General features: G+C 71.1%; 61 protein-coding genes (2 of these 61 only partly in view). 23 read left to right on the top strand and 38 right to left on the bottom strand.

The window, feature by feature from the left end:
* Positions 1–1,225, bottom strand: the 5' portion of a protein-coding gene (gene xylB / locus KME78_RS09535; RefSeq protein ID WP_308126868.1) for a xylulokinase. Its footprint begins 182 nt before the window's first position; only the first 1,225 of its 1,407 coding nucleotides appear in the window; the start codon lies at positions 1,223–1,225; its stop codon lies off the left edge, out of view.
* 83 nt (positions 1,226–1,308) lie between these two features.
* Between xylB and KME78_RS09530 the strand changes: the two genes are divergently transcribed.
* On the top strand, positions 1,309–2,535 hold the full coding sequence (locus tag KME78_RS09530; protein ID WP_308126867.1) for an ROK family transcriptional regulator: 1,227 nt from the start codon (positions 1,309–1,311) through the stop codon (positions 2,533–2,535).
* 121 nt (positions 2,536–2,656) lie between these two features.
* Here KME78_RS09530 and KME78_RS09525 read toward each other — a convergent pair whose 3' ends face one another.
* On the bottom strand, positions 2,657–3,301 hold the full coding sequence (locus KME78_RS09525; RefSeq protein ID WP_219528433.1) for a hypothetical protein: 645 nt from the start codon (positions 3,299–3,301) through the stop codon (positions 2,657–2,659).
* A gap of 66 nt (positions 3,302–3,367) precedes the next feature.
* Positions 3,368–3,880, bottom strand: coding sequence for a nuclear transport factor 2 family protein (locus KME78_RS09520; RefSeq protein ID WP_219528432.1), 513 nt, complete (start codon positions 3,878–3,880; stop codon positions 3,368–3,370).
* Between the two features lie 33 nt (positions 3,881–3,913).
* Here KME78_RS09520 and KME78_RS09515 point away from each other — a divergent pair, with 33 nt between their 5' ends.
* Complete coding sequence (locus KME78_RS09515; protein ID WP_308126866.1) at positions 3,914–4,393, top strand: winged helix-turn-helix transcriptional regulator; 480 nt, start codon at positions 3,914–3,916, stop codon at positions 4,391–4,393.
* 13 nt (positions 4,394–4,406) lie between these two features.
* Here KME78_RS09515 and KME78_RS09510 read toward each other — a convergent pair whose 3' ends face one another.
* Genes KME78_RS09510 through KME78_RS09480 form a run of 7 tightly spaced genes read right to left on the bottom strand, consistent with a single transcriptional unit; the run spans position 4,407 to position 10,785 of the window.
* Positions 4,407–5,849: an MFS transporter gene (locus KME78_RS09510; protein WP_219528431.1), complete on the bottom strand. Its 1,443-nt coding sequence runs from the start codon at positions 5,847–5,849 to the stop codon at positions 4,407–4,409.
* A gap of 14 nt (positions 5,850–5,863) precedes the next feature.
* Positions 5,864–6,664, bottom strand: coding sequence for a glycerophosphodiester phosphodiesterase family protein (locus tag KME78_RS09505; protein ID WP_219528430.1), 801 nt, complete (start codon positions 6,662–6,664; stop codon positions 5,864–5,866).
* 36 nt (positions 6,665–6,700) lie between these two features.
* Positions 6,701–7,240, bottom strand: a complete 540-nt coding sequence (locus KME78_RS09500; protein WP_219528429.1) for a TrmH family RNA methyltransferase — start codon at positions 7,238–7,240, stop codon at positions 6,701–6,703.
* On the bottom strand, positions 7,237–7,827 hold the full coding sequence (locus tag KME78_RS09495; protein ID WP_219528428.1) for a class I SAM-dependent methyltransferase: 591 nt from the start codon (positions 7,825–7,827) through the stop codon (positions 7,237–7,239). Before KME78_RS09495 ends, KME78_RS09500 begins: the two co-directional genes overlap by 4 nt.
* Positions 7,828–7,838: 11 nt before the next feature.
* Positions 7,839–8,786: a VWA domain-containing protein gene (locus tag KME78_RS09490; RefSeq protein WP_219528639.1), complete on the bottom strand. Its 948-nt coding sequence runs from the start codon at positions 8,784–8,786 to the stop codon at positions 7,839–7,841.
* A 54-nt stretch (positions 8,787–8,840) separates the two neighbouring features.
* Positions 8,841–9,776 (bottom strand): DUF58 domain-containing protein, encoded by a 936-nt coding sequence (locus KME78_RS09485; protein WP_219528427.1) that lies wholly within the window; start codon positions 9,774–9,776, stop codon positions 8,841–8,843.
* A 7-nt stretch (positions 9,777–9,783) separates the two neighbouring features.
* Positions 9,784–10,785, bottom strand: a complete 1,002-nt coding sequence (locus tag KME78_RS09480) for an AAA family ATPase (RefSeq protein ID WP_219528426.1) — start codon at positions 10,783–10,785, stop codon at positions 9,784–9,786.
* A gap of 54 nt (positions 10,786–10,839) precedes the next feature.
* On the opposite strand from KME78_RS09480, the gene KME78_RS09475 reads away from it, so the two are divergent.
* Both KME78_RS09475 and KME78_RS09470 read left to right on the top strand, forming a co-directional pair.
* Positions 10,840–11,601 carry a hypothetical protein gene (locus KME78_RS09475; RefSeq protein WP_219528425.1) on the top strand — a complete coding sequence of 254 codons (762 nt, stop codon included), beginning with the start codon at positions 10,840–10,842 and terminating at the stop codon, positions 11,599–11,601.
* Between the two features lie 56 nt (positions 11,602–11,657).
* Complete coding sequence (locus KME78_RS09470) at positions 11,658–12,524, top strand: DUF2268 domain-containing putative Zn-dependent protease (protein ID WP_219528424.1); 867 nt, start codon at positions 11,658–11,660, stop codon at positions 12,522–12,524.
* Here the strand turns inward: KME78_RS09470 and KME78_RS09465 are convergent.
* Both KME78_RS09465 and KME78_RS09460 read right to left on the bottom strand, forming a co-directional pair.
* Entirely contained in the window at positions 12,494–13,144 is a 651-nt protein-coding gene (locus tag KME78_RS09465) for a response regulator transcription factor (RefSeq protein ID WP_219528423.1), read from the bottom strand. The two genes, KME78_RS09470 and KME78_RS09465, sit on opposite strands and share 31 nt — an antisense overlap.
* A gap of 192 nt (positions 13,145–13,336) precedes the next feature.
* Positions 13,337–14,656, bottom strand: coding sequence for a sensor histidine kinase (locus KME78_RS09460; RefSeq protein ID WP_219528422.1), 1,320 nt, complete (start codon positions 14,654–14,656; stop codon positions 13,337–13,339).
* A 137-nt stretch (positions 14,657–14,793) separates the two neighbouring features.
* Here KME78_RS09460 and KME78_RS09455 point away from each other — a divergent pair, with 137 nt between their 5' ends.
* From KME78_RS09455 to KME78_RS09445, 3 genes are all read left to right on the top strand, one after another.
* On the top strand, positions 14,794–15,357 hold the full coding sequence (locus tag KME78_RS09455) for a ClpP family protease (RefSeq protein WP_219528421.1): 564 nt from the start codon (positions 14,794–14,796) through the stop codon (positions 15,355–15,357).
* Position 15,358: 1 nt separating this feature from the next.
* Positions 15,359–15,976: an ATP-dependent Clp protease proteolytic subunit gene (locus KME78_RS09450; RefSeq protein ID WP_219528420.1), complete on the top strand. Its 618-nt coding sequence runs from the start codon at positions 15,359–15,361 to the stop codon at positions 15,974–15,976.
* 335 nt (positions 15,977–16,311) lie between these two features.
* Positions 16,312–17,073 (top strand): TSUP family transporter, encoded by a 762-nt coding sequence (locus tag KME78_RS09445; RefSeq protein ID WP_219528419.1) that lies wholly within the window; start codon positions 16,312–16,314, stop codon positions 17,071–17,073.
* A gap of 43 nt (positions 17,074–17,116) precedes the next feature.
* Here the strand turns inward: KME78_RS09445 and KME78_RS09440 are convergent, their stop codons facing one another.
* Together KME78_RS09440 and KME78_RS09435 are read right to left on the bottom strand one after the other, a co-directional pair.
* Complete coding sequence (locus KME78_RS09440; protein ID WP_219528418.1) at positions 17,117–18,265, bottom strand: MFS transporter; 1,149 nt, start codon at positions 18,263–18,265, stop codon at positions 17,117–17,119.
* A complete protein-coding gene (locus KME78_RS09435) occupies positions 18,262–19,023 on the bottom strand; it encodes a DeoR/GlpR family DNA-binding transcription regulator (protein ID WP_281428661.1) in 762 nt (253 codons plus the stop codon). Before KME78_RS09435 ends, KME78_RS09440 begins: the two co-directional genes overlap by 4 nt.
* Positions 19,024–19,067: 44 nt before the next feature.
* Here KME78_RS09435 and KME78_RS09430 point away from each other — a divergent pair, with 44 nt between their 5' ends.
* Genes KME78_RS09430 through KME78_RS09420 form a run of 3 tightly spaced genes read left to right on the top strand, consistent with a single transcriptional unit; the run spans position 19,068 to position 20,918 of the window.
* Entirely contained in the window at positions 19,068–20,039 is a 972-nt protein-coding gene (locus KME78_RS09430; RefSeq protein ID WP_219528416.1) for a helix-turn-helix transcriptional regulator, read from the top strand.
* Between the two features lie 29 nt (positions 20,040–20,068).
* Positions 20,069–20,680 carry a LysE family translocator gene (locus tag KME78_RS09425; protein WP_219528415.1) on the top strand — a complete coding sequence of 204 codons (612 nt, stop codon included), beginning with the start codon at positions 20,069–20,071 and terminating at the stop codon, positions 20,678–20,680.
* 25 nt (positions 20,681–20,705) lie between these two features.
* On the top strand, positions 20,706–20,918 hold the full coding sequence (locus KME78_RS09420) for a hypothetical protein (protein WP_219528414.1): 213 nt from the start codon (positions 20,706–20,708) through the stop codon (positions 20,916–20,918).
* A gap of 16 nt (positions 20,919–20,934) precedes the next feature.
* Here the strand turns inward: KME78_RS09420 and KME78_RS09415 are convergent, their stop codons facing one another.
* Genes KME78_RS09415 through KME78_RS09405 form a run of 3 tightly spaced genes read right to left on the bottom strand, consistent with a single transcriptional unit; the run spans position 20,935 to position 22,140 of the window.
* The gene (locus KME78_RS09415; RefSeq protein ID WP_219528413.1) at positions 20,935–21,393 is read right to left on the bottom strand and encodes a GbsR/MarR family transcriptional regulator; all 459 of its coding nucleotides are present in this window, start codon (positions 21,391–21,393) and stop codon (positions 20,935–20,937) included.
* Positions 21,394–21,412: 19 nt separating this feature from the next.
* A complete protein-coding gene (locus KME78_RS09410) occupies positions 21,413–21,838 on the bottom strand; it encodes an SRPBCC domain-containing protein (RefSeq protein ID WP_219528412.1) in 426 nt (141 codons plus the stop codon).
* Complete coding sequence (locus KME78_RS09405; protein WP_281428678.1) at positions 21,835–22,140, bottom strand: ArsR/SmtB family transcription factor; 306 nt, start codon at positions 22,138–22,140, stop codon at positions 21,835–21,837. Before KME78_RS09405 ends, KME78_RS09410 begins: the two co-directional genes overlap by 4 nt.
* 97 nt (positions 22,141–22,237) lie before the next feature.
* On the opposite strand from KME78_RS09405, the gene KME78_RS09400 reads away from it, so the two are divergent.
* Complete coding sequence (locus KME78_RS09400) at positions 22,238–22,576, top strand: VOC family protein (protein WP_219528411.1); 339 nt, start codon at positions 22,238–22,240, stop codon at positions 22,574–22,576.
* Positions 22,577–22,621: 45 nt separating this feature from the next.
* Here KME78_RS09400 and KME78_RS09395 read toward each other — a convergent pair whose 3' ends face one another.
* A complete protein-coding gene (locus KME78_RS09395; RefSeq protein ID WP_219528410.1) occupies positions 22,622–23,494 on the bottom strand; it encodes an SCO6745 family protein in 873 nt (290 codons plus the stop codon).
* A 96-nt stretch (positions 23,495–23,590) separates the two neighbouring features.
* On the opposite strand from KME78_RS09395, the gene KME78_RS09390 reads away from it, so the two are divergent.
* The gene (locus tag KME78_RS09390) at positions 23,591–24,115 is read left to right on the top strand and encodes a CGNR zinc finger domain-containing protein (RefSeq protein ID WP_308126865.1); all 525 of its coding nucleotides are present in this window, start codon (positions 23,591–23,593) and stop codon (positions 24,113–24,115) included.
* Positions 24,116–24,149: 34 nt separating this feature from the next.
* On the opposite strand, the gene KME78_RS09385 is transcribed toward KME78_RS09390, so the two are convergent.
* Together KME78_RS09385 and KME78_RS09380 are read right to left on the bottom strand one after the other, a co-directional pair.
* Positions 24,150–24,728 carry a TetR/AcrR family transcriptional regulator gene (locus KME78_RS09385; protein ID WP_219528409.1) on the bottom strand — a complete coding sequence of 193 codons (579 nt, stop codon included), beginning with the start codon at positions 24,726–24,728 and terminating at the stop codon, positions 24,150–24,152.
* Positions 24,729–24,745: 17 nt separating this feature from the next.
* On the bottom strand, positions 24,746–26,236 hold the full coding sequence (locus KME78_RS09380; RefSeq protein ID WP_308126864.1) for a serine/threonine-protein kinase: 1,491 nt from the start codon (positions 26,234–26,236) through the stop codon (positions 24,746–24,748).
* An 89-nt stretch (positions 26,237–26,325) separates the two neighbouring features.
* Here KME78_RS09380 and KME78_RS09375 point away from each other — a divergent pair, with 89 nt between their 5' ends.
* On the top strand, positions 26,326–26,952 hold the full coding sequence (locus tag KME78_RS09375; RefSeq protein WP_246650767.1) for an ArsR/SmtB family transcription factor: 627 nt from the start codon (positions 26,326–26,328) through the stop codon (positions 26,950–26,952).
* Positions 26,953–26,993: 41 nt separating this feature from the next.
* Positions 26,994–28,529 (top strand): MFS transporter, encoded by a 1,536-nt coding sequence (locus KME78_RS09370; RefSeq protein WP_219528407.1) that lies wholly within the window; start codon positions 26,994–26,996, stop codon positions 28,527–28,529.
* On the opposite strand, the gene KME78_RS09365 is transcribed toward KME78_RS09370, so the two are convergent.
* Positions 28,440–28,736: a hypothetical protein gene (locus tag KME78_RS09365; RefSeq protein ID WP_219528406.1), complete on the bottom strand. Its 297-nt coding sequence runs from the start codon at positions 28,734–28,736 to the stop codon at positions 28,440–28,442. The two genes, KME78_RS09370 and KME78_RS09365, sit on opposite strands and share 90 nt — an antisense overlap.
* An 80-nt stretch (positions 28,737–28,816) precedes the next feature.
* On the opposite strand from KME78_RS09365, the gene KME78_RS09360 reads away from it, so the two are divergent.
* Positions 28,817–29,431: a YigZ family protein gene (locus tag KME78_RS09360; protein WP_219528405.1), complete on the top strand. Its 615-nt coding sequence runs from the start codon at positions 28,817–28,819 to the stop codon at positions 29,429–29,431.
* A 113-nt stretch (positions 29,432–29,544) separates the two neighbouring features.
* Here the strand turns inward: KME78_RS09360 and KME78_RS09355 are convergent, their stop codons facing one another.
* Positions 29,545–30,789 carry an isochorismate synthase gene (locus tag KME78_RS09355; protein ID WP_219528404.1) on the bottom strand — a complete coding sequence of 415 codons (1,245 nt, stop codon included), beginning with the start codon at positions 30,787–30,789 and terminating at the stop codon, positions 29,545–29,547.
* 219 nt (positions 30,790–31,008) lie between these two features.
* Here KME78_RS09355 and KME78_RS09350 point away from each other — a divergent pair, with 219 nt between their 5' ends.
* Positions 31,009–31,842, top strand: coding sequence for an SGNH/GDSL hydrolase family protein (locus KME78_RS09350; RefSeq protein WP_219528403.1), 834 nt, complete (start codon positions 31,009–31,011; stop codon positions 31,840–31,842).
* A gap of 70 nt (positions 31,843–31,912) precedes the next feature.
* On the opposite strand, the gene KME78_RS09345 is transcribed toward KME78_RS09350, so the two are convergent.
* Positions 31,913–32,626: an HNH endonuclease family protein gene (locus tag KME78_RS09345; protein WP_219528402.1), complete on the bottom strand. Its 714-nt coding sequence runs from the start codon at positions 32,624–32,626 to the stop codon at positions 31,913–31,915.
* Between the two features lie 101 nt (positions 32,627–32,727).
* Here KME78_RS09345 and crcB point away from each other — a divergent pair, with 101 nt between their 5' ends.
* Genes crcB through KME78_RS09330 form a run of 3 tightly spaced genes read left to right on the top strand, consistent with a single transcriptional unit; the run spans position 32,728 to position 34,488 of the window.
* Entirely contained in the window at positions 32,728–33,183 is a 456-nt protein-coding gene (gene crcB / locus KME78_RS09340) for a fluoride efflux transporter CrcB (RefSeq protein WP_219528401.1), read from the top strand.
* Positions 33,180–33,539, top strand: a complete 360-nt coding sequence (locus tag KME78_RS09335; RefSeq protein ID WP_219528400.1) for a fluoride efflux transporter FluC — start codon at positions 33,180–33,182, stop codon at positions 33,537–33,539. The genes crcB and KME78_RS09335 overlap by 4 nt, the downstream gene beginning before the upstream one ends.
* Positions 33,540–33,582: 43 nt before the next feature.
* Positions 33,583–34,488: a S1C family serine protease gene (locus KME78_RS09330; protein ID WP_219528399.1), complete on the top strand. Its 906-nt coding sequence runs from the start codon at positions 33,583–33,585 to the stop codon at positions 34,486–34,488.
* Positions 34,489–34,491: 3 nt separating this feature from the next.
* On the opposite strand, the gene KME78_RS09325 is transcribed toward KME78_RS09330, so the two are convergent.
* The 6 genes from KME78_RS09325 to KME78_RS09305 form a co-directional block, all read right to left on the bottom strand.
* A complete protein-coding gene (locus tag KME78_RS09325) occupies positions 34,492–35,826 on the bottom strand; it encodes a glycosyltransferase family 4 protein (protein ID WP_219528398.1) in 1,335 nt (444 codons plus the stop codon).
* Positions 35,827–35,982: 156 nt separating this feature from the next.
* Positions 35,983–39,090 (bottom strand): S41 family peptidase, encoded by a 3,108-nt coding sequence (locus KME78_RS09320; RefSeq protein ID WP_219528397.1) that lies wholly within the window; start codon positions 39,088–39,090, stop codon positions 35,983–35,985.
* 62 nt (positions 39,091–39,152) lie between these two features.
* Complete coding sequence (locus KME78_RS66035) at positions 39,153–39,275, bottom strand: hypothetical protein (RefSeq protein WP_281428660.1); 123 nt, start codon at positions 39,273–39,275, stop codon at positions 39,153–39,155.
* A 100-nt stretch (positions 39,276–39,375) separates the two neighbouring features.
* Positions 39,376–41,247: a GTP-binding protein gene (locus KME78_RS09315; protein ID WP_219528396.1), complete on the bottom strand. Its 1,872-nt coding sequence runs from the start codon at positions 41,245–41,247 to the stop codon at positions 39,376–39,378.
* Between the two features lie 210 nt (positions 41,248–41,457).
* The gene (locus KME78_RS09310; RefSeq protein WP_219528395.1) at positions 41,458–43,134 is read right to left on the bottom strand and encodes a recombinase family protein; all 1,677 of its coding nucleotides are present in this window, start codon (positions 43,132–43,134) and stop codon (positions 41,458–41,460) included.
* Between the two features lie 40 nt (positions 43,135–43,174).
* Positions 43,175–43,573: a radical SAM family protein gene (locus KME78_RS09305; RefSeq protein ID WP_246650766.1), complete on the bottom strand. Its 399-nt coding sequence runs from the start codon at positions 43,571–43,573 to the stop codon at positions 43,175–43,177.
* A gap of 133 nt (positions 43,574–43,706) precedes the next feature.
* Between KME78_RS09305 and KME78_RS09300 the strand changes: the two genes are divergently transcribed.
* Positions 43,707–43,988, top strand: coding sequence for a DUF3040 domain-containing protein (locus tag KME78_RS09300; RefSeq protein WP_219528394.1), 282 nt, complete (start codon positions 43,707–43,709; stop codon positions 43,986–43,988).
* Between the two features lie 205 nt (positions 43,989–44,193).
* Positions 44,194–45,069 (top strand): alpha/beta fold hydrolase, encoded by an 876-nt coding sequence (locus KME78_RS09295; protein WP_219528393.1) that lies wholly within the window; start codon positions 44,194–44,196, stop codon positions 45,067–45,069.
* Positions 45,070–45,126: 57 nt separating this feature from the next.
* Here KME78_RS09295 and KME78_RS64070 read toward each other — a convergent pair whose 3' ends face one another.
* Both KME78_RS64070 and KME78_RS64065 read right to left on the bottom strand, forming a co-directional pair.
* Positions 45,127–45,687, bottom strand: coding sequence for a hypothetical protein (locus tag KME78_RS64070; RefSeq protein ID WP_246650765.1), 561 nt, complete (start codon positions 45,685–45,687; stop codon positions 45,127–45,129).
* A gap of 19 nt (positions 45,688–45,706) precedes the next feature.
* Complete coding sequence (locus tag KME78_RS64065; protein WP_308126863.1) at positions 45,707–46,045, bottom strand: MerR family transcriptional regulator; 339 nt, start codon at positions 46,043–46,045, stop codon at positions 45,707–45,709.
* Between the two features lie 101 nt (positions 46,046–46,146).
* Here KME78_RS64065 and KME78_RS09285 point away from each other — a divergent pair, with 101 nt between their 5' ends.
* The gene (locus KME78_RS09285; protein ID WP_308126862.1) at positions 46,147–46,920 is read left to right on the top strand and encodes a PadR family transcriptional regulator; all 774 of its coding nucleotides are present in this window, start codon (positions 46,147–46,149) and stop codon (positions 46,918–46,920) included.
* 76 nt (positions 46,921–46,996) lie between these two features.
* Here the strand turns inward: KME78_RS09285 and KME78_RS09280 are convergent, their stop codons facing one another.
* On the bottom strand, positions 46,997–48,517 hold the full coding sequence (locus KME78_RS09280; RefSeq protein WP_219528391.1) for an FAD-dependent monooxygenase: 1,521 nt from the start codon (positions 48,515–48,517) through the stop codon (positions 46,997–46,999).
* Positions 48,518–48,580: 63 nt separating this feature from the next.
* Between KME78_RS09280 and KME78_RS09275 the strand changes: the two genes are divergently transcribed.
* Complete coding sequence (locus KME78_RS09275) at positions 48,581–49,105, top strand: PadR family transcriptional regulator (protein ID WP_219528390.1); 525 nt, start codon at positions 48,581–48,583, stop codon at positions 49,103–49,105.
* Positions 49,106–49,107: 2 nt separating this feature from the next.
* Here the strand turns inward: KME78_RS09275 and KME78_RS67080 are convergent, their stop codons facing one another.
* The 6 genes from KME78_RS67080 to KME78_RS09245 form a co-directional block, all read right to left on the bottom strand.
* Positions 49,108–50,688, bottom strand: coding sequence for a penicillin-binding transpeptidase domain-containing protein (locus KME78_RS67080; protein ID WP_308126861.1), 1,581 nt, complete (start codon positions 50,686–50,688; stop codon positions 49,108–49,110).
* A gap of 73 nt (positions 50,689–50,761) precedes the next feature.
* The gene (locus tag KME78_RS09265; RefSeq protein WP_246650762.1) at positions 50,762–51,421 is read right to left on the bottom strand and encodes a lysophospholipid acyltransferase family protein; all 660 of its coding nucleotides are present in this window, start codon (positions 51,419–51,421) and stop codon (positions 50,762–50,764) included.
* 250 nt (positions 51,422–51,671) lie between these two features.
* Positions 51,672–52,268, bottom strand: a complete 597-nt coding sequence (locus KME78_RS09260; protein WP_219528388.1) for an NUDIX hydrolase — start codon at positions 52,266–52,268, stop codon at positions 51,672–51,674.
* Between the two features lie 36 nt (positions 52,269–52,304).
* Positions 52,305–53,048, bottom strand: coding sequence for a siderophore-interacting protein (locus KME78_RS09255; protein ID WP_219528387.1), 744 nt, complete (start codon positions 53,046–53,048; stop codon positions 52,305–52,307).
* A 32-nt stretch (positions 53,049–53,080) separates the two neighbouring features.
* A complete protein-coding gene (locus KME78_RS09250) occupies positions 53,081–53,605 on the bottom strand; it encodes a PadR family transcriptional regulator (RefSeq protein ID WP_219528386.1) in 525 nt (174 codons plus the stop codon).
* A gap of 39 nt (positions 53,606–53,644) precedes the next feature.
* Positions 53,645–54,719: the 3' portion of a polysaccharide lyase family 8 super-sandwich domain-containing protein gene (locus KME78_RS09245; protein WP_219528385.1), read on the bottom strand. Its footprint extends 785 nt past the window's final position; the window shows 1,075 of its 1,860 coding nt (coding positions 786–1,860); the start codon falls outside the window, past its right edge; it ends in the stop codon at positions 53,645–53,647.

Raw genomic sequence — 54,719 nt, 5'->3', positions numbered from 1 at the left:
CGTATTCGGCGGGCGCGGGGACGGCGACCGGCATGCCGAAGATCTGGGGGGCGATGCGGCGCACCGCCTCGGACTTGGCGCCGCCGCCGATGAGCAGCACGCGGCGCGGCCGTACGCCCTGCGCGGCCAGGTGGTCGATGGCGTCGGCGAGGGAGGAGAGCAGCGCCTCGACGGCCGCGCGCGCGAGGTTCTCGCGGGTGGCGTTGCGTGTGGTGAGGCCGGTGAGCGTGCCCGAGGCGTCCGGCCGGTTCGGGGTGCGCTCGCCGTCCAGGTAGGGCAGCAGTGTGAGCCCGCCGGCGCCCGGCGGGGCGGCCAGCGCGAGCTCCGACAGCTCCGCCAGCGAGCAGCCGATCATCGACGCCGCCGAGGAGAGGATCCTGGCCGCGTTGAGCGTGGCCAGCAGCGGCATGAACCGGCCGGTCGCGTCCGCGAACCCGGCGACCATCCCCGAGGGGTCGGCGGCGGGCACCTCGCTCACCGCGAACACCGTGCCCGAGGTCCCGACGGACACCGCGACGTCGCCGGGGAGCAGCCCGAGCCCGAGCGCCGCGCCCATGTTGTCGCCGGTGCCCGGCCCGATCGCGGCGCCGCCCGGCAGCTCTCCGACGATCTCGTTCGGCGCGGCCACGCGCGGCAGCTCGATCTCGCGCCCGATCGCCGCCGAGACGAACTCGGGCAGGTACGTCCCCGTCGCCGGGGACCAGTATCCGGTGCCCGAGGCGTCTCCCCGGTCGGTCGTCAGCTCGCGCCGCTCGCCCAGCCGCCAGGTCAGCCAGTCGTGGGGGAGCAGCACGGCCTCGGTGCGGGCGGCGAGCTCCGGCTCGTGCTCGGCCATCCAGCGGAGCTTGGTGACCGTGAACGAGGCCACGGGCACGCTGCCGGTCAGCTCGGCCCACCGGGCGGGACCGCCCAGCTCGCCGGTCAGCCGCGTGGCCTGCGGCGCCGACCGCGTGTCGTTCCACAGCAGGGCGGGCCGTACGACCTTGCCGGCGCCGTCGAGCGCGACCATGCCGTGCTGCTGGGCCGCCACCGCGACCGCGGCGGCCCGCTCCAGCAGGTGCCGCCCCTTGTCGAGCGCGCTCTCCCAATGGCTGGGATGGCACTCCGTGCCGTCGGGATGCGGGGCCGCGAACTCGTCGACCACCGTGCCGTCACCGGCCCGGCACAGCACGATCTTGGTCGACTGAGTCGAGGAGTCGACCCCGGCCACCAGTGCCTCTGTCACCCGGACTCCATATTAGTAAACTGTATGGATTAAATAGCGTAACAGACCGGCGAATCGCCAGGAAGACCCATTAGTCTTAGATCGTGACAAAATCCAGGGAAGGGCCGCTCAGGCACGCCACGATGCGCGAGCGCAACCTCGCCGTCGTGCTGGAGCAGGTCGTGCGCTGCCAGCCGGTCACCCGCGCCCGGCTCGCCGAGAAAACCGGGTTCACCAAGACCACCGTCTCCAACCTGCTCGCGGTGCTCGAAGGCGCCGGGCTGGTCCAGGACGGCGCGCTGGTGCAGGACGGCGAGCGCGGCCGGCCCGGGATCGCGGTCTCGGTCAACGGTGACGGCGCCGCCGCGCTCGGGCTGGAGATCAACGTCGACTACCTCGCCGCGTGCGTGCTGGACCTGGGCCGGCGTACTCGCTACCACCAGCTCGTGACCTTCGACAACCGGGGCCGGTCGCCCGAGGCGGTGATCGCCTCGCTGGGGCGGCTGGCCGCCGAGGCCGTCGCCGCGGCCGCCGGGCAGGGCCTGAACGTGGCGGGCGCGACGGTCGCCGTCCCCGGCCTGCTCGACCGGGAGAACGGCCTGGTCCGCCGCGCCCCGAACCTCGGCTGGACCGACGTCCCGGTCAGCACCCTGCTCCGCGACGCCCTGCCCGACCTCCCGATCCCCGCGGGCCACGACAACGAGGCCAACCTGGCCGCGCTGGCCGAGCTCTGGTTCGGCGACGGGGCGCGGCACGGCGGCTTCATCCACGTCTCGGGTGAGATCGGGATCGGGGCCGGCATCGTCATGGACGGTCAGGTGCTGCGTGGCACGCACGGGTTCGCCGGCGAGCTCGGCCATCTCATCGCGGAGCCGGGGGGCGCGCCGTGCACCTGCGGCGGGCGCGGCTGCCTGGAGCAGAGCGCCGGTCAGGACGCCATCCTGCGCGCCGCCGGGCTGCCCGCCGTCACGGCGACCACGGCCGCCAAGCCGGACGGCCCGATCAAGGCGCTCATCGCCCTGCTGGAACGCTCGGACCCGCGGGCGCTGGCCGCGCTCGACGGGGCGGGCCGGGCGCTCGGGGCCACCCTGGCCTCGGCCGTCAACCTGGTCGACCCCGGCGCGATCGTGCTCGGCGGCATCTTCTCGCCGCTCGCGCCCTGGATCCGCCCGGCCGTCGAGGCCGCCCTGGCGGAGGGGGGCGGCTCGCTGCGTACCGAAGTGCCGCCGGTGGTCGCCTCGGAGCTGGCGGGGAACGCCGCGGTGCTCGGCGCGGCCGGCGTGGTGATCGAACGCGTCATCGGCCACCCGGCCCTGCTGCTGCCCTCGTAGCGCGCGGACGGATCCCGCTCGTCGCGTGGCTGGCCGATCAGCAAGCGCGCGACCGCCGATCAGCGGTCGCGCAGCTCACTGATCAGTGGTCGCGCGGCTCACTGATCAGTGGTCGCGCGGCTCACCGATCGGCGCCGGCGGGCCGCCTGATCGGCGTCGCGGACTGGGAGCGGCCCCGCGCGCGCCACACCTCGGCGGCCAGCCAGAGGCCGCCGACGGCGATCAGCGCGCCGTGCGCGACCCGCAGCGGGTACGGCATGAAGAACTGCGGGATGAACAGCGCGAACCCCACCCCGAACACCACCGCGCTCCACCGGGCCGGCACCCCGGACCGCCACACGGCGACCGCAGCCATGACCGTCCCCACACCCAGCAGCGCGAGCCCGGCGGCGAACATGGTCACCGCGACCGGCCCGTACCGGAACTCCTGGGCCAGCTCCATCAGCGCCGGCGCGTTGTCGCGCAGTGACCGGCGGGCGATGACGTTCAGCCCGAAGTCCTCGGCGCCGTAGTAGGGCAGAGTGAGCCCCGCGCCGATCCACGTCACCACCGCCGCCCGCAGCGACAACCGGTCGCCCAGCACCTGGTGCAGGCCGAGGACGGCCAGCCCGGCGAGGATGAAGCCGATCATGGCCGCCAGATGGCCGGCCACCCAAGCGCCCGACGCCATGGCGGCCGCGTCGTCGCCGGACGGCCGCACGGCCGGATAGATGAGGAAAAGCACACCGCTGGCGGCGAAGGCCGCAGAGGTCAGCCGGGTGTTCATGGTGGCTCCAGGGGAAAGTGCATTGCTCTGTTCTGTGAGCAATGCTCTCCCTTTGGAGCGACGATGTCAAGAGCGGTGCTCTCGTTTCGTGAGCAGGGGGACCAGGGTCCGGTCGCCGAGGCGGGTCATCGCGGCCAGCGGCTTGGTGGCCGCGCCGACCAGCAGCGGCAGGCCCGGCTTGCCCGTCGCTCTGGCCAGGGCGGGACCGAGGGCGGCCATCATGGCGGTCAGGCCCGGCAGTGGCCGGATCCACATGGTGATCTCCTTGATCAGGCCCCGCTCGTCGAGGCGCAGCAGTGCCGACTCCTCGATCTCCTGGCGGCCGAGGCGGGCGGTGGCGGCGATCATCCGGGTCCGCTCGTCGCCCACGTCGGTGTGGTAGCGCAGGCCGCTCAGGGCGGCCATGGCCGCGGTGAACAGCTCGCGCACCTGCTCGTGCCCGTGGAAGCCCGCTGTGGCGCTGAGGGGGGAGTGGAAGACCACGTCCGGCGCCAGGGTGGACATGATCGCGTCGACGTTCTTGGCCTCGCCGGCTTCGCGGTAGGCGCGGGCGGGTGAGTCCTGAATGTGAACTGTCATGAGTTCACTTTATCAACCCACTATGCTGGGGTCGTGAACAGGTTCGGGGACATGCACTGCTCCATCGCCCAGGCCGTCGGCGTCGTCGGCGAGCCGTGGACGCCGCTGATCTTGCGGGATCTGTTCCTGGGGGTGCGCAGGTTCGACGACCTCGCGGAGGATCTGGGCATCTCGCGCAACCTGCTGACCCGGCGGCTGGAGCACCTGGTGGCGGCGGGAGTGGTGGAGCGGCTGCCCTACCAGGAGCGGCCGGTGCGCTTCGAGTACGTGCTGAGCGAGGCGGGCCGCGACATCGTGCCCGCGCTGTTCACGCTGATGGCCTGGGGGGACCGGTGGGCGACCCCGCCCGGCGGGCCGCCCGCGCTGCTGGTGCACTCCTGCGGCGAGCAGTTCACGCCGGTCGTGACGTGCCCGCACTGCGGCGGCGAGGCCGACGCGGAGAGCGTGCGGGCCGTGCGCGGCCCCGGCGCCGCCCAGGGCCCGGGCACGATGGTCCTCGCCGCCGGGGCATGACCCTCCTGGAGGATCAGATCCGGGCCGGCACCTCGTTGCCCGCGTCGCGGATGGCCTTGGGCAGGTTGACCATGGCCAGCAGGACGAAGCCCACGATGAAGAAGACGACCATCGAGATGATGGCCATCCGATAGCTGTTGGTGAGCTGGACCGCGATCGTCACCGTCAGCGCGCCGATGAACGCCGACCCCTTGTCGCTGATCTGCAGCAGGCTGAAGTATTCGGCCTCCCGCCCCTTCGGGATCACCAGCGAGAACAGCGAGCGCGACAGCGCCTGGGTGCCGCCCAGCACGATCGAGATGGCGAAGGCCAGCAGATAGAACTGCAGGGCGGCCTTCTCCTGCAGGAAGTAGGCGATGATCACGATCACCGTCCACACGACCAGACTGCCCAGCACGGTGTTCTTGGTGCCGAACCGGCGGGCCAGCCGGCCCATCAGCAGTGCCCCGAAGAACGCCACGAACTGCACCATGAGGATGGCGCTGATCTGCGTGTCCTTGCTCAGCTTGAGCGCCTCGGAGGCGAAGGCCGAGCTGTTGCCGATGACGGTCTGCACGCCGTCGTTGTAGACGAGGTAGGCCACCAGGAACAACAGCGTCAGCGGATAGCGCCGCAGCTCGCTGAGCGTCCGGCCGAGCTGCTTGAAGCTGCCGCCGACCGAGCGCAGCGCCGTGCTCTCGTGGACCGGGACCGGCCGGTTGCGCAGCCGCAGGAGCGGGACGATCGTGAAGATGGCCCACCACAGGCCGGCCGAGGTCATGCTGATCCGCACCGACATGCCCTCGGTCAGCCCGAGGCTCTCGTGCTGGAGATAGAGCACCAGGTTGAGCGCCAGCAGCAGGCCGCCGCCCAGGTAGCCGATCGCCCAGCCGCGGGAGGAGACGCGGTCGCGTTCCTCGGCGGTGGAGATCTGCGGCAGGAAGGAGTCGTAGACCACGACGGACGAGCCGTAGGCCAGGTTGGCCAGGATGAACAGCACCCCGCCCAGCACGTAGCGGTCGCCTTCGAGGAAGTACAGGCCCGCGGTGGCCAGTGCGCCCAGGTAGGCGAAGGTGGCGAGCATCTCCTTCTTGCGGCCGGTGTGGTCGGCCAGCGCGCCCACGATCGGCAGGCAGACGATCTGCAGCAGCACCGACACGGTCAGCATCAGCCCGAAGAACGCGGCCGGCCTGATGTCGGCGCCGAGCACGTCGACGTAGCCGAGGCCGGGATGGGCCTCGGCCAGCTTGTCGAAGTCGGCCGAGCAGGTGGCGGCCGCGACCGAGGGGAAGTCCTTGGCGCAGGCCGCGGTCTTGGCGACCGAGATGAGGTACGGGCTGAGGAAGACCGAGATGATCGTGGTGTAGAAGGCGGAGTTGGCCCAGTCGTAGATGTACCAGCCGCGCTGTTCGCGCCTGCGTGCGGCGGGAGAGTCGGCGGTGTCGTCGGGAGCCGCGGGGGGTGCGGGTACGGGCATGTGTCGTGTCGCTCCTATGCGGCCATGCGGCCGGGATGCCACAGGCCGCGACGCTCCAGCACGTCGCGAAGGCCGGTGACGTTGTCGGTCATGATGCCGTCGACGCCGAGGTCGAGCAGGTGTTCCATGCGGACGGGGTCGTTGATCGTCCACACGTGCACCTGCATGCCGATGGCGTGCGCCGTACGGATGAGGCTTTGGGTGGTGACCTTCAGGCCGCGGAAGCCCACCGGCACCTGCGCGCAGGGCACACCCGCGCGCTTCAGCCGGGCCAGCAGCCGGCCGTAGCCGGAGGTGGCCGCGGCGGCGCGCAGCGCGGCGACGCCACGCGGGCCGAGCGCCGAGCAGACCTCTCCGCCGAGCGCGGCCCTGGCCAGCACCAGGCGTTCGTCGGAGAAGGAGGTCAGGCAGATCCGGTCGTAGGCCGCCGTGCGCCGGACCGCCTCGGCCAGCGGCGCGATCGCGGCGGCTTCCTTCACGTCGATGTTGAAGCGGATCTCCGGATAGCCGCCGAGCAGGTCCTCCAGCAGCGGGATCTCGTGCACGCCGTCGATGCGCGCCTGCCTGACCGCGCTGTAGGGCAGCTCCGAGATGCGGCCGCGCCGGTCGGTGACCCGGTCGAGCGTGTGGTCGTGGAAGGCGAGCAGCACTCCGTCGGCGGTGGCGTGCGCGTCGGTCTCCAGGTAGCGATAGCCCAGCCGCACGGCCTGCTCGAAGGCGGCGGCGGAGTTTTCAGCGCCCTCGGCGGCGCCTCCGCGGTGCGCGAAGGCCAGCGGGCCCGGGTGATCGAGAAACGCGAAGCGGCGGCTGAGCACGTCCTGAAGTATGCCTTCCGTGGATGAACAATAAGGTTACGAATCAGCGAGATTCTGCCATTCCTGACGCCGGGCCTCGGCCAGCGCGATGGCGGCGGCCACCGAGACGTTGAACGAGCCGACCCGCCCCACCTGCGGGATGTAGCAGACCCCGTCGACGGAGTCGAGCAGGGCGGGCGAGCAGCCGTGGTCCTCGCTGCCGACCACCAGGCACACGTCTCGGCCCAGGTCGGCCCGGTGCAGGGGCACGGCTTCGGCGGTCAGCTCGATGGCCAGCACGGTGTAGCCGTCCTCGCGGGCGGCCTTCACGGCGTCGACGGCGGGCACCGGCTCGTGCCAGGTGACCAGCCGCTCGGTGCCGAGCGCGGTCTTGCCCGCCTTGGGGTTGGTCGGCGGGGTGGCGTTGCCCGCCAGCCAGATCTGCTCGACGCCGAACGCGGCGGCGCTGCGGAAGATCGAGCCGACGTTGAACGGGCCGGTGACCGACTCGAGGATCAGCGACAGCCGGTTCGAGGTGTTTCTGCGCCAGGTGCGGTTGAGCCGCTTGACGTCGGTGGGGCGCAGCTGCCTTCTCATCGGGTTACCTTCAGGATTCGGTAGGCGGCGCGGGAGGCCGCGCGGGTGGCCTGCCAGCCCTGCTCGCCGAGCCAGCGCTGCAGGGAGTCGGAGCCGAGGTGCTTCTGTACGACCAGGTAGGCGACGCCGTCGGGCGTCAGCCGGGACAGCCAGCGGGTGAGCATCTCGTGCAGGGCGGGCTTGCCAATGCGGATTGCGGGATTAGACCAGATAGCCTGAAATTTCACGTCTTCGGGTACCTCGTCGATATGCAGCGACCTTACTTTGTCAAGGCGGGCGCCCTGCGCGTTGCGCGCGGTGAGCTCCACGCTGCGCCGGTTCACGTCGACCGCCCAGACGGTCGCCCCGGGTGCCCGGGAGGCCATGGTCAGCGCGATCGGTCCGTAGCCGCAGCCCAGGTCGAGCAGGTCGCCCTCCTGAGGCGGCGGCGGAACGCTCTCCAGCAACACGCGGGTGCCGAGATCGACCCGCTCGGGGGAGAACACCCCCCGGTCGGTCTCCAGCCGCAGGTGCAGGTCGGGCAGCACCAGGTCGACGGAGCCCGGCCGGCTCGCGGTCCCCGGCTGCTCGGAGAAGTAGTGGGCCACGTGGCAAAACGTTACGGGATCCGGGCACCGAACAGGACCGCGGCACCCGCCACCAGCAGCCCGGCCACGATGGCGGCCACGATGAACCACTGGGTGACCTCCTGGTCCACCAGCTTGAAGCCGAGCGAGGTGCCGATCTGCTCGTAGACGTCACGCAGCTCGCTGCCCGACTCCGCCGTGTAGGCCCGGCCGCTGGTGCCGTCGGACAGCGACTGGAGGGTCTGCTTGTTGACCGGCACGTTCACCGGCCGGCCGTCGATGGAGACCGTGCCCTCCTGCGTGCCGTACGCGATCGTGGAGACCGGCACGCGCGCCTGCTGGGCGGCGTCGATGGCCTCGTTGACCCCTCTGCCCGAGGTGTTGTCGCCGTCGGACAGCAGCACGATCGCGGCCGGCGGCGGGTCGGTGGCGGCCTGCTGGTCGAAGGAGCGTACGGAGTCGAGCGAGTTGAAGACCGCCTCGCCGATCGCGGTGCCCGGCCGGGTGGACAGGTTGCCGATCGCGGTCACGACGGCCTGGTGGTCGGTGGTGGGGGCGATGACCACGTTGGCCGAGCGGGCGAAGGAGACCACGCCGACGTTGAACCTGTCGGGCAGCTCCCTGGCGAACGCCTGGGCGGCGGCCTTGGCGGCGCTGATCCTGTTGGGCTGGACGTCGTCGGCGTCCATCGACAGCGACACGTCCAGCGCGATCATGATCGTGGCGCGGTCGCGCGGCACCTTCACCTGGTCGGCCGGTTTGGCCGCGCCGATGACCAGGAGCGACATCATGGCCAGGAACAGCAGCGGCGCCACGTGCCGCCGCCAGCCGGGGCCGGCGGGCGCGACCAGGTCGAGCAGCGCGAGGTTGGTGAAGCGCACGGTGTAGCGGCGCCTGGCGAACTGCGCCGCCACGTAGCCGACCACGACCAGCGCCACCACCGCGAACAACCACAACCACGCCGGCGACAGAAAGGTCACCATGCCTCCTTCATCGGCATAGCACCATTGTCGCCCGGTTCGATTACTCCCTGACTACGCACGTGCCCTCCGATGGGCCAGGTGGGCCATGCGCCGTTGACGCAGGACGAACTGCGCCACGTCGAACACCCAGTCCCGGTCGGTCCGCAGCACCAGGTGCGCCACTCCGGCGCGGCGCAGCGCGGCCTTGGTGCCTTCGCGTTGCAGCGCCGCCGCTTCTGCGTAGTCTCGGCGTACTTTGGGGGAAAGGTGCACTTCGCGTACGTGCCCGCTCTCGGGGTCGGCGAACGCGACCCGGCCCACATCGGGCAGTTCGAGCTCGCGCGGGTCGATGACCTCCACCGCCAGCACCTGGTGGCGGGCCGACAGCCGCCTGATCGGCCGTTCCCACGCCCGCTCGGCCTCGGGGTCGAGCTCGGGCCGGGCGTCGAGGAAGTCCGACACGATCAGCCGCATGCCGCGCCGCCTGCGGGTGGCGGCCAGCACGTCGATGCCCTCCGCCAGGTCGGGCGCGTCGGGGACGGCCTGCCCGCGCGGCGCGTCCATGAGCGAGTGCAGCAGCCCGTACAGCGCGGGCCGCCCGGTGCGGGCCGGCATCCGGTGCACGAACTCGTCGTGCAGCACCAGCGCCCCGAACCGGTCGCCCATCCGGCTGGACAGGAACCCGATCGCCCCGACCGCGGCCACCACCAGGTCGCGCTTGTCGGTGTCGGCGGTGCCGAAGTCCATGCTGGGCGACAGGTCGGCCAGCGCCCACGTCTCCAGCTCCCGGTCCGCGATCAGGTCGCGGACGTGCGGCACGGTCGTGCGGGCGGTGACCGCCCAGTCCATCCGCCGCACGTCGTCCTCGCCGGGCACGTAGACGCGGCTGTCGCCGGCCTCGCTGCCCGTCCCCGGCAGCAGCCCCAGGTGGGCGCCGTGCAGCAGCCCGTCGAGCCGCCGGGTCACCGTCAGCTCCAGGCGCCGCAGCGCCTGCTCGGCTGTGTTCACCGGCCGCTCATCGGTTCTGGTTCCAGACGACGAGGGGCGGTGGTACGGCGTGCAGGATCTGCCTGACGACCTGTTCGGGATCGACGCCGTCGGCCAGCGCGTCGAAGGTGAGCATCAGCCGGTGCGCCATCACGTCGACGGCCACGTCGCGTACGTCGTCGGGCAGCAGGTAGTCGCGCCCGCGCAGCAGGGCCAGGGCGCGTCCGGCGGCGACCAGGCCGAGCGTGGCGCGCGGGCTGACGCCGACCTCGATGGTGTCGGCCAGCTCGCCGAGCCCGTACTCGGCGGGCGAGCGGGTGGACATGACCAGCCGTACGACATAGTCGGCGACGAGCTGGTGGACCGAGACCTGCTCGGCCGCCTCCTGCAGCGCCATCAGCCGGTCGGGGTCCAGCACGCGGTCGGGCGCCGGCGGGGTGACGCTCATGCGGTGCAGGATCTCCAGCTCCTCGTGGGCGCTGGGGTGCGGGACCCGCACGCGGAACAGGAACCGGTCGCGCTGCACCTCGGGCAGCGGATAGACGCCTTCGGACTCGATCGGGTTCTGGGTGGCCAGCACGATGAACGGCTTGGGCAGTGGGTGCGTGACCCCGGCCAGGGTGACCTGGCGTTCGGCCATCACCTCCAGCAGCGCCGACTGGACCTTGGCGGGGGCGCGGTTGATCTCGTCGGCGAGCAGGAAGTTGACGAACACCGGCCCCAGCTCGACGTCGAACTTCTCATTGGACGGATGGAAGACCCGGGTGCCGACGATGTCGCTCGGCACCAGGTCGGGCGTGAACTGGATCCGGGCGAACGTGCCGCCCACCACGGTGGCCAAGGTGGCGGCGGCGAGGGTCTTGGCGACGCCTGGCACTCCTTCCAGCAGGCAGTGACCACGGGCCAGCAGGGCGACGACCAACCTCTCGACCATGTGATCCTGGCCCACGATGACCCGCCGGACCTCGTCAAGGGTCTGACGCAGCACGGCCGCATCGGTTTCGTCTGGCACATCTTCGGCGACGCTCATGACGCCATTCCACCAAACGTCCCGCAAACGTGCACGGTGCCGGTCTGTGCTTTCATGGCAAACGTGGCCAGTCCGCTGCAGTACGGAGATCCGCCCAAGCTGGGGCCGTTCGTGGTGCAGGCCCGCCTGCACTCCGCGCCGGCCGGTTTCGTCTACCTCGGCCAGGGGCCGGACGGTCGCGCCGTCTCGCTCGCCCTCCTGACCCGCGGCGCCGCCTTCGACGCCGCCGCCCGCGAACGGTTCGTGACGGCGGTGCGCGAGGCCGCGCCCGCGCGCGGCTGGCTCGGCCGGGCCGCCAAGACGCGCGCCGCGGTGCTGGACGGCGTGCCGGAGGTGCTGTCGATGGAGACCGGCACGGCGCCCTGGGTGGCCGTGCCGTACGTGCCGGGCCGGCCGGGGGCCGAGTGGTTCCTGGAGCCGGTGATGGTCGGGGGCACGTTCATCGGGCAGGCGCACGGCCCGGACTTCGTGCCGTACTGGCTGACCGACCGCGCGCCCGCCCTGCCGGGCGCGCCGACCGGGCGCCGGCCGCTCACGGAGACGCGCCGCCGGGTGCTGCTGGCCGCCATGGCGCTGGCCGTGCTGTTGCTGCTCGGTACGGTGATCGCGCTGCTGCTGATCATGGGCAGGGAGGACGACGAGCCGCTGCCCAGGCCGCTGCCGCCGACGAACTTCCAGCCGACCGCGCCCCCGACGCCGGCCACGCCGGAGCCGCAGCAGCCCTCGCCCAGCCAGACGCCGTCGCCGAGCAGGAGCGGGCAGCTCACGCCGGGGCCGTCGCCCGGTGAGGACTCGGGAGACGGCTCACCGCTCTGATTTCTCCGTTTTTCGGCTTGAGTCTCACGTCGCGTGAGGTTCTAGCGTCCGGGGACATGGAGTTCATCGTTCACGACACGCTCACGGCCATGGCCGAGCTGCTGGAGCAGCCGTTGGAGCGGCGTCCCGATCTGCTGCGCGAGCTGCTCGCGCCCATCCGCCCGGCCATCCCGATGCCGGGCGACATCGTCGACATCCACCATCAGGGGCCCGGTTTCCGGGTGGACGCCGAGGATCCGCGTTACCTGCCCGCGATCCGCGCCATGATCGAGGCGGACGTGCTGGGGCAGGTCGAGCGGGAGCTGTACCGGGCCGCCGACCGGCTGGCCGGCCTCAAGCTGCCCGACTCGCTGCAGGTGGTGTTCGTGCTGGGGAATCCCGACGACGAGCATCTGATGAAGGTCACGGGCGGCTACTACGGGATGGGAGGTTCGCCCGGCCTGCTGTACCTGCTGGGCTGGCCGACGGAGGAGACGATCGGCAGGATCGCGCACTGCGCCGTCCACGAGTTCCACCACCAGGCGCGCTACACCAACGTGCCGTGGCGTCCAACCGTGGGGGAGCACGTGGTCTCCGAGGGGCTGGCGGAGGCGTTCGTACGGGAGCTGTCGGGGGTCGGGGCCATGGGGCCGTGGTCGTCGATGGTCACCGGTGCGGAGCTGGACCGGGCCCACGCGAAGATCATGGCGGACTTCGATCTGGAGGGCATGCACCTCACGTCCGCGTACGTGCTGGGGGACAGCACGGTGGCGCGGTACGGGCAGGAGCCTCGCGGCATTCCCGACATGGCGGGATATGCGGTGGGGTTGCGGCTGGTGGACGAGCACCTGGCCGCCACCGGCATGACGGTCGCCGAGAGCACGACGTTGCCGGTGTCGCAGATCGTCGTGCATCAGCGGGGTGAGACGAAGCCCGACTCGTAGGCGGCGATCACGGCCTGGGTGCGGTCGCGCGCGCCCAGCTTGGTCAGCACGTTGCCGACGTGCGTCTTGACGGTCTCCTGGCTGACGACCAGTTCGGCGGCGATCTCGCCGTTGGACAGCCCCCTGGTCATCAGCCGCAGCACGTCGCCCTCACGGCCCGTCAGCCGGCCGATGCCGGGCATCTCCGAGAGCGGGGAATCGGGCGACCTGCGCCCGGCCAGCGTCCGGATCGCCGCCGGGAACAGCAGCGACTCCCCGGCCGCCACCAGCTTGATCGCGTGGACCAGCTCGTCGGGCCGGGTCCGCTTGAGCAGGAACCCGCTGGCGCCCGCCCGCAGCGCCTCGTAGACGTAGTCGTCGTTCTCGAACGTGGTGACCACCAGCACCTTGGGCGGCTCGTCCATGGCCACCAGCCGCCGGGTGGCCTGGATGCCGTCCACGGCGGGCATGCGTACGTCCATCAGCACCACATCGGGCCGCTCCCGGCGCACCACGGGCACCACCTCGGCGCCGTCGGCGGCCTCACCGACCACGCTCAGCCCCGGCTCGGCGTCGATGATGACGCGCAGACCGGCCCGGATGAGGGCCTCGTCGTCGGCGATCACGACCTTGAGCGTCATGGGCGCGGCCGGGGGAGCGTGATGAGAGCGACCGTAGGGGATGTCATGGGATCGACCGTAGCGGTGCCATGGGACCGACCGGAGCGGTGATCCCGTGACACCGCTACGCCGGGCACTCTCGACCACCGCTTGCCACGGGGCCGCCTGACGCGGGGCTGCTTGTCACGGGGCCGTCTGACGCGGGGCCGCCTGTCATGGGACCGACCGGAGAGGCAGCCGGACGGACACGCGCCAGCCGTCCTCCACCGGGCCCGCCTCCAGCTCGCCGCGGAGCAGGCGAACGCGCTCCCGCATACCGGTCACTCCCCTTCCGCCTACCCGGTCGCTCGGCCCCGCGTCCATCGAGTCGCCCGGTCCCGCGTCCATCGGATCGCCCGGCCCCGGGCTCGGCCGGTTGTCCCGTGCGTCCGATCGGCTGGGCGGTGCGTCCGACCGGGTGCTCGGCTGTGGGCCGTTCGTGCCGGTCTCGTTGGTGATCTCCAGTCTCAGGTCGTCGTCCTGTACGGCGACGGCCAGCCGTACCGGCCCCTGACCGTGTTTGAGCGCATTGGTCAGTGCCTCCTGCACGATCCGGTAGGCCTCCCTGGAGACCACGGCGGGCACGCCGGTCAGGTCGCCCACCTCGCGCCGCACCTCGGCGCCCGAGGCGGCGGCCAGGTCGCCGAGATCGGCCAGCGTCGCCTGCGGCGGGCCGGCCTCAGGGGGCGGGTCGCCGTCGCGCAGGACGCCGAGGACGTGGTCGAGGTCGTCGAGGGCGGCGCGGGCCGACTGCTCGATGGCCGCCAGAGCGGTCCTGGCCGTCTCGGGGTCGCGGTCGAGCACCCGCCCGGCCGCGGCGGCCTGCAGGGTGACGACGCTCAGCGCGTGGCCGACGGAGTCGTGCAGCTCGCGGGCCAGCCGGTTGCGCTCGGCCAGCGTACGGGCGTGACGCTCGGCCGCGGTCAGTCGTTCGCCGGGGGTGGGGCCGAGCAGCACGGGGGCGAGCCGGGCCAGCAGCGCGCCCGCGCCGGCCGCGAACAGCACCACCGCCCCCAGCACGCCCAGCCCGATCAACGGCCAGCGCAGCGCCGCCCAGCCCGGTTCGACCGCGATCCCCAGCATGCGCTCGGGCCCGCCGACGAACGGCACCGCGAACGTGAAGACCGTGAACGGAATCCCGGCCAGCGTGCACCCGCTCACCAGGCCGCCGATGCCCAGGTGGAGGGTGTACCAGGCGGCCGTGCGCCACCGTTCCTGCCATGACCGGCGCGCCTGCCTGGGGGGAGTCTCCACGCGCGCGCCGAGCAGCCCCTGGGCGGCGTTCACCTCCAGCGCCCGTACCGGCAGGAACAGCCCGGTCACCGCCACCACCGGCAGCACCGCCACGAACACCCCGAGCTGAAGGGGCAGCAAGAAATCGGCCGACTGGCCCTGGAGCAGGCCCGATGTCAGAACCCCGGTCATCATGTACGGCATCAGCAGCGCGCCGCCGAGGATCAGGCATGCCCATCGGCGGGGCAGGTTCCATCTCACATTCGTGATTGTATGTCGACGGTTATTCGCTCTCGGTGGAATGCGCTTTTAGAGAAATGCGCCCCCAGCGAAAAGGAGCTGGAATTCGTGCGGCCCGGGTCTAGCGTCGGTGAATAGCTCGAGAGAAAGGCGATTCCATGACGGAGACCCTGCGCACCTCCTGGCCTGACCAGCTCAGCCAGCGGCTGTTGAAGGAGCGCATACTTGTTCTCGGCCAGGAGGTCGACGACGAGATATGCAATCGGTTGTGCGGTGAGCTGCTTTTGCTGGCGGCCGAGGATCCGCACCGGGACATAACGCTTTACATCAATTCGCCCGGCGGGTCGGTGACCGCGGGGATGGCTCTGTACGACATGATGCAGTTCGTCCCGTGCGACGTGGCGACGGTGGCGATGGGCTTCGCCGCCTCCATGGGGCAACTGCTGCTGTGCGCGGGCACCCCCGGCAAGCGCTATGCGCTGCCCAACGCGCGGATCGTCATGCACCAGCCGCTCGGCGGCATCGGCGGCTCGGCCAGCGAGATCCAGATCCAGGCGGAGAATCTGCTCTACACCAAGCGCAGGCTGGCCGAGATCACCGCCCAGCACACCGGCCGGCCGCTGGAGCAGATCCAGGCCGACTCCGACCGCGACCGCTGGTTCACCGCGCAGGAGGCGCTCGACTACGGATTCGTCGACCACATGGCCGAGGGGATGAACTGATATGAGCGGACGTTACGTGCTGCCCTCGTTCACCGAGCGCACCTCTTACGGCATGAAGGAGATGAACCCGTACAACAAGCTGTTCGAGGACCGGGTCATCTTCCTGGGCACGCCGATCGACGACACGAGCGCCAACGATGTGATGGCGCAGTTGCTGACGCTGGAGTCGCTCGACCCCGACCAGGACATCAACATGTACATCAACTCGCCGGGCGGCTCGTTCACCGCGATGACGGCGATCTACGACACGATGCAGTTCGTCCGGCCGGAGATCCACACCGTCTGCATCGGCGAGGCGTCCTCGGCCGCCGCGGTCCTGCTGGCGGCGGGCACGCCGGGCAAGCGCGCCGCCCTGCCGCACGCCCGCGTCCTGCTGCACGAGCCCGCCACCGAGGGCGGCCGAGGCCAGTCGAGCGACATGGAGATCCACGCCAGGGAGATCCTGCGGATGCGCGGCCAGCAGGAGTTCATGCTGGCCAGGCACACGGGCAAGACGGAGCTGGAGATCAGGAAGGACATCGAGCGGGACCGGATCTTCACGGCCGAGCAGGCGCGCTCCTACAACCTGATCGACGACATCTACGCCTCCAGGAAGCGGACGCTGACCACCGCCCGCTAGACCCGGGCGGCGACCTGCGGGGGCGGCCGCGCCATGTCGGCCGCCTCCGGCAAACCAGCGCAGCGCGGCCAGTGGGCTGGAACTTCGGAGGTCCGGCACAGAGCGGCGGGGGCCAGACGCGGCGCGACCCGCAACTGGGGCTCGAAGGTGCGGCGCGGGGCAGCGCGGCCCGCGGGATCGCGACCCCGGGGGTTGGTGGCGGCACAGCGCGGCCGGCGGCCCGGCGCGCCACAGCGTGGCCGGTGGGTTGGTGGTAAGGGGCATCCCTCCTGTTTGGTTGTGATAGCGGGACATATACGCTCTTTGCGGTTCTCGGGGGAAATCGGGGGAGTGGCGTGCCGCTGGAGCATGTGGTGCTGGTGTTGGCGGCTGCCCTCTGTGCGGGCTGGGTCGATGCCGTCGTGGGTGGTGGCGGGCTGGTGCAGTTGCCCGCGGTGATGGTGACGGGCATCCCGCCCGTGCAGGCGATGGCCACCAACAAGCTCTCCTCCGTCTTCGGCACCGCCTCGGCCGCCGTGACCTACACGCGTACCACCAAGGTGGACCGGGCGGTCGCGCTGCCCGGTGTGGGGCTGGCCGTGGTCAGTGCCGGGCTGGGGGCGTTGGCCGCGGCGGCGATCTCGGCCGATGTGCTGCGACCGGCCGTGATGGCGGTGCTGGTGGGCGTGGCCGCGTTCGTGACGCTGCGCCCGCAGATGGGCTCGGTGCCGCAGCCCCACCTGCGGACGAACGGCCGCGTCGTGGCGGCCGTGACGATCGCGGGCGTGGGCGTCGCCTTCTACGACGGGATCATGGGGCCGGGGACGGGTACGTTCCTGATCATCGCGTTCACCACGATCCTCGGGCTGGACTTCGTGTCCGCCTCCGCCTCGGCGAAGATCATCAACACCGGGACCAATCTGGGCGCGCTGTTCGTGTTCGCCTGGCAGGGGCATGTGCTGTGGGGGCTGGGTCTCGGGATGGCCGTCTGCAACGTGGCGGGCGCGCAGGTGGGCGCCCGGATGGCGCTCAAGCGCGGCACGGGCTTCGTCCGCGTCGTGCTGCTGTGTGTGGTGGTGGCCATGGTGATCAGGCTGGGCTGGCAGCAGTTCGGCTAGGTGCCGAGGCGCTGCGCCGACTTCGCCGTCGGCGTCGTGAGCGCTAGGACCTGACCGGCTCGGTCGTACGGGGACGCAGCGCGGTGGCGGCCAGTGCCACGAAGGCGGCCAGCAGCGCCGGTACGCCCAGCGCCCGCGGCAGCCCGGACAGCTCGGCGAGACCCCCGATGAGCACCGGCCCGGACAGGAACCCCAGATAGCCGATGCTCGCCACCCGCGCCAGAGCCCGCCCCGCGAAAGCCGGGTCACGATGCCCGGCGGCGGAGAACACCTGCGGCACGATGCACGACAACCCCGCCCCGAAGCACCCGAACCCGGCCACCCCCGCCACCGGATGCCCGACCGTCAGCGCCAGCCCCAGCCCGGCGGCGGCCAGCAGCCCGCACCCGCGCACCAGCGCCACCGGCCCGAAGCGGACCGCCAGCCGGTCCCCGGCCAGGCGCCCGGCCGTCATCATGATGGAGAACGCGGCATAGCCCGCCGCCGCGAACCCCGCGGACGCGGCCAGGTCCTCCCGCAGGTAGACCGAGCTCCAGTCGGCCGCCGCCCCCTCGCCCACCAGGCAGCAGAACGCCAGCACGCCGAGGAAGAGGATCCCCTTGGGCAGCCTCGGCCGTACCTCGGAATCCGAGGTCACCGGCGAGGGCCGGGAGCGCAGCGCCCAGGCCGCCGCCCACGCGGCCAGCAGCGCGATCACCACCGCGACCGACAGGAACGTGGCGGCGGGCGAGAGCGCCAGGTGCGCGAACAGCCCTCCGGCGGCGGCGCCCGCGAACCCGCCGATGCTGAACACCGCGTGGAACGACGACATGATCGGCCGCCCCCACGCCCGCTCCACCTCCACCGCGTTGGCGTTCATCGAGACGTCCAGCACCCCGTGGACCACGCCGAACCCGAACAGCGCGGCGGCCAGCGTGCCCAGGTTCACGGCGTAGGCGGGCAGGACGAGCACCACCCCCTGCAGCAGCGCGGCGGGGATCATGACGCGGCTGCTGCCGTAGCGGTCCACCAGGCGGCCGACCGCCTGCATGCCCGCCATCGCCCCGGCGGCGATGGCCAGCAGGGCCAGGCTCAGCCGCCCGTCGCTCAGCCCGAGGTCCTGTTTGATGGCCGGTATCCGGGCCGTCCAGGTGCCGATGGCGGCCCCGGCGAGCAGGAACAGCAGGTAGACGGCCACCCGGGCGCGGTTCACCGGGCTTCCTGGACGAGACGGACGGTGACCCCGGCGGCGAGCAGGGCGTCGTGCTGTTCGCGTGGGATGCCGGCGTCGGTCACCACCACGTCGAGCCGCGAGATCGGGCAGACTGCGCCGAACGCCGTCCTGGCGAACTTGCCCGAGTCGCACGCCACGATCACCCGCCTGGCCGCGGCGATGGCGGCCTGCTTGACGGCCACCTCCGGCAGGTCGTGGGCGGTCAGCCCCTGCTCGGCGGACAGGCCGCAGCAGCCGATCACCGCCGTGTCGAAGCGCAGCGCCTTGATCGAGGTCTCGGTCAGGGGGCCCATGAAGTTCAGCTCGCCCTGCCGTACCTCTCCGCCGGGCAGCACCAGCCGAACGCGCGGCGCCGCGGCCAGCAGTGACACCGACTGCAGCGCGAGCGGGAGCACGGTCACCCGGCGGTCCAGCAGGGCGCGGGCCACTTCCAGCGCGGTGGTGCCGCCGTCGAGCAGCACCGCCTCGCCGTCGGCGATCAGCCCGGCCACCTCGGCGCCGATCCGCTGCTTGGCGTCGACCGCCTCGTGCTCCCGTACGCCGAACGGCGGCTCCTCGCCGCGCAGCAGCAGCGACAGCGCGCCGCCCCTGACCCTGCGCACCACCCCCTGCTGGGCCAGTTCGTCCAGGTCGCGGCGGATGGTCATCTCCGACACGCCATGCTCGGCGGCCAGCTCGGCGACCGAGACGCTGTCGTGGATGCGAAGGGTGTTCATGATGGACAGCACACGTTCCATGTGTTCATACAAACATGACATATGTGCGCAATACAATGGTGGGCATGCGCGCCAGCCGTCTGCTCTCCCTTCTGCTGCTTCTGCAGGCGCGCGGCCGGATGACCGCCACCGACCTGGCCGCGGAGCTGGAGGTGTCGGTCAGGACCGTCTATCGCGACGTCGAGGCGCTGTCGGCCGCCGGGGTGCCGGTCTACGCCGATCGCGGTCCGGCGGGCGGCTACCAGCTGCTCGACGGCTACCGCACCCGGCTGACGGGGCTGACGGCCGAGGAGGCGTCGTCGCTGTTCCTGGCCGGGCTGCCGGGGCCCGCGGCCGAGCTGGGGCTGTCGGAGGTGGTGGCGAGCGCGGAGCTGAAGCTGCTGGCCGCGCTGCCGCCCGAGCCGCGCTCGCACGCCTCGCGGATGCGCGAGCGCTTCCTGCTGGACGTGCCCGGCTGGTACCGCGACGCCGACGACGTGCCGCACCTCAACGAGGTGGCCGAGGCGGTGTGGGCGCAGCGGCGGCTGCGGATGACCTACCGGCGCTGGGGCCAGCAGGAGGTCGAGCGGGTGGTGGACCCGTACGGGCTCGTGCTCAAAGGCGGCTCGTGGTACATGGTGGCCGCGCCCGCCGGGGCGACGCCGCGTACGTACCGGGTCGCGCGCATCCTAGCGCTGGAGACGCTGCCGGGCGGTTTCGACCGGCCCGAGGGTTTCGACCTCGGCGACTTCTGGCGCGATTATTCACGCGAGTTCCGCGAGCGCATGTACACCGCCGAGGCCGTGATCAAGATCGCCCCCGGACTGGACAGCCTGCTCGCCTACACGATGGGCAACGACGTCGTCGCCGCCGCGCTGGCCGAGGGCGCCGAGCCCGACGCCGAGGGCTGGCGCACGCTCACGGTTCCGATCGAGTCGATCAGGCACGCCCGGTGGCTGCTGCTGCGGCTCGGGGCGAGCGTCGAGGTGCTGGGACCGCCCGAGCTGCGCGCGCTGATGGTCGAGGCCGTCGCGGAGCTCGGAAAAATCTACGGCTAAAAACGGGCGGTTCTGCCACTATGCCCCACATGTATCTCATCGCATTCATTGGCGCGTGCATCCTGGTGGCGATGGTTCCCGGAGTCAGCACCGCGATCATCCTCAGACAGACGCTGCGGGCCGGGCGCGGCTCCGGCCTGGCCGCCACCCTGGGCAACGAGACCGGCATCCTGATCTGGGGGCTGGCCGCCGCGTTCGGCCTGTCGGCGCTGGTGCTGGCCTCGCAGGTGGCCTATGACGTGATGCGCGTCGCGGGCGCGGTCCTGCTGGTCGTCATGGGGGCGCAGTCGCTCTGGCAGGCCCGCAAGGGTTCGCCGCCGGTCGAGGGGGTCGCGGTCAGTGGACGGCGCCGGTCGTACCTGGCCGGGTTCGGGACCTGCCTGGCCAACCCGAAGGCGGCGGTGTTCGCGATGTCGTTCCTGCCGCAGTTCGTGCCGCAAGGGCAGAACGTCCCGCTCACCCTCGTCACGCTCGCCGTCGTCTGGGTGCTCGTGGACCTGCTCTGGTACGGCCTGCTCATCTGGACCGTCGCCAAGGCCAAGGCGTTCCTCGGCCGCCCGGTCGTCAAGCGGCGGCTGGAGCAGATCTCCGGTGTCGTCCTCATCGGGCTCGGCCTGAGGCTCGTCCTGGACTCGCGATGAGCGGCCGCTGGACTACGTTGGGGGGATGACGAACGACCTGGCGACGCTGATGCGGCAGGCGCAGGACGAGGATCCGCTGCGAGCCCTGCAGGCGACCACCGCGTTGCGGCACGAGATCGAACGCATGGAGGCGGTCCAGGTACGCCGGGCCAGGGTGGCCGGGTTGCCGTGGGCGCAGATCGCTCATGCGATCGGGGTGAGCAAACAGGCCGTGCACAAGAAGTACGGCAGGGGCTAGCGCCCGTGCTCGGCTGTCAGCGCTCGCGCCACTCGGCGAGCAGCCGGGGCAGCCCGCGCTCCACGAACGCGAAGTAGTCGCGCATCCTGGCCAGGTTCGCGCCGGCGGTGGTGTCGTCGCCGCCGACCGCCTCGACCGCGGCCGTCGCCTCGTCGGTGATCTGCCGGAAGATCGGCATCTTGGCCAGCGTGAGCTCGTACCAGGCGTCGTCGGGCAGGCGGTAGACATCACGGCGGGAGCCGGGCACCGGCTCCCGCACCACCAGGTGCATCTGCGTGAGCAGGCGCACCGCGCCGGAGATGGCGGCCGGGCTGACGCCGAGCCGGTCGCCGAGCTCGGCGGCGGTCAGCGTCCGCTCCTCGGCCGCCATCATCGTGAACAGCACGCGCGCGGCCATGGGCGGCAGCCCCCAGTCGGAGAAGATCCGCGCCATCCGCTCGACCGCGTGGCGCACGGCCTCTTCGTCACGAGTCACAGGCGGGATTCTACGGGCTTCACAAACGCGCGAAACTCTCGGCGAACCAGCTCAGCGCGATCTGCCAGGAGTAGCCCCGGCGGATGCGCCCGGCCACGTCCGGCGGGAGCGTGTCGAGGCCGCGGTGCTCCAGCAGCACCTCGGTGCCGCCGTCGACCGGCGTGAACGCCACCTCGATCTCCATCGCACCCTGGTCGTTGATCAGGTCGGCCCAGACCAGGCGGCGTGGCGGCTCCCAGGTGAGGATCCGGCCGGTGTCGACGTGGCCGCCGTCGGACCACAGCTCGCGCAGGTAGCCCTCCTCGAACCGGATGCCGACCGCGCGTGACGGGTCGACCCAGCTGTGGGGGCCGCGCACGTACCAGCTGTCGATCTCGTCGGTGAAGACGCGGAACGCGGTGGCCTGGTCGACGGGGACGATGACGGCGGCCTGGACGGAGTTCATGGGGTGGTGCGCTCCACGTGGTCCTTGAACGAGCCGAGCTGCTCGGCCCAGAACGCCTGCACCTGGTCGAGCCACGCCTGAAGGGCGGTGAACGGCTCCTGGCGCAGCGTGTAGAGGCGCAGCCGGGCATCCTCGCCGCCCGCCTCCGCCTGGACCAGCCCGCCGGCCCGCAGCACGCGCAGATGCCTGCTCAGCGCGGGCGCGCTCATCTGGACGGCCTGCGCCAGCTCCCCGGCGGGGCGGGGGCCGGCGCGCAGCAGGTCGATCACCTTGCGCCGGGTGGGGTCGGCGAGGGCGGCCAGTGTGGCATCCAGATCGTTGCCGTTTGCGTTAATAGTTGCTCACTTCCGTTATGTGGTAATACTTAACGATAGCGGCAATTATTACGGAGGACTGCGCATGGCTGTGGAGCTGGGTTACTACACGCTGTCCGTCGAGGACCTGGATCGGGCCGCCGCCTTCTACGGGGCGCTGTTCGGGTGGGAGTTCCGGCGCGAGCACGAGACGTACCTGCACGTGACGAACACGGCGGTGCCGATGGGCCTCACCGCCTCCGGCCCCTCGTCACAGCCGAACCTGTATTACAGCGTCGACGACGTCGACGCCGCGATCAAGCGGGTGCGTGAGCTCGGCGGCACGACGGGGGAGATCATCGAGAGCAAGTCGGGGCGGGGCTGCGCCTGCACCGACGACCAGGGCACGGAGATCAGCCTCTGGCAGCCCGCGCCCGGCTACTGACCGGTCCGCGCGTGCCGGCCGGTCGAGGTCGGGGCGGCCGGTGGATCAGTCGGGTGCCTTCACCGTGGCGATGCCGAGCGTGCTGGTCATCGGGAGGATTCCCGCCTCGAAGACGGCGCCCAGGACCGGCTGGACGAGCTGGGCCAGCCGGTCGGCGCGCTGCTCGCCCAGCTGCCGCCACGGCTCGGCGGCCAGTGCGTCGGTCATCCGCTCGACCTGGTCGCGCAGCGCCCGGCCCGCGTCGGTGGCCTGGCCTGCGGCGTCGACCAGGCCGCGCCCGGCGAGTCGATCCTGCGCGGCGGCCCAGTCGTCCTCGCTCCAGCCCCGCCCGGCGAAGTTGGCCTCCGGGGCGGCGCCGATCGCGGCGAAGGAGACCAGCGATTCGCACGGGTCCAGCTCCGCCGCCTGGAGCGCCACCAGGTGGCCGTCGCCGCGGTGCTCACGTAGCACGGTGGCGGCGTGCCAGAGCACCAGGTGCGGCTCGTCCGGCCAGGGCAGGTCCAGGTTGGCGGCGGCGAGCGGCCGTCCGGCCACCGTCACGCTCTCGGCCGTCCGCCTGGCCAGCTCCGCGGCCTCGGCGAGCTGCCCCGCCCGGTCACCGAGCAGCGCCCGATAGGTGCGGTCGACGGCCCGGACGCGGGTCTGGAGCACCTGCTCGGGGGTGGCGGTGTCCCAGACGGCCGGAACGTGTTCGGCGATCGTCTGAGGGCTGAAGCTGTAGTAGGTGGCGAAGGCCAGGTTCGTGCCCGCGTGGCCCAGTGGTGCGGTGCGGTAGGCGAAGTAGCTCGGCCACCGCGACTCCACGTCGTAGCCGATCGCGGCGGCTTCCTCGAAGGCCTGGGGGGAGAAGTACAGCGCCGCGTGGATCGGCTCCAGCTGGTGCCACATGCGGCGGGCGACTCTGCCATCGATGGACATGCCAATTCCTCACTGTCTAGATAAGCTATGCCAGTGACGATAGACTCCTGGCGCATCACTGGTCAATCCCAAATAGACAGTTATGTTGGCCGGTGGGTGGAGCTCGCCGTCCTCCTGGTGAACGAACTGGCCGTGGGCGAGGTACGCGGGCGCGACCTCGCGCCGCCGGCCGACGGGGCCGCGCGCCGCGCCGCCGTACTGGCCGCCACGGCCCGCCTCGACCGGCCGCCCGCCGGATCCCCGACCGCCGCCGACGCCGACCGCCTGGCGGAGGTGGCCGCCGAGCTGCGGCCCGTGTTCGGCGGCGGCCCCGATTCCGTCGCGTCGCTCAACGCGCTGCTGGTACGGCACTCGGCCGTCGCCAACCTGCACGGGGAGCCGCCCATCCTGGCCTTCCACCAGCCGGACGCCTCGCTGGTCGACGCCTGGGCCGCCGACGCCGGCACCGCGCTGGCCATGGTGATCGGGGTGGGGCAGGGGGTTCGGCTCCGGTCATGTGAGGCGGACGGGTGCGCGCTGGTCTTCTTCGACGTGACGCGGAACACCTCGCGGCGCTTCTGCGGGCTGTCGTGCCAGAACCGCGCCAAGGCCAGCGCGTACCGTGCCCGGCGGCGAGCCTGAGGTCGGCGCCATGGCTGTTCTGCCGGCGCTGTTTCTATCGGCGGCCGAGGGCGATGGGCAGCACGATGTGGTCCACGAGCCGCCGGGCCAGTTCGTGGTCGACGGGCTCACCGCTGACCAGCGCCCGGAAGAACAGCACCGCCGGGCCCACCTGCCACAGCAGGTCGGTGTCGGCGCTGCGCGACAGCTCGCCCCTGGCCCAAGCCCGCTCGAACACCTCCAGCGTCAACCGGCGGCGGCTGGCGACGTAGTTCTGCTGCACCGCGCGGGCGAGGTCGGCGTTGTGCAGGATCTCGCCGATCAGCCCGGCGATCACCTCACCCAGCCGGGCCAGCTCGCCCACCAGCGACTCCATCAGCGCGAGCAGATCACCCCGCAGCTCACCCGTGTCGGGGACCACCGGCCTGTCGGACACGGCATTGACGAACGCCGCCACCACCAGCTCCGCCTTGGACGGCCAGCGCCGGTAGACGGTGTGCTTGCCCGCCTTCGCGCGTGCGGCCACCGCGTCGATGGTCAGCCGGTCGTACCCGGTTTCGCGCAGCACATCGAGCACGACGCCGAGTAACTCGGCCTCGCGCGCCGGCCCGCCCCGTAAGGGCGTAACGGACATGACTCCCAGAGTAGGCGTCAGCGCTGCCAGACTGTCAGGTCCATGGTGATGTAGTCACTGGCCCCTTCGGATACCTTCGTCACCTTGACGAGACCGATCGTGTTCTCGGCGAAGACGCACACCAGCCGGCCCTTGGCCTGGTCGGCGGCGTAGCTCCCCATGTACCGGGTGTTGTCGACGCACGCCTGGTAGGTGCCGGTCTGTCCGGGTTCGAGCACGGCCATCTTCTCCGCCTGGAGGCCGATGGCGCCGTAGCTGACGTCCTCGTCGTTGCCCTCTTTGGGGTGGGTGGGGTCGTCGGTGAAGTTGACCGAGTAATAGATGGTCACGTCGATGCCCTTGTACGTGCCGAGCAGCGTGCCCGCCTTCGCCCCGGCCACCGAGCCCTCGGTCGCCGTGCCCGCGGGGCTCGGCGTGGTCTCCTCGGTCGCATCGGTGGTAGGCCTGCTCGCGGGCGCCTGTTCGGTGACCGTGACGGTCGCGGCGGGTCCGGCGAGCGGGGTGCCGACGGCCGGGCCCTGGTTGAGCAGCACGGCCGTGGCCGCGCCCGCGATCAGCGCCGCGCCCGCGGCGGCGCCCGCCACGACACCGAACCCGAACGTCCTGCGTGAGCGCGCCGGGGGCGGAGAGGGCGAGGCCGCGTAGCCGGGCAGGGAGCGCGTGAGCTCCGGGGGCAGCCACTCCGGCCCCGTCTGCGCGTACCGTTCGAGCTCGGTCACCAGCGCGCGCGGCGTCGGCCGATGCGCCGGGTCCTTGGCCAGGCAGCGGGCGATCACGTCGCGCAACTCCGGCGGGCAGCCGTCGAGCTGAGGCTCGTCATGCACCACGCGGTAGAGCACCGCCGGGTCGGGGCCCTCGCCGAACGGTGTGCGGCCGGTCGCCGCGAACAGCGCCAGCCCGCCGAGCGCGAACACGTCGACCGGCGGCGCGGCCGGGTGCCCGAGCGCCTGCTCGGGAGCCATGAACAGCGGCGTGCCGACGCGGATGCCGGTCCCGGTCAGCGGGGTCGCGTCGACGGCCTTGGCGATGCCGAAGTCGATGACGCGGGGGCCGTCGGGGGACAGCAGCACGTTCGACGGTTTGAGGTCGCGGTGGACCACCTGGACGGCATGGATGGCCTGGAGCGCCTCGGCCACCCCGCAGACCATGGTCAGCACCGTGCGGGGAGGCAGCGGACCATGACGGGCGACGGCCTTGTCGAGCGAGGGCCCGGGTACGTAGGCGGTGGCCAGCCAGGGCGTCCTGGACTGGGGATCGGCGTCGACGACGGGCGCGGTGTAGAGACTCTGCACCCGCTCGACCGCGGCGACCTCCTGCTGGAACCGCCGCCGGAACTCCGGATCCCCGGTGAACTCGGCGCGGATCACCTTGATGGCCAGGCGCCTGCCGCTCTGGGTGCGGGCGAGGTAGACCTGCCCCATTCCGCCCGCCCCCAGCCGCGCCACCAGGCGATAGCCGCCGATCTCGGGAGGGTCGTCAGGGGCGAGGGGCGTGAAGGGGGGATTCACAAACGCACTTTAGCGCAAACGGCGGATTGCCAACATCTCTTCGCGAAGAACCCTTTGCGAAGAGATGTTGGCAATCTATGGTTGGGGTCATGACCTCAGTCGTCGTTCTCGATGCCAAGGGCCTGCGCGCCCTCGCCCATCCGGTGCGGGTGGAGCTCGTCCAACTCCTGCGCAAGTACGGTCCCTCGACGGCCACCCGCCTGGCCGAACGCCTCGGCGTCAACTCCGGCACGGCCAGCTACCACCTGCGCAGGCTGGCTGCGGCGGGCTTCGTCGAGGAGGACACCGAACGCGGGAACGCGCGCGAGCGGTGGTGGCGTTCGGTGCACCAGGTGACCCGGCTCGCCGACAGCGAACTGGCCAGGCAGGAGCCCGAGGCCGTGCTGACGTACCTGCGGTCTGTGGCGGCCGCGCACAGCCTGCTGACCCAGCGCGCGCTGAACGAACTGCAGACCATGCCCCGGCCCTGGTGCGACGCGCTGGACATCAGCCACTGGGCGCTGCACCTCACCCTGGAGGAGGCCGAGCGGCTGCACGAAGAACTGCTGGCCGTGGTCGCCCGCTACGTGCGCGACGTCCCCGAGGACGCGGTCGTCGAGGGGGCCGAGCGGGTGTCGCTGGTCATGCACCTGCTGCCGGAGCCGGACGTGTCGGAGCCGGACGTGTCGGAGCCGGACGTGTCGGAGCCGGACGTGTCGGAATCGGACCTGTCATGACCCGCCGTCCTGTGACCGAGCCTCCTGCGAACGAGCGTCCCGTGATCGGGCGGTCCTTACGCCCGCTGGCCGGGGTGCTGGCGGCCCTGGCCATGTCGTTGACCGGCACTCGGGTGTCGGCCATCGCGTTGCCGTGGTTCGTGCTCGTCACGACCGGCAGCGCCACCATGACCGGGCTCGTGGCCTTCTGCGAGATGGCGCCGTATGTCCTGGTCAAGCTCTTCGTGGGGCCGCTGGTCGACCACCTGGGGCCGCGCCGGGTCTCGTGGGTCGCCGACGTGGCGAGCGCCGCCGGAGCCGGGGCCGTGGCTCTGCTGCACGTTCTCGGTCTGCTGGCCTTCCCGGTGTTGCTCGGGCTGGTGGCGCTGATCGGCGCGGCTCGCGGGCCCGGGGACCTGGCCAAGGAGATCATGGTGCCGGAGGCGGCCGAGCATGGCCGGATCCCGCTGGAGCGGGCCGCGGCACTGTCAGGCGTGACGGAACGCCTGGCCGCCACCGTCGGTCCGGCCACGGGCGGGGCGCTGGTAGCACTGGCCGGCCCACTGATCGGCCTGGCAGCCAGCGGGGCCTGCTTCGCGCTCGGCTCCGTCGTCATCGTGTGGGCACTGCCACGCGCCCAGGCACCAGACGCAGGCGACCCGGCCCACGTCCGGGCATCGGCCGAGGGCGAGGTCCCCGTCCAGGTGTCAGCAGAGGGCGCGGTCCCTCCCCAAATGTCGGACCACGGCTCGGGTCGCGATTCCGAGGGCGGGGCGGGGGAGACGGAGGGCTACTGGCGGCGTTTCGCCGAGGGGGTCGCCTTTCTGCGGGGTGAGCCGATACTGCTGGCCCTCGCGCTCATGGTCGCCGTGACGAACCTGCTGGACGCGGCGTTCACCCAGGTGCTGGTGCCGGTGTGGGCCAGGGAGTCCGGCCATGGCCCGGCCGTGATCGGGCTGAACAGCAGCGTGATGGGGCTGGCGGCGGTCGGCGGGAGCCTGGTGGCCGCCGCGGTGGCGCATCGGATGCCGCGGCGGGCGGTGTTCTTCGTGGCCTTTCTGCTCGCCGGCCCGCCGCGGTTCCTGGTCCTGGCGATGGACGCGCCGGTGTGGGCGATCGTGGTGGTGTTCGCGCTGAGCGGGCTCAGCGGGGGCCTCATCAACCCGATTCTGGGCGCGATCTACTTCGAACGGGTGCCGCGACGGCTGCTCGGCCGGGTCAACGCGCTGGGGGACTCGCTGGCGTGGGGCGGGATTCCGCTGGGCGGGCTCATCGCCGGTGCGGCGGTGGCCGCCGCCGGGTTGTCGCCGGTGCTGGTCGCGTGCGGAGCGGCCTACTTCCTCACCGTAGGCCTGACCGGGCTGCGCCGGGAATGGCGGGAAATGGACCGGTCACGCGGCGCGGGGCGCCCCGCACCGGTGAGCGCGGCCGGCCCCTCAGGCGGCGCGGCGGCCGGGCGCTCGGGTGGCGCCGCGGGCGGATGCTCGGGTGGCGCTGCGGGCGACCGCTCAGGTGGTGCTGCGGGCGGGGAGCATGGCGGCGATCTCGCCGGCCAGGGTCGGATCGGCCGCGAACGCCTCGAGGATGGCCAGCCGTAACGCCAGATCGTCGCCGGAGTGGGCCGCCATCTGCTCGATCGCCCTCCTGGAGCCGGCGTCACCCCGTCCGAAGATCCGCTGCAGGATGCGGGTCCCGCGGGCGATGTTCGACCCGGCGGCGAGCTCGTGGGTCTTGGCGAGTACGGCACCGCCATAGGCGCCGATCGCCTCGGTGACGTAGGGCATGACGTCGTCCGTGATATCCACGGATACCTCCATGGGACCTGCCGGGGGATGAAGGCGATGCTAGTCCCGAGAGCCGGTCCGGCGAGCACTAATCTGTGGACGTGTCCTCCTATCTCACCCTGAGCGCCGCCATCGAGCACGAGACGGAGGCCCGCCGCTCCCGCTTCGTCTGCGCGGTCGCCCCGGCGAGGACGCCCGCGGAAGCCTCGGCCTTCATCGCCGAACGCCGCCACCTGCACCCGAACGCCTCCCACAACTGCACGGCCTACGTCATCGGCGACGACCGCAAGGGCGACGACGACGGCGAACCAGGCGGTACGGCGGGCACCCCCATGCTGCAAGCCCTGACGGGCAGGGGTTTCAACGACGTGGTGGCGGTGGTGACCCGCTATTTCGGCGGCACCCTCCTGGGCGCCGGCGGTCTGGTCCGCGCCTACAGCTCAGCGGTCACGGAAACCCTGGACCAGGCACAACCAACCAGGATGATCCCGGCAACCCTCATCCACGTAACAGTCGCCCACGACCAGGCAGGCCGCATAGAGAACGACCTGAGGGCATCGAAACACCCGATAAAGGACGTGTCCTACGGCAGCAAGGTCGTCTTCACGGTTGCGGTGTCCGACGACGAGACGGCGACCTTCACCGACTGGCTGGCAACCCTCACCGCAGGCCGAGCCCAGGTGACTCCGGGCAACAGAATCCACCTAGAAGGCTAAGAACCCGGCCGTAACGGCGCCCGACCCCGTGCGGGCTCAGCGGCCGTGTCCCTGGAGGCCCTCAGCCACGTACGGCGACTGGGCCCTCCCAGGCTGTGCCGTCACCTAAAAAATCATCCCTCCAGCGCATACTGCATGACGCGAAACTTGGCTTGCGCCTCGGCGAGTTCGGAGGCCGGGTCGGAGTCGCCCATGATGCCGCCGCCGGCGAACAGCCGGGCCCGGCGGCCGCGGACGATCCCCGAGCGCAGCGCGATCCCCCACTCGCCGTCCCCGTGAGCGTCGATCCACCCGACGGGCCCCGCGTACCCCGCGCGATCCATCCCCTCCAGCTCCCGGATCACCTTGATCGCGGTGTCGGTGGGTGTGCCGCCCACCGCCGCCGTCGGGTGCATGGCGGCGACCACGTCGAGCACCGACGCGCCGTCGGCCAGGCGGCCCGTGACGTGGCTGGCCAGATGCTGGACGTTGGGCAGCATGAGCAGTTCGGGTTCGTCGGGGGTCTGCAGCGACGAGCACAGCGGGGCGAGCGTCTCGCGTACGGACGCGATGGCGCACTCGTGCTCGTGCCGGTCCTTGGCCGAGGCGAACAGCGCGGCGCCGCGCGCCACGTCGTCTTCGGGGCCGCTGCCGCGCGGTGTGGTGCCGGCCAGGACGAGCGACTCGATCTCCTGGCCGGTGCGCCGGATGAGCAGCTCGGGCGTGGCGCCGACGAAGCCGGCGACGGAGAAGGTGTAGCACTCGGGATAGCGCTGCGCCAGGCGGCTGAGCAGCAGGCGTACGTCGATGGGACGCTCGGCCGTGGCGAGCAGGTCCCGGGCCAGGACGACCTTCTCCAGCTCGCCGTCGCGGATGCGCCGGGCGGCTTGGGCGACGACGTGCTCCCATTCGGGGGCGGACAGGCTGCCGTCGCCGTAGCTGATGCGGCCCGGGTCGCGGATCGGGGTGAGGGGTTCGAGGCGCGCGTCGCCGATGGTGGTGAGCCAGGCGTGGCCGCTGCGCCGGGCGAGTACGGCCTGCGGGACGACGAGGACGGAGCCGGCGGCGTTCTCGTCGAAGGTGAAGGAGCCGAAGGCGACCGGCCCGACACCGGGCGTGCCGGCGGGCCCGTCGAGATAGGTGTCCATGCGGGCGTCGCCGAAGAGGTCGCCGAGCCACCGCCGGGCCCAGGCGAACCGGCCGGGACCTGCGGGAACGTTCACACGGGCGGCCTCACCCCAGCCCACGAGTCCTTCGCCATGCCTGATCCAGGCATAAGGGGCGGGGGTCCGGGGCAGGGAGGCCAGCAAGTTACCGGGGTCACCTATGGGGGTGGTGCGAACCGGTAGCGGGCGGGTGGTTCCGAGCGCGACACTCACCCAAGACACTCTATGCGGGAACTGAACACGTTCGACTGGGACCCCCGTGAATGACCGGTTACGGTCAACGAACCCAGAAAAAGTGGGAACTCGCATGATATTCGGTCGGGGCCGCATCGGATCCGGCCTGTCAAGCGGCGATATGAACACGGTCCTGAGATGGCAGATGTTGCCTTAACGACATAGTCGGCCCCCTCGCCCATCCCTACGTTGGGCCGCATGATCACTCGTCTCGCGCCCGTCTGCGTCGCGGCGCTCGTTCTTCTCGGCTCCGGCACGGCCCAGGCCGCCACGGCGGAGCCCGTCCCAGAGGTCATGGCGGCGTTGGGCGATTCGGTCTCGGCCGGGTTCAACGCGTGCGGCTGGTACGTCTCCTGCACCTCCCGCTCCTGGTCGGCGGGTGACAACGCCCAGGTGAGCAGCCACTACCTGCGGCTGGCCGGGCTGAGCAGGTCGATCTTGGGGCACAACCGCAACTTCGCGGTGCCCGGGTCGACGAGCGCGGACCTGCTGGGGCAGGTGAGGCAGGCGGTGGCGGCGAAAGCGAGTTATGTCACAATCCTCATCGGCGCCCAGGACGCCTGCAAGCCGGCAGAGAAGGACATGACGCCCGTGCAGGTCTACCGGCAGCGGTTCGACGCGGCTCTGGCGGAGTTGCGGGCCGGGATGCCGGGCGTCCGGGTGTTCATCGCCAGCGTTCCGGACCTGCGCCGGTTGTGGCAGGTCGGCAAGGGCAACGCGCTGGCGCGCTCGTTCTGGACACTCGGCCATATCTGCCCCACGATGCTCGCCTCCCCGTCCTCGATGAAGGCCGCCGACGTGGCGCGGCGGGCCCGGGTGCGGGCGCGGGTGATGGCTTACAACCACGAGGCCGCCGAGGCGTGCGCGACGCTGGGTCCCGCCTGCCGTACGGACGGGGGCGCGGTGTTCGGCTACCCGTTCACGCTCGACCACATCAGCAAGTGGGACTACTTCCACCCGAACGCCGACGGGCAGCGGGCCCTGGCCGCGCTGACGTTCAAGAACGGTTTCGAGTGGATGGACGTGCGCTGAGCTGGATGGGCGTGCGCTGAGTTGGATGGGCATGCGCTGAGTTGGAGGGACGTGCGCTGAGCGGCGGCGGTCAGCGGCACTGGGCGAGCATGGTGTTCTTGTCCTCGCGGGTGACGGGCAGGTCGTACTTGCGCGCGACCTGGGCGAAGCGGGTGACGTAGGCGCAGCGGATGCGGTGTTGCGGCGGCAGCCAGCCGGCCGGCCCCGAGCCGTCCTTCTGCTCGTTGGCGGCGCCGTCGACGGGCAGCAGGTTGAGCGGGTCGTTGGCGAAGTCGACGCGCTTGGCCATCGACCAGCGCGGCGCGCCCATCCGCCAGCCGTAGGCGAGCGGGATGACATGGTCGACCTGGATCTCGTCGGCGTGCTCCTTGCGCCAGTCGATGGTCCTGCCGGTATAGGGGTCGGTCAGCCGCAGGGAGACGACCTCGCAGCGGGAGCCCTGGCGATACTTGACGTCATGGCCGTCACGGGCGAGCAGGTCGTCGCGGGTACGGCAGCCGTTGCGGGCGTACGGGACGTCGGTGGCGGTGTCGGCCCAGTTGTCGCCGTATCTGGTGCGCTCGTAGCCCGTCTTGGGGCCGCGGTCCTTCACCCGGAGTTCCTTGATGAGGGCGCGGGCGCTGGCTTTGTCGGTGTCTTTGGTGATGGGGGCGAGTCCTGGCAGGGTTCCGCTGGTGTTGCTCAGGGGGCTGGCCGCGGTGGCCGGGCTGCTCTTGGTGCCGCCGATGAGGGAGACGACCAGTACACCCCCGGCCAGGAGGGCGACCGTATCCTTTGTGCTCAAGTACGCCTCCGAGATCTTGGGCACAGGTTCTCTAGAGATCAATTCCCGACATTGTGGTGTTTGACACGGTGAGAGGTTTGAGACGGCAGAGGGAGGGATCTATGACGCACGGTGCTGTTGATCCGGATGTGGATCTCCACGTTCCCGGCCAGCGGGCGGAGCTGTCCTGGAGCGTGCTCGTGGTCATCGCGGCCGGGGGCGCGCTGGGAGCGCTGGCCCGCTACGGGGCGCAGAGCGCGCTGCCCGCCTCTCCTGCCGGGTTCCCGTGGGCGACGTTCTGGGTGAACGTCTCCGGATGCCTGCTGATCGGGGTGCTCATGGTGGTGATCACCGAGGTACGGCAGGCGCATCGGCTGGTACGGCCGTTCCTCGGGGTCGGGATCCTGGGCGGGTTCACCACGTTCTCCACGTACGTGGTGGATGTGCAGCGATTGGTGGCGTGGGGCGCGCCGGTCGCCGGGCTGGTCTATCTGGCGGCGACGATGGTCGCGGCCGTGGTGGCGGTGTGGTGCGGGATGCGGGTGACGCGGCGGCTGGCGCGGGTGGCGGCCCGATGACGATCGTCCTGATCGTGGTGGGCGCGGCGCTGGGCGCCCCGCTGCGGTATCTGGCGGACCGGGCGGTGCAGGCCGGGCACGACACGGTGTTCCCCTGGGGGACGCTGGCGGTGAACGTGGCCGGGTCGGCGGTGCTGGGGTTCCTGGCGGCGCTGCCTGCCGGGAGCGGGGTGATGGCGTTCGCGGGCACCGGGTTCTGCGGGGCGCTGACCACGTATTCGACCCTGGGGTACGAGACCGTGCGGCTGGCCGAGGAGGGCGCCCGCTTCCACGCGGTGGCCAACGCGGCGGCGAGCATCGTGGCCGGGCTCGGGGCGGGCTACTGCGGCGCGGCCCTGGCGCAGGCGGTGAGCTGAAAAAGCTGTGCCGTTTTCTCGGTTACGGAGTAATGATGTAAGCATGGATGATTACTCCCGTGTCGTCTCATCGGTGGCGGCCGAGCTGCTGCCGAAGGTGGCCAGCGTGCGGGCGGACCGGGGCAGCGGGTCGGCGGTGGTCTTCACGGCCGACGGGTTCCTGCTGACGAACGCGCACGTGGTGGGCTCGTCGAGGGCGGGCACGGTGGCGTTCTCCGACGGATCGTCGGGTGAGTTCCTGGTGGTGGGGCGGGATCCGCTGTCGGATCTGGCGGTGATCAGGGCGCAGGTGCCCACGCCCGGGCCCGTCGTCCTGGGCGACAGCGACGAACTGGTGGTGGGGCAGCTCGTGGTGGCGGTCGGCAGCCCGCTGGGGCTGGCCGGTTCGGTGACGGCCGGCGTGGTGTCCGGGCTGGGACGGTCGTTACCGGCCCGCAGCGGTCAGGCCGTACGCCTCATCGAGGACGTGATCCAGACGGACGCGGCGCTGAACCCCGGCAACTCGGGCGGCGCGCTGGCCGACTCGCAAGGGCGGGTGGTGGGCGTCAACACCGCCGTGGCCGGTGTCGGAGTGGGGCTGGCCGTGCCGGTCAACAGCACGACGCGGGCGATCATCGCCACCCTGATCAAGGACGGCCGGGTACGACGCGCGTACCTGGGGCTGGTCACCTCGCCGGCGCCGCTGGCCGAGCCGCTACGGCGGCGGACCGGCCAGGACACCGCGCTGCGGGTGGTGGAGGTGATGCCCGGGTCGCCCGCCGACCGGGCCGGCCTGCGGGCGGGGGATCTGGTGCTGAGCGCCGACCGCCATCCGGTGGGGGACGCGCAGAGCCTGCAGCGGTTGATGTTCGCCGACGCGATCGGGCGGCCGCTGCCCATCACGGTGCACCGCAACGGGGCCCTGGTGGACGTCATCGCGGAGCCGGTCGAGCTGACGAGCCGTACCTGACCGTCAGGCGGGCGGCGGGGCCTGCGCGGGGTCGGCCGGTGCGGGCTCGATCTGGGCCGGTGCCGGCGCGGGCGGGGTCGGACGGACGTAGGTGCCGTTGCGGCGGGCCAGGAGCTCCTCGAAGAGGGCGTCCCACTGGGCGCCGATGGCGTCGACGTCGTACGTACGCGCGGTCTCCAGCGCCCCGGCCGCCAGGTGGCGGCGCAGGTGCTCGTCCTCGATGACGCGCAGGAGCGAGGTGGCGAGGTTGGCGTTGGTACGCGGCTTGACCAGCAGCCCGTCGACCTCGTCGGTGATCATCTCTTTCGGCCCGTGCGGGCTGTTGAAGCTGACGATGGCCAGTCCCTTGGCCATGGCCTCCAGGATGGTCATCGGGAAGCCCTCGTGGCGCGAGCTGAGCACGAAGACGGATGCCTTCTCCAGCTCGGCGCCGACGTCGGTGGTGGCCCCGGGCAGTTCGACCTTGCCTTCGAGACCGGCGTCGATCACCTGCTGGCGCAGGTTCTCCTCCTGGGGACCGGCGCCGAAGATACGCAGCGTCCAGTCGGGGTGGGTCTTGGCGACCTCTTCCCAGGCGACGATGAGCCGGTGGAAGCCCTTGAGACGGGTCAGCCGGCCGACGGCGATGACGACCTTGGCGTCGAGCTTGGCCACGTCGCCGGTCATGGGCGGCACGGCGTTGGGGATGCGGATCAGCCGCTTCGGCTTCTTGGGCAGGGCGGCGCGATAGTCGCGCAGGTCCGCCTTGGTGAGCGTGGCGAGCGCGTCGAAGCGCCGGTAGCGCCACTTGATCAGCTCCTGCACCGCCTCCGGCTGGGTACGCAGGGCGACGTGCTCCTGGCCGATGGTGATGAGGCTGGGCAGCGCTAACTGGGCCATCGCCAGGTTGAGGCCGGGCCTGGTGGAGATGAGGATCCCGGTGTCGAGCGAACGGATGTAACGGGCCAGCTTGAGGTCGGTCCAGAGGTTGAAGCGGTGGTAGGCCGACTCCTCCGCCGGGATGAGCTTGCTCGGCATCTTCGACAGCATCGCGCGCACCGGGTCCGGGCTGGGGTGCAGCCGGTCGTCCAGGAAACGGAACTTGACCCGCGGGTCGATGGGGAAGAAGGGCTCCTCGGCCTCTTTCAGAATGCTGACGATCTCGACGTCGTGGTGCTTGGCCAGATAACTGGCCAGGTTGAACACCGTCCTGATCGTGCCGCCCATGCCGTACGCGTGCAGGATCAGAATCCTGACCTTGTCCGTCGACGGCGGCGGCGCCTTGCGCACCTTGCGGCGGTTGTAGCCCCTGTACAGCCGGACCATCGCCGACTTGCCCTTGCGTGCCAGTGCGCGCACTTGAGAAGTCCCCCTTGGACTGAGAGTGTCACTACACAAGTGGCCGATAGCGATACGTACCCGTTCGCCACCGGCTTATTGTCCCGCTTCTGCGGAGTGTCCCGACCATCCCCGAGGACCAACCCCACACATGATCTATAGACGCCGTAAATCGTCTTATGGTTGCATCCGTGGCCGATGTGCTGGATCCGGGGTGTGCGGGGGGTGTTCGGCCAGCAGGTCGAGTATCACGTCGATGGCCTTCTCGAGCTGGGTGTCCGTGCCCGCCGCGTAGTCCTGCGGGGTGATGTCGATCTCCAGGTCGGGGTCCGTGCCGTAGTTCTCGACCCGCCAGCCCACGTCGTCGAAGGCGAAGGAGAACTCTGGCTGGGTGGTAAGGGTGCCGTCGGCCAGTCGGTGCCGTGGCCAGATGCCGATGACGCCGCCCCAGGTTCGCTTGCCGATGAGGGGGCCGAGGCCCAGCAGTTTGAAGGTGTGGCTGAAGATGTCGCCGTCGGAGCCGGTCCACTCGTTGGTGAGGGCGACCAGCGGGCCGCGCGGCGACTCCGGCGGGTAGGGCGCGGGATCGCCCCAGCGGGGGTAGTCGTAGCCGAGGCGGCGGCGGGCCAGCTTCTCCAGCAGCAGCGCCGAGACGTTGCCGCCGCCGTTGAAGCGGACGTCGACGATGAGGGCGTCGCGGTCGTACTCGGCCAGGAAACCCCGGTGGAACTCGGCGAACCCCTCCGTGCCCATGTCGGGAACGTGCAGGTAGCCGACGCGGCCGTCCGAACGCTGATGGCACCGGGCGCGGTTGAGGTCGACCCAGTCGCGGTAGCGGGCGGGCCGTTCGTCGGCGATGGCGCGGACCGTGGCGGTGAACAGGCGCTCGCCGCGGCGCAGAGTGAGCTCGACCTCCTCGTCGGCCAGGTTGACCAGGCGTTCGTTCGGGGTGGCGGTCTCGCCGATGGGAGCGCCGTTGATGGCCAGGACCGCGTCGCCCGGCCGTACGTCGAGGCCGAGCCGGTTGAGCGGTGAGGTGGCCTCGGGGTCCCACAGGTCGCCGGTGACGATCGCGCCGATGTGGTAGACGCCGTCGCGGTGGTCCCAGTCGACACCGAGCTTGCCCTGCGTGTATTCGGGGCCCGGCCGATACTCCCCGCCGCTCTCGAAGGCGTGGCTGGTGGCCAGCTCGCCGTGGAGCTCCCACAGCAGGTCGGAGAACTCGCCCCGGGTGCTGACGCGCTCCACGAGCGGCAGGTAGCGCTCGTACACCTCGGCCCAGTCGACGCCGGCCATGTCCTCGGTCCAGAAGTTCTCGCGCTGCAGGCGCCACGCCTCGCGGAACATCTGCCGCCACTCCGCGGCCGGGCAGACCGACACCTTGATCCGCGACAGGTCGATCCACCCGCTCTCACGGCCCGGGGTGTCGTCGTCGTTGTCGGGTGTCTCGGTGGCCTTCAGCACGCGCAGCCGGTCGCCCGCCCGGTACAGGAGCGTCTTGTGGTCGCGGCCCAGCTCGAAGTCGGTGACGCCGCGGGCGAACGTCTCGCTCTCTCCCTTGGCGAAGTCGTACAGGTCCAGGACACCCTCACCCTGCAGCGGGCTGCTGAGGATGAGGGCCTTGCCGGGCAGCCCGGCGATGCGCTCGTAGCGGCCTTCCGGCAGCGGGAACGCGGTGACGCGGCGGACCAGCCCGTCGAGGTCCACGCGCAGCGGCTCGGGCTCCTCCTCTTCCTCGTCGTCCTCGTCCTTGGCCCCCAGGGGGCGCGGCTGCGGGACGAACGGGTCGGGGACGTCCCGGCGCAGCGCGATGGCGTAGGGGCGGGTGCCGAGGGGGAAGCCGAGGCCGAACTGGAGCTGGTCGTAGACGGGGGAGAAGACGCGCTGGCCGATGAAGTACAGGTAGCGGCCGCGCGGGTCGAAGGCGGGACGGGAGTCTTCGAGGAGCGGTTCGGTGGCGGGCACGGTCTGGCCGGTCGCGGGGTGGTGCAGCATGATCGCGGAGGTGTGGGCGGTCAGCGGGCTGGCGTACGCGAGCCACTGGCCGTCGTGCGACCAGGCGGGGTCCGCGGGCGGCCCGTGCGGGTTGGCCTCGACGAGAACGGCCTGCCCGGTGGCCAGCTCGACGAGGTACAGCTCGTCGCGGTGGTTGGTGACGGCGACGCGGTCATGGACGGGGTCGGGCGCCAGCGCGGTGATCCGCCCGAGCCGGGCGATGCTCAGGACGCTCGCCTCACCGAGGATGACCAGCTGCTCCTCGTCACTGTCGTCACTGGCGGCGGCGATGAGGCGGCGGCCGTCGTTGAGACAGGTCAGGAAGCGGTAGCGGACACCGTCGGGTTCGCCGTGCTGCCGGACCGGCCCCTCCCAACCGGCCATGGCGTACGCCTTGCCGCGCGCGGTGACGGCCAGGGCGCTGCCGCCGGGACTGAGCGTGGCGCTGTCGAGGTAGTCGTCGGCGTCCACGAACCTGCGGTTGCGCTGGGTCCTGGAGCTGGCCAGCCGCACGTCGATCCGGTGGGGCGCGTCCCCGGGATCGAGCAGGTAGAGGTCGGCGCCCGCGTGGTAGACGAGGCGGTGGCCGTCGCCGGACAGGTTGCGGGCGTAGTAGTCCTCGTGATGCGTGTGCTTGCGCAGGTCGTCGCCGTCGGGAGTGCAGGAGTACACGTTGCCGACGCCTTCGTGGTCGGACAGGAAGCAGACGCGGTCGCCGCTCCAGCAGGGGGAGGCCAGATTGCCGGGCAGGCGGATGAGCCGGCGGAAGTGGCCTTCGCCTTCGGGATCGATCCACAGGTCGCCGACGGTGCCGCCCCGGTACCGCTTCCAGCGCGCCGGGTCGGCGGTGTTGCGGCCCAGGACGATCATGCCGTCCGGGCCGTGGGCGATGGAGTTCGCGGGGCCGTACGGCAGGCGTTGCGGCACGCCGCCCGGCGCGACGCGGTGCAGCCACTTGCGGCCCTCGAAGGGCTGGCACTCGTCGCTGGCGTACAGGATGCGGCCCTCGGGGTCCCAGCCGGTGACGGCGCAGCGGGCCCCGTGATAGGTGACCCGCCGGGCCGCGCCCCCGTCGGCGGGCATGACGTACACCTCTTCCTGGCCTTCCTCGCGTCCGACGAAGGCGAGCTGGTCGCCGCGCGGAGAGATGCGCGGGTATCCGGCCTCGGCGACCCCGGCGGTCAGGCGGAAGGCGCGCCCGCCGAGGGCGGAGACCATCCACAGGTCGTCCTCGGCGGCGAAGACGACGACGTCCTGGAAGACGGCGGGGAAGCGGAGGTAGGCCGTCATGTGTCGCTCCCGTGGTCAGGCAGCCGGGACTCCGGCCGCGGCTGCCTGATCATTTCACCGGGTCACGCCACGTCGGGCTTCTTGGGCTCCTTCTTGGCGTCCTTGGACTCCTTGACCTGGCGGCTGGACTTGATCGCCTGTTTTTTGGCTTTGCCGGTCTTGGCGGCCGGCTTCTTGTTCACCATGGTTCCCCCCGAACGGATGATGTTGGATCGGTACATCCACGCATTTAGTACCCATTTCAGACATGACGGTCACTATGGGCGGGTTAATGGTGACATATCGTTACCTGCGAGCAGGGCGGTCGCCGAAAGGCTGCGACCACCACACGCCTTCGCCGTGCGACAGCCCGGGCAGCGCCAGCTCGAACTCACGCACCGCCACGGCCGGGATCTCGCCGCTGACCAGCCACACCGCCTCCCGCTGTACGGCATCGGCCACCACGGCACCCAGCCCGGCCAGCCGTACGGTCACCGCGCTCAGCGACTCCGGCGGCACCTCCAGCTCGAAGCGGTGGCACGGCTCGTACACCCGTGTGCCCGCCCGGCGCAGCGCCCGCCGCAGCACGATCGCGGTCCGCCCGCGGAAGTCGGCCGCCGTACTGACCGGGCTGTCGTAACCGGTCCTGGTCAGCGTGACCAGGCAGTCGGTGACCGGCCGGCCGTGCGGTCCCTCGGCCAGCGTGTCGCGCACGGTGTCCTCGATGGCCCGATGGAAGGCCAGCGGCAGCGACCCCAGATCCACGCCCAGCCGGTATCCGACCCCGGACCCGATGGCGGCGGGCTCCACCCGCAGGCCGACGGTGGCGACGAAGTCGTTACGACCGTGACGCGTGATCTCCTCGACGGCCTCCGCCCGGCGCACGGGGCGTTCGAGATAGACGGGCCTGGTCGGCTCGAACACCGCCGCCACCCCGAAGTCGGCGGCCAGCGTCTCGGCGATGACCTCCTTCTGCACCTCCCCGTAGAGGAGTACCGACGTCTGACCGCCGGGCAGGGCGCGGGTGCCGATCAGCGGATCCTGCTCGGCCAGGGCGGCCAGCGCGGCATGCAGCCGTCCCTCCTGACCCGGCACCCGCGGCCTGACCACCGTCTCCAGGCTGGGCGGCAGGAAATACCCGGCCCGGCCGCTGCCCCGGGCGTCCGCTTCCGGTGGGACGCCGAGGTGGTCGCCGACCCGGATCTCGGGTACGCCCCGCACCGTCACGATGTCCCCGGCCACCGCCTCCGTCCCGGCGGACCCGGCCACCCGCACCGCGGTCGGCCGCCCACCGTACTCCTCGACCGTCCCGTCCCGGCCGAGGCGGAACAGGGACACCCGCTGCCGCGCCCGCAGCACACCGGAACGCATCCGCAGATAGGCGATCTTCTCCCCGGCGGCACCACGCTCGATCCCGAACACCGTCGCCCTGGCCGCCCCGCCATCCGATGCGACGGTGGCCGGGAGCAGGTGGAACGCGTCGAGCAGCTCATCCACCCCCTGCCCGGTCATCGCCGACCCGAACAGCACCGGATGCAGCACCCCGTCGGCACACTGCCGGGCCATCGCCGCCCACAGCTCCTTGCCGGTCGGCACCTGCCCCTCGACGAGCGACTCCAGGATGCCGTCGTCATGCTCGGCCAGCACCTCGGCGTCCGGGCCGGGAGTGCGTACCGTGTGGGCGTCCGGGCCGCCGAGCCGCCGGACGGTGTTCAGGGCGGCGCAGTGCGGCGTGAGCCACCGCCGGATGTCGTCCAGCAGCTCCCGTTCCCGGGCCCCGGCCCGGTCGATCTTGTTGACGAAGATCAGCGTGGGCACCCGCAGCCTGCGCAGCGTCTTCATCAGGGCGCGCGAGTGCGGCTGAACCCCTTCGACGGCCGACAGCACCAGCACGGCGCCGTCGAGCACACCGAGCGCCCGTTCGACCTCCGCCACGAAGTCGGCGTGGCCGGGCGTGTCGATGAGGTTGACCCGCAGGTCGCCCACGGTGAAGGAGGCGACGGCGGTACGGATGGTGATGCCGCGGCGCCGTTCGATGGCGCCGCTGTCGGTCTGGGTGCTGCCGTCGTCGACGCTGCCCAGCCGATCGATCACGCCGGTCTGGAACAGCAGCCGCTCGGTCAGGCTGGTCTTACCCGCGTCTACATGCGCGAGGATGCCGATGTTGAGGATGTGCATGCTTGGTCGAAGCCTCGAGAACTCTCGTGCCAATAGGGCGCTGGGAGACTCGAAGGCACCGCATCACACGCTCCTGCCGGTAGACGTCAAAGACGGCCATATGGTGTCACCGGCTCCGGCGGCGGCGCCAGCGGTTATTCATTCGCGAGCCCGGACAGACCGGGGAGGCTGAGCTGCCGCGCGGCCTCAGAACAGAAGATCGTCAGTACCTCACCTCGCTGTGTCCTTGGGCCTCGGCGCCTCCTCCCACTCCTCCACCTCACCGTCCAGCCACTCAAAACACAGGCGCGAGGGCCCGTGGAACTTCTGGCCCCGGTACGCCGCCTTCTTCACCACGATCTTCCGGATCGCCAACCGCAAGAGATCACGCCTCAGCGGCTCGTCCGCCGACCTCCACGCTTTGTCCTGCTCCTCGTAGTCGAGCAGGAAGCCGATGTCCAGGTTCCGCGTGCCCTGCGCTTCCTTGACCCGGGCCTGTGCGTCGACTACCGCCGCGTTGGCGTCCCGCAGTGCGGGGGCGAAGAACCCTTCAGAGGGCCCGTCGTAGAGCCCCGCGCGCCGATCGCTCCACAGGCGGGACAGGGCCGTCTCAGCCTCTGCCAAGGCCGCCCGTGCGTCTGCCTCGTCCGCCGATGCCTCCGGGTCCTGCCGCGCCGACCAGCGTTCAGCCACGATGCGCAAGAGCGGGTCCGTCTCCTCTGCCGCGTGGAGCCGGGTGGACCAGCGGGCATGCACCCACTCTTCCGCGCTTTTCACGGCGACGAAGGCGGGGGAGAGGCACACGCTCCCGGCCCCTGGGCGCCAACATGAGTACCCGGTCCCGCGCCACGTCATCCCGTACCCGCAGCCTGCGCACTGCAACAGGTCGGTGAGGAGATGCCGGGCCTTCCAGTTGTCGGAGCCCAGAGGAGGGCCCACGCCCCGGGACACCCGGTTCGCCTCGTCCCACTCCTCTTGCGTGAGCAAGGACGGGCCCACCATGACACTGACCCTCTCGCCGTCCTCGTTGCGGTACACGAGACGTCGGCTCTTGCCGTCCGAGCGTCCGGCCACCTGCCACCCGGCGTACACAGGGCTCCCGATCATGCTGTGGATTTGGGCGACGGCCCATTGCCCGCCCGTGGGGGAGGCAATGCCCCGCTCGTTCATCAAGAGGGCGATCTTCCGCTTCGCCACGCCCTGCAACGGCAGCGTGTACGTGATCTCGCGGGCAAGGTCCGCCTTGGTGACCTCGGGGCGATCCGGCCATAGGGCGGATGTCTCAGTGTCTCGGGACAACTTCCGCTCTTCGACCTCTTCCCCGTCCTCGCCCTCCACCACAACCGTGACGATGCGCAGGCCGTACGGGGCGACGCCGTTCAGCCACTCGCCGTTGTCCCGCTGGAAGGTCTTTGTGTTCCGGATGCGCTGAGACAGCACCTCTGTCTCTTCGCGGGCGTCCTCAGCACGGCGGATCAGTTCCGAGCGGTCCCGGGGGTTGGCACTGTCCAGTGCGATGCCAGGGTTGTCGGGGTCGTTGTTGTCGACCAGAAGACGACGGGGGCGGCCGTCGCGCGGCTCCACGATGGCAAGGACCGCGCCGGCCCCGCGTCGGGTCCACCGGTCGAGCCGGAACACCCACAGGGCGCCGATCTCTCCGTCTTCAAGGGCCCTCAGTGCTAGGTCTTGCTGTGGGGTCTTCTTCGACGTGCGGAAGCGGGAGGCGCTGCCGACCTCACGCCAGACGTGCCGAACGGTCAGCCCCAGCTCTGCGGCCGTCCGGCGACCCCGGCTCTCCTGTGCGCTAACCGAGATCTCCCGCCGACCCGTCTTGCTCTTGACGGCCCGTGACTTCCGGCAGACGAGGTCAATCAGGGTTGTCGGGTCCTGCTCCGTTGGAGTAGACATGGCGGCATTATCGCACGTCAGAGGCTACAACTTACAGTGTTCACCCGGCTCGGCTCGCTGATAGCAGTTGACGTTCGTGCCCATGGCGATGGGGTGGCGCGGCCAGCTCCTTGCGGACCAGCTCGGCGGCGTTGACCTTGACCGCGATCTTCGAGTCGAAGTCGGCGCCCGCATCGAGGTCGAGATATTCGTGCGTCTTGCGGGCAAAGCAGTAGACGCAGCGGTGGCCACAGCCCCGATAGGGGTTGATGGTGTGCTCGAACGGGACCCGGCTGGCCGCCGGCACCCGGTTGATGATCGAACGGGCGTGGATCTCGTAGAAGGTCATCCCCTTGAACTCGGGAGTGTCGAACGTGCGGGTGACCGCGCCGCGGGCGAACAGCGGCGCGGCCGGATCGTCCCGGCCGGAGTCGGCCAGGCGCAGGTTGTCCCAGCGCATCCCATGATTAGAACAAAGGTTCGATGAAGATCGCAAATGGAAAGAGGTGGCAATTACCTGCTTGGGCGGGGGCTAATGATCTTCATGGTTGGGCAGAAACCCGGCACAGAGCTTGCGTTCCGGAGGTGCAGCCATGGCCTGGTCGCAGGACGAGGAGCGGATGCTGGCACAGATCGAGCAGCACCTCGTCGATGACGATCCGCGACTTGTGGCGCGGCTGGAGTCATTCAACGAGCGGGCCCGGCGCAGCGAGGAGAAGGCTGACGGGGGGTCCGGCGGGCGGCGTAAGCCGCGCCGTTCGACGGTCATCATCCTGATCAGCTGGCTGCTGATCGCCACCCTGGTCGCCACGCTGCTCATCATGGTCCTGCGCCACGAGGCCGCCGCGGCCCTCGCGCTGGCCGCCTCGCTCTGACGCCATTCCCGATATTTCCGGCTTTTTTGGGTCGGCCGCGGGCGTGACACGAGAAGATTCCGGGCGGCTTTGATCTGTCCGGCCCCGGTCGTCTGATCGCCTCGTGCCGCCGGGCGGGTGTTGACCAAAACCAGGGCCAGTGGCTCCCCGGTCAGGGGTACGTGCTAATGAATGAGATCCCTGATCGCTATGAAGGGCATTGGCAATGACATTTCCCCTGGTCGCCCGGACCGCGCACCGCCATATCGAAGTCGACGGCGTCCGGGTCTTCTACCGTGAGTCGCTGCCCGACCGGCCCGACGCGCCCGTGCTGCTGCTCCTGCACGGCTTCCCCTCGGCCTCCCACCAGTTCCGCCGCCTGATCGACGTCCTGGGCGGCCGCTACCGGCTGATCGCCCCCGACTACCCCGGCTTCGGGCACACCGAGACCCCCGAAGGTTTCGACTACTCCTTCGACCGGCTGGCCGACATCACCGAGGGCTTCGTCGAGGGGCTCGGTCTGACCCGCTTCGTGATGTACGTCTTCGACTACGGCGCGCCGGTCGGCTTCCGGCTGGCGACGCGCCACCCCGAGTGGATCGCGGGGTTGATCGTGCAGAACGGCAACGCCTACGTGGAAGGGCTCTCACCGCTCGCCCGCGACCTCCTCGGGCTGCGGCCGGAGATCGAAGGTGCCGAGGAGCGGATCCGCGAGGTGCTCACCCTGGCCGGCACCCGCGGCCAGTACGAGAGCGGCACCGGCGACCCCGAGCTGGTGTCACCGGACGGCTGGACGCTCGACCAGCACTTCCTCGACCTCCCGGGCCGCAAGGAGGCCCAGATCGCCCTCACCTTCGACTACCACTCCAACGTCGAACACTACGACGCCTGGCAGGCCTGGCTGCGCGCTCACACCCCGCCCACGCTCATCGTCTGGGGCGCCAACGACCCGTTCTTCCCCGAACCCGGCGCCCGCGCCTACCTGCGCGACCTGCCCAACGCCGAACTCCATCTCTTCGACACCGGCCACTTCGCCCTCGAAGAGAACCTCCCTGAAATCGCCCCGCTCATCGCCGCCTTCCTCGACCGCGCCATCACCTGACGGATCGCTCGCACGCGCTCACCGCACCGTCGGCGCCGCACCCAGGAGCCTTCCTGATCAGGCACCTTCCCGACAGCCTGAAACCTCGGCGGTCCGGCTGTGGGCGCGGAGGGCGGCGATCAGCCACTGGAGGGCGGGCACTGCGGGAGGCGCGGTCTCCCGGCCGTTGAGCGTGGCGATCAACTCCCAGTAGCGTTCGACCCGGGCGTCGGCGACGGTCTCCAGCCAGGCGAGCAGCTCAGGCCCTCGCTGTGGGCCGTCGACGATCCGGTCGAGGATCCGCAGGCCCTCGGCCGACTCCGGTGCCACCTCGTCGGCCAGCGCCGGCCGTACGTGCTCCAGGGCCGCCGCCCGTAGATCGCGGCCCGGCGTGGGCTGCGGGGCGGCCAGCGCGATGTCCCTCAGCCGGCGGCGGAAGGCGGTGTCGGTGGTCAGCCCGGCGAGCTCCACCCAGGCGCCCACCTGGCCGGGCGCGGGCTCATCCGGCAGTTCCCGCATCCACTCCGCCACGATCCCGGCGTCGCCGTCCAGATCGAGCCCCGCGAACGTGCCCTCGACGAACTCGTCGACGATCTGCTGCCGCTGCGCGGCGGACAGCCTGGTCAGTTCGTGCATCATCAGTGTCTCCTCGGTCGTGTCACCCTGTTCGGCGATCACGCTCAGTACGGCCCGGCGCATCCGCAGCGCCCGGATCTCGGCGTCGACGGCCCCGCAGGTGCACCCGCGCCAACTCGGCCACCGTGACCTGCCGGGACAGGACGTCTTGAACGGCCGCCAGCCCGATGCCGAGGTCGCGCAGCATGCGGACCAGTTCGAGGCGGGCCGCCGCGGCCTCGTCGTACAGGCGGTAGCCGCCCGCCGTGCGGCCGGTGGGCGGCAGGATGCCGCTGTCGGACCAGAACCGGATCGTCCGCACCGGCAGCCCCGTGCGGTGGGCCAGTTCGCCGATCGTGTACAGCTCCACGTGATCGCTCACGGCACCAACCTGCACCCTCCACCCGCTGGAGAGGCAAGCGGTATTGCCACAGGAATACTCGTGCCCGTATATTCGTCCGCGAATATTCGTCGACAAGGACGGTGTGGGTGGCGCAACGACGCAGAGTGGCCAACCTGTTGGCCCTCTCCGTGCTCACGGTGGTCGCGGAACGGCCGATGCATCCGTACGAGATGGCATCCGTCCTTCGGGCCCGTGGCAAGGATCGGGAGATGCCCATCAAGTGGGGTTCCTTCTACACAGTGGTACGCAATCTGGAGAAGCACGGTTTGATCCGAGCCACGGAGAGCGCCCGCCAAGGGGGCCGGCCCGAGCGGACGGTCTACCGCATCACGGAAGACGGCCGCGAGGAGGCCGAGGACTGGACGCGCGAGTTGCTGGGGACGCCCGAGCGGGAGCACACCGGGTTCGAGGCCGGGTTGTCGGTGATGGGCGGACTCGACCCCGACGAGGTCACCGCGTTGCTCCGGCGGCGGCTCGCCCTGCTCCGTGACCGGATCGCCGTCCAGCGCTCGAACCTTGAGGTCGAGCGTGGCGAGATCCCGCGGTTGTTCCTCATCGAGTCCGAATACGCCCTGGCCATGAGCATGGCGGAGGAGGCGTGGACCGGGGCGCTGCTGGCGGAGTTGACGATCGGCACGTTCCCCGGGCTCGCCCAATGGCAGGGCTACCACCAGCCGAACCAGCCCCCGCCGACCACAGCGGACCCGCCGGCAAGAGACCTCACGGCAAGAGCCCTCACGACAGGCTTCTCGACAGGAGACTTCGCGACAGGAGATTTCGCGCCGCCGGAGAGTGGCCGCCCAGACGGAGGCGGCATGGGGGAGCGGAGTGGCCTGGCGGGCCGACCCCAGTGACGGCTTTCCGGGGACGGCCCGCCGTGGAGCCCACGGTGACCAGGTCGAGCCCACGGACGCCGCAGACGCCCGGGTCTCAGAGTCGCTCAAGGTAGCCCGTCAGCGCGGCCGGGGAGTCGGCCATGAGCCCGACATAGCCGTCGGGCCGGATCAGCACGGTCGTGCCCTTGCGCCCGCCGTACACGCGGTGCAGGTGCCCGGTCGTGTCGGCCAGTCCGGCCCGGCCCGGGCGGACGACGGTGTAGGCGCGGACCCGGGGATCGGCGAGGTCCGGGGCGACGCCGAAGACCAGGGCGGTGAAGTGCGGTCCGCGGAGCAGCTCGGACAGGCGGTGTTCGCCCCCGTCGAGCCGGACGGGGGCGTCAGGGGCCACGTCTCCGGCCCGGACCCGGCCGCGCCGGCCGGTGAGGTGCCGGGTCAGCGGGCCGGTGCGGTAGACGGGATGGTCGTGGCGCGTACGGCGCTGCTGCCGAGCCATGACGGACTTCAGGATCAGCCGCACCAGCGGGCGGACGACGCGCGGCGGGACCATGCCCTTCAACCGGCGGTCGCTGTCGGCCAGGATCTCCCGGGCGACCGGCAGCCGCTCGGCCTCGTAGCTGTCCAGCAGCTCGGCCCTGGCCGCGCCCTGGATGACCAGGGCGAGCTTCCAGCCCAGGTTGTAGGCGTCCTGGATGCCGGTGTTCATGCCGTGGCCGCCGAACGGGCTGTGCACATGGGCGGCGTCTCCGGCCAGCAGCACCCGGCCCACCCGATAACGTTCGACCATCCGCAGGTTGTAGCGCCAGGTCGACAGCCAGGCCGGGTCGGACGCCTGAATGTCGGCACGGCCGGTCCTGGTCGTGAGCGCGTGGCGCAGGGTGTCGAGGTCGCCCTCGTCGCCGGGCTCCAGCGAGGTGACCACCTGCCAGGTGCCGGCGTGGGGGATGGGGCGGGCGGCCAGCATGTGGCCGTCGGCGGACACCCATAGGTGTGTGCCGTTGTCGCGGTCCAGGCCGTCGATGCGCACGTCGGCGATGAGCGCGCGCGTGTCCTCGGTCGTGGAGCCGGAGAAGGGCAGGCCGAGGGTACGCCGGACCAGGCTGCGACCGCCGTCGGCGGCGACCAGGTAGCGCGCCCGGACCCGCTCGCCGTCCTCCAGCGTCGCGGTCACGTTCTCGCCGTCCTCCGGCGTCGCGGTCAAGCCCTCGTCGCCGGCGTCGAACCCGGTCAGCCGCCGCCCGAACTCCACCTTCCCGCCGAGCTCGGCGAGCCGGTCGCGCAGGATCGACTCCGTGCGCCACTGGGGCAGCGCCACGGTGTTCGGGTACGGGCGCGTGGGGTCGGCGGGGGCGGGTGGCAGGCGCAGGTCGAAGAGAGGTTCGGTGCCGAGGTGGAAGCGGAGCCAGCCGCGGAGGTCTCCTGCCGCCAGGACGCGGTCGGCGACGCCGAGATCGTCCAGCGCCTCCAGGGAACGCGGCTTGAGCGTGAAGCCGCGTGAGCCGGCCGCGGGTGCGGTGGCCTGCTCGATGATGCGGCAGGCGACCCCTCGGCGGGTCAGGTCACAGGCGAGGGTCAGGCCGGTCGGTCCGGCGCCCACGATCAGTACATCGGTCACGACCTCCACATTAGGACCTGTCCATTTGTATATGTCAAGACAGGAGCATGCCAAGATAGGGACATGTCACTGCGTTACGCCTTGCTCGGCTTGCTGGAGGACGGGCCCGCCAGCGGCTACGCCCTCAACGTCCGTTTCGAGCGCTCGCTGCAGCGCTACACCTGGACGGCGCGGCAGAGCCACATCTACCCCGAGCTCAAACGCCTGGCGGACGAGGGCCTCGTCGTCATCGCCGAGGAGGGGGCCCGCGGCAGCCGCAGCTATGCGATCACCGACGCGGGCCGCGAGGAGCTGCGTGCCTGGCTGCTGTCACCGCCCAAGCCGCGCGCCGTCCGCGACGAGCACGGCCTGCGCATGTGCCTGCTGTCCGCCCTGGACCCACCGGAGGCGAGCAAGCTCGTACGGGGCCATCTGGAGACGGCCGAGCAGATGGTGGCCGAGCTCACGGCCATCGCCGAGGCCGCCGACGCCGGCGAGCACCCGCGCGGCGGCCTGCGCTTCGGCCGGCTCGCGCTGCAGTACGGGATCTCCCAGTACGAGGCGCAGCGCGAGTGGGCCAGATGGGCTCTGCGGCAGTTGGAAAGCTGAGTTCACAGATGGCGCAGGAACGTGGCCGCCACTGGGGCGGCGACCTTGCCTCCCATGCCGCCTCCCTCCACCACCACGGCGAAGGCCACATCTTCCTTGAACCCCATGAACCAGGCATGGGTCTGCAGCTTGTCACCGGTGCCGTACTCGGCGGTGCCCGTCTTGCCGCTCGTGCCCGCGGGCAGTCCGGACGCCTTGGCGGTGCCCTTGGTGACGACGGCCGCCATCATGGCGTGCAGGTTGGTCTTGACGCCCTCGGGCAGCGGCTGCTCGCTCGCCTTCTGCTTCAGGTCGGGCACCAGCGTGGGCGGCCGCCAGGTGCCGTCGGCGATGGCCGCGGCGACCGAGGCCATCGACAGCGGGCTGGCGGTGATCCGGGCCTGCCCGAACGCCTCGGCGGCCAGCTCGGCGTCCGACTGCGCCCTGGGGAAGCTGGCCTTGGTGGCCGGCACCCCGATGTTCAGCGGCTGGTTGAACCCGACCTCCTCGGCCGTCTTCAGCAGCTTGTCGGCGCCCAGCCGCTTCTCGGCCAGCGGCGCGAACGTGGTGTTGCACGAGTGGGCGAAGGAGTCGAGGAACGACAGCGACCCGAACTCCTCCTTATCCGAGTTGCGGATATCCTGCCCGCCCACGTTCGCGTACTTCGGGCAGGTCACCTTCTCCTCCGGCGTCATACCGGTCGCCAGCAGCCCGATCGCGGTGACGGCCTTGAACGTCGAGCCCGGCGGGTAGCGGCCGTCGAGCGCCCGGTTGAAGCCGCCCTGGTTGTTGACAACGGCCAGGATCTCGCCCGTGCTCGGCTTGATCGCGACCATCGAGGTGGGCTTCTTCATGTCCTTGACCGCCGCCACCGCGGCGGCCTGCGCGCGCGGGTCGAGGGTCGTCTTCAGACCCTCGCCCTCCTTGCCCTCGATCGTCTGCAGCGTCTTGTCGCCGACCTTGATCTCGGTCGCCGGGGTGCCGGCCAGCTGCTTCTGGAACGTCTCCTGCAGCCCGCCGCCCTTGCCGACGGTCTGGCCGACCTGGTAGGCGGAGCCGAGCTTGGCCACGTCCTTCTTGGTCGCCTTGTCGAGGTAGCCGACGAGCTGCTGCACCGACCCGCCGACGTCGCCGGTGTCGATGCGGCCGCCGTCGGCGTCGGTGATCTCGGCCCGGTCGGGCCAGCGCGTCTTCAGCGCGAACGTGGCGCCGGTGGTGAACGACGGATGGAGGGTCTTGGGCGTCCAGTCGACCTTCCAGTGGCGATCGGCCACTTTCAAGTCGATCTGTCCCTGGTAGGTCCAGTCGCCGATGTTCTTCAGCGTCAAGGTCGTGGTGTACGGCACCTTGGCCCGGTCGTCGCCGGCTTCGGTGACGGTGCCGAGCTTGACCGAGGTGGCCTCGACCGCCAGGCCGGTGCGCATCTGGTCGTACGGCGTCAGCTGCTGCGGCGTGGCCAGCACGGCGCTCATGGCCGCCTTGTCACCCGACTGCCAGGCTGCGGCGAAGAGCCGCGCCGCCTCGGCGGGTGTGCCTCTGGTATGGAGCACGTAGTATGCGCCACCTGCTGCGGCCCCCACCGCGAGCACGGTGACACAGGACACGATCGCGATGGTGCGGCCACGCGCCACTGGTCAGCCCCCTGATCATCGACGGATTGCCGAGCTTAACGACAAATTAGGACATACCGCTGGCAGCTTTGAAACTTGACGCATAGGTCGGCACGTATTCCTGGCCGGACAGTTCCCGGATCGCGGCCATGATCTCGTCGGTCACCCGGCGGCGGTCGCGGGCCTTGGTGTGGTCGCCCTCGAACCGCATCGGCGCGCCGATCGTGATGCCGATCTTGGCCGGGCGCGGCACCTTGGAGCCGACCGGCAGCACGCGTTCGGTGCCGCTGAGCGCCACCGGCAGCACGGGCGCCCCCGTCTTGAGCGCCAGCCAGGCCACGCCGATCTTGCCGCGGTAGAGGCGGCCGTCGGGGGAGCGGGTGCCCTCGGGGTGGATGCCGAACAGCTCACCGCGCTCCAGCAGGTCGGCGGCGGCGTCGAGCATCTCCTGCGCGGCGTGCGCGCTGTCGCGGTCGGTGGGCAGGCTGCCGCCCAGGCGCATGAACCAGCCGGAGACCGGATTGCCGGAGAAGTACTCCTTCTTGGCGGCGAACGTCACGTGCCGCGGCAGCAGCGCGGGCAGCAGATAGGAGTCGAGCACCGACAAGTGGTTGGCGGCCAGAATCGCCGGTCCCGTCCTCGGCACGTGTATCGCGCCGGAGATGTGCGGGCGGCACATCGCATGGGCGATCGGCGCAGCGGCGAACTTGACCACTTCATATAGCAACGGGCTCTCCTGGATGATCGGCGGTCCGGGCCACCCCACCCTAGAGCAGGCGCCCCGGCCGGGACCGGGGCGCCTGAAAAGCCTAAGGCCGATGTGGCGGTCGCCTCCTCGGCGAGATGCACAACACGGCTCCAGCCGAACGGTATTCCGTGAAGGCGGTAATTTGCGGCCCGGGGGACACAGACCACATCGGCCATTCGATGCTAACGGACATCCGGCGGCACGTATTCCACCAGCCCAAAAGAATCGGTCAGGTTCTGGTCCAGTGTGGTTGGGCGACGTCGAAGACCCGCAGCTCACGACCACGCAGGGCCACCTCCGCGAACTGCCACAAAATCGCCCCGGTCGGCGCGTGGACCACGATCGAGGGCCCCAGCGGCATCTGCAGCAGCCCGCCGTGCCAGCGCGGCACCTCCGGCGCCAGGAACCGCTCCAGCGGCACCGCGTGCACCGAGGCCACCTCGTGCCCGTCGGCGACCGGCTGCTGCCCGTCGCCGAAGGCCACCACCGGTGTGATGACGAACCCCGAGTCGGTGACGAAGTCGTCGAGCAGCCCCGCCACCACGACGCCCGTGACGGCCGTCTCCTCGGCCAGCTCCCGCAGCGCCGCCTCGACCGGCTGCTCGCCGTCGTCGAGCCGCCCGCCCGGCAGCGCCCACTGTCCGGGATTGCGCCCGCGCGGGGCTCGCCTGATGAGGATCGTGTACGGCAGGCCGGCGGTGTCCCTGAGCACGCACACCGTCACGGCGGCCCGGCGCACCCCCTCGGCAGGCGGCGCCTCCCGGCGGTCGAAGGCGGTCAGGCGGGTGGTGACCAGCTCACGGAGCTCATCGATCGGAGGAAGCACCAGCCCAGGATCTCACGCCCGCCATATGCGCATTTATCAGTCGAGTCCACGCTTGCCGGGTGTCCAGAAGGGCTTCGTCCGGACGTCCCCGCGCTGCCAGCCCCGCTCGCGCACCAGATGCGCGCGGACGGCCTGGATCGTCCTGGCCTCCCCCGCCAGGTAGGCCACGCCGGGCTCGTCCGGCAGGGCGAGCTTCCTGACGGCCTCCACCAGCAGCTCCGAGCTCGCGGCGGAGGCTCCCTCGCGGCAGACCCGGGTGAGGTCGCGCGGCAGGTCCAGGTGGTCGCCGGGCCCGTCGGCCTCCACGGCCCCGAACACCACCTCGCCCTCGGGCAGCGCGCGCAGCATCGCGCCGAACGCGACCGACGCCGTCTCCTCGCCGGCGAACAGATGGTAGGGGGCGGGCCGTACGACGAGACTGCCTTCCGGCTTGGTGAAGGCGATCTCCTGGCCGGGCCGGGCGTTCCTGATCCAGCTCGTGCCGGGGCCGTCGCCGCCGTGGTCGAAGCCGATCAGCTCGATGGTGTGCCAGGTGGGGTCGTGGTGCCAGATCGAGTACGTACGCAGGGCGTTGGCGATCTCACCCCGTAACCACGCACGCGCCGTGAAGATGTCCTTGACCGCCAGCCGGACGTGCTGCCCCGGCGTCCATTTCAGTCCCGCCAGTGCCTCGCCGCCGATTCTGATCTTCCGCATGCGCGGCGTCACCTGTTCGGTCTCCAAGACCTCCCCGACGACGAACAGCCGGTCACGCAGTGCGTGGGTGATGGTCGTCCTCACGTCAACAGCGCTCCTCACATGTGTGTAGGCGGTCAGTGGCGGCGGGGGTCCAGCTGCTCGATCCTGCGACGGGCCTCGATGAAGATCGTTTGGATCTCGTCGACGACCCGGGGGTCTCCGTGCGCGTGGGCGAGTGTCTTGACCGCGGCCTTGACCAGGCGCAGAGCGGGGCCGATGATCTCGGCCGCCTCGGGCTCGCGGAACATCCCCCACTCACTGCGGCTGGCCGCCCGCGCCCAGAGCCGGTCGATCTCCTCGGCCTGCTCGCCGACCACGCCCAGGCCCGCCTCGGTGATGTGGTGCACCTTGCGGCCCTCGTCCGCCTCGATCCGGACGAGGCCCTCGTCCTCCAGCAACTGCAGCGTCGGGTAGATGGAGCCCGCGCTGGGCTCGTACGTCCCGTTGAACCGGTCGGCGAGGCGGTTCATCACCTGGTAGCCGTGGCCGGGCTGCTCGGCGAGCAGGGCGAGGATGGCCAGGCGCAGCTCACCCGGCCCGAAGAAGCGCCCGGTGGGCCCGACACCGCCTCCGCCGGGCGCGCGGCGTGCGTTCATCATGGCTCGGATGCTATATCGAACGATATAGCGAAGTAAACATCAGCTCCCGACGGTGAAGACCAGCCCGTGCCCGTCGTGGCGGGCGGTGAGGGTGATGCCGCTGCGCTCGCAGTGGACCGCCTGCAGCAGGGGAGTGTTGGACAGCACGGTGACGCCGGGATCCGCCCAGCGCGCGTCCGTGGCCGCCGCGTCGGCTCCGGGCAGGACCAGGCACGCGTACGTGGCGCCGTCCGGCCGCGGGCCGTGGTCGAAGCCGACGGCGAACACCCTGGCGGTCAGCGGCTCGGTGGACCCGGTCGCGGTGATGTCCGACCAGCTACCGGTGCGGCGCTCCACCCGCGTCCACAGCTCCGAAGCCGGGCGGCCGGCCGCCTGACCCGTCGGCTCCCGATCGGACAGCGGCACGTAACCGATCCGCCCATGATGCGCATAGCGGCCCGTCGTCACCGGGCCGGCCGCCAGGCGCTGGTCGATCGTCGTCACCACCGGGTGCGCCGCCGACGGGGCGGTGATCCCGGCGCCGAGCGCGACGAACACGTCGTCGAAGCAGAACCACGCCTTCCACCCGTCCGCGATCCGGTCGGTCCCCGCCAGCCGCATCACGGCGATGCCGTGGCGGCCGTCCGTCCAGCCGCCCACGTCCGGTGAGGCGCCGTGCCGGTCGTTGGGGCGGGGGAGGAGCGCGGCCGGGCCGGGCGGCTGCTCGGCGGTCACCCCCGGCAGCCGGGCCCAGTCCCACAGCGGGATGACCGCCCGGTAGCCGTCCTGCGGCCCGTCGCCGATCCGGATGGGGGCGACGCCGTCGCCGAGGTGGCGGCCACGCAGGTTCTCGCCGTTCATGCTCTCGGTGGGCGCGGTACGGCTCGACGACATGCGCACCGACACCGACCAGCCGGGCCGCCGATGCACGAGATAGTCCGAACGCGGGTAATAGCGACAGCCGACGGGTCCGGCGGCGGCCCGCCCGGCTTCGGCCTCGGCCAGGTGCCGTTCGAAGGCCGCCAGTTCGTCCTGCCGAGGCGCGCCGGCCGCGCGCAGGCGGCGGATCGCGGTCCGCAGGTCTGCGGTGGGCCGGTGGGCGTCCGCGCGGGTGATGTTGCGGCCCATGGTGGTG

The organism is Nonomuraea guangzhouensis (assembly GCF_019396345.1).
Taxonomy (GTDB): Bacteria; Actinomycetota; Actinomycetes; order Streptosporangiales; family Streptosporangiaceae; genus Nonomuraea; species Nonomuraea guangzhouensis.
The sequence above is the reverse complement of the archived record's forward strand: the minus strand, read 5'-3'. Positions and strand labels throughout refer to the sequence as shown.

What these genes read in the sequence shown, in the direction of transcription:
- KME78_RS09420 (WP_219528414.1), top strand. Translation starts at nt 20,706, where the DNA reads ATGACGAACGACCTGGCGACGCTGATGCGGCAGGCGCAGGACGAGGAT.
- KME78_RS09455 (WP_219528421.1), top strand. Translation starts at nt 14,794, where the DNA reads ATGACGGAGACCCTGCGCACCTCCTGGCCTGACCAGCTCAGCCAGCGG.
- crcB (WP_219528401.1), top strand. Translation starts at nt 32,728, where the DNA reads ATGACGCACGGTGCTGTTGATCCGGATGTGGATCTCCACGTTCCCGGC.
- KME78_RS09395 (WP_219528410.1), bottom strand. Translation starts at nt 23,494, where the DNA reads ATGTCCATCGATGGCAGAGTCGCCCGCCGCATGTGGCACCAGCTGGAG.
- KME78_RS09435 (WP_281428661.1), bottom strand. Translation starts at nt 19,023, where the DNA reads ATGGAACGTGTGCTGTCCATCATGAACACCCTTCGCATCCACGACAGC.
- KME78_RS09315 (WP_219528396.1), bottom strand. Translation starts at nt 41,247, where the DNA reads ATGCACATCCTCAACATCGGCATCCTCGCGCATGTAGACGCGGGTAAG.
- KME78_RS09295 (WP_219528393.1), top strand. Translation starts at nt 44,194, where the DNA reads ATGACATTTCCCCTGGTCGCCCGGACCGCGCACCGCCATATCGAAGTC.
- KME78_RS09500 (WP_219528429.1), bottom strand. Translation starts at nt 7,240, where the DNA reads ATGAGAAGGCAGCTGCGCCCCACCGACGTCAAGCGGCTCAACCGCACC.
- KME78_RS66035 (WP_281428660.1), bottom strand. Translation starts at nt 39,275, where the DNA reads ATGGTGAACAAGAAGCCGGCCGCCAAGACCGGCAAAGCCAAAAAACAG.
- KME78_RS09475 (WP_219528425.1), top strand. Translation starts at nt 10,840, where the DNA reads ATGGCAAACGTGGCCAGTCCGCTGCAGTACGGAGATCCGCCCAAGCTG.
- KME78_RS09510 (WP_219528431.1), bottom strand. Translation starts at nt 5,849, where the DNA reads ATGCCCGTACCCGCACCCCCCGCGGCTCCCGACGACACCGCCGACTCT.
- KME78_RS09250 (WP_219528386.1), bottom strand. Translation starts at nt 53,605, where the DNA reads ATGATGAACGCACGCCGCGCGCCCGGCGGAGGCGGTGTCGGGCCCACC.
- KME78_RS09470 (WP_219528424.1), top strand. Translation starts at nt 11,658, where the DNA reads ATGGAGTTCATCGTTCACGACACGCTCACGGCCATGGCCGAGCTGCTG.
- KME78_RS09300 (WP_219528394.1), top strand. Translation starts at nt 43,707, where the DNA reads ATGGCCTGGTCGCAGGACGAGGAGCGGATGCTGGCACAGATCGAGCAG.
- KME78_RS64070 (WP_246650765.1), bottom strand. Translation starts at nt 45,687, where the DNA reads ATGATGCACGAACTGACCAGGCTGTCCGCCGCGCAGCGGCAGCAGATC.
- KME78_RS09330 (WP_219528399.1), top strand. Translation starts at nt 33,583, where the DNA reads ATGGATGATTACTCCCGTGTCGTCTCATCGGTGGCGGCCGAGCTGCTG.
- KME78_RS09525 (WP_219528433.1), bottom strand. Translation starts at nt 3,301, where the DNA reads ATGAACACCCGGCTGACCTCTGCGGCCTTCGCCGCCAGCGGTGTGCTT.
- KME78_RS09375 (WP_246650767.1), top strand. Translation starts at nt 26,326, where the DNA reads ATGACCTCAGTCGTCGTTCTCGATGCCAAGGGCCTGCGCGCCCTCGCC.
- KME78_RS09450 (WP_219528420.1), top strand. Translation starts at nt 15,359, where the DNA reads ATGAGCGGACGTTACGTGCTGCCCTCGTTCACCGAGCGCACCTCTTAC.
- KME78_RS09430 (WP_219528416.1), top strand. Translation starts at nt 19,068, where the DNA reads ATGCGCGCCAGCCGTCTGCTCTCCCTTCTGCTGCTTCTGCAGGCGCGC.
- KME78_RS09400 (WP_219528411.1), top strand. Translation starts at nt 22,238, where the DNA reads ATGGCTGTGGAGCTGGGTTACTACACGCTGTCCGTCGAGGACCTGGAT.
- KME78_RS09305 (WP_246650766.1), bottom strand. Translation starts at nt 43,573, where the DNA reads ATGCGCTGGGACAACCTGCGCCTGGCCGACTCCGGCCGGGACGATCCG.
- KME78_RS09410 (WP_219528412.1), bottom strand. Translation starts at nt 21,838, where the DNA reads ATGAACTCCGTCCAGGCCGCCGTCATCGTCCCCGTCGACCAGGCCACC.
- KME78_RS09320 (WP_219528397.1), bottom strand. Translation starts at nt 39,090, where the DNA reads ATGACGGCCTACCTCCGCTTCCCCGCCGTCTTCCAGGACGTCGTCGTC.
- KME78_RS09385 (WP_219528409.1), bottom strand. Translation starts at nt 24,728, where the DNA reads ATGTCCGTTACGCCCTTACGGGGCGGGCCGGCGCGCGAGGCCGAGTTA.
- KME78_RS09425 (WP_219528415.1), top strand. Translation starts at nt 20,069, where the DNA reads ATGTATCTCATCGCATTCATTGGCGCGTGCATCCTGGTGGCGATGGTT.
- KME78_RS09275 (WP_219528390.1), top strand. Translation starts at nt 48,581, where the DNA reads ATGTCACTGCGTTACGCCTTGCTCGGCTTGCTGGAGGACGGGCCCGCC.
- KME78_RS09310 (WP_219528395.1), bottom strand. Translation starts at nt 43,134, where the DNA reads ATGTCTACTCCAACGGAGCAGGACCCGACAACCCTGATTGACCTCGTC.
- KME78_RS09465 (WP_219528423.1), bottom strand. Translation starts at nt 13,144, where the DNA reads ATGACGCTCAAGGTCGTGATCGCCGACGACGAGGCCCTCATCCGGGCC.
- KME78_RS09335 (WP_219528400.1), top strand. Translation starts at nt 33,180, where the DNA reads ATGACGATCGTCCTGATCGTGGTGGGCGCGGCGCTGGGCGCCCCGCTG.
- KME78_RS09480 (WP_219528426.1), bottom strand. Translation starts at nt 10,785, where the DNA reads ATGAGCGTCGCCGAAGATGTGCCAGACGAAACCGATGCGGCCGTGCTG.
- KME78_RS09520 (WP_219528432.1), bottom strand. Translation starts at nt 3,880, where the DNA reads ATGACAGTTCACATTCAGGACTCACCCGCCCGCGCCTACCGCGAAGCC.
- KME78_RS09350 (WP_219528403.1), top strand. Translation starts at nt 31,009, where the DNA reads ATGATCACTCGTCTCGCGCCCGTCTGCGTCGCGGCGCTCGTTCTTCTC.